This is a genomic window from Clostridium neuense (assembly GCF_045310695.1).
In the GTDB taxonomy this organism is placed as follows: Bacteria; Bacillota; Clostridia; order Clostridiales; family Clostridiaceae; genus Clostridium_S; species Clostridium_S neuense.
On the sequence record NZ_JBJIAA010000009.1, the window covers coordinates 173,014 to 219,200 of the forward strand.

Genomic DNA, 46,187 nt, shown 5'->3' on the forward strand with positions numbered 1-46,187 from the left:
ATTGTATATCTATACCCTTATGATTATTTTTACCTCCAAAAGAGTTTATGACTTTTCCCTTTATTGGCATTGCGTATTTACTTTCTATTTTTTCACTAATGGTTTCTTCTCCTGTTATTTTAGACTTGAAATTTTCAATATAATCAACTGACTTTGCCTGTATACTATCAAAATTTATTTGCTTAACATAATTTTGGATATCACTCAAATTTACAGCCTCCGCTTTTTTTATTAAAGCGTTATAGTCATAATTATGATTTAGAAAATATTTGCAGTATGCATAAGCATTTTTTGTTTCTGGCATCGAGCTTTCCTTAACTCCAAAAACAAATAAAAATAAAATTGCAGTTCCAATGACTTGAAATCGCAAGGTATTTAAGATCTTTTTTGTTAAGTTCTTTTTACTATACCCATTACCTGAGTATGAAGAACTATATCCCTTTCGTCTTTTAAGAATATTATTGTAATAATCCTCATATTGTGAACTAAAACTTCCCACTTTTCCTCCTATACATAATTGATATATATTAATTATATATAAGAACATGAAGATTTATTACCATAACTTATACTTTAAAAATTAATTTTATTCCTTCTCATACCTATGTTAATCACAATTCCAAGGCTTATAAAGCCCGTTAGCATTGAACTTCCTCCATAGCTTACAAAAGGAAGTGCTATACCTGAAATAGGCATAATTCCTATTGTCATTCCTATGTTTTGAAGTATGGAAAATAAAAACGCTGATGCAATTCCAATACAAAATATCTTTCCAAATATATCTTTAGACTTTTTAGATACACTTACAATTTTATAAAGTAATAATAAATATATTAATACCAAAATAATTCCACCTACAAGACCCCACTCTTCACCTATCACAGAAAATATGAAATCAGTATGTGTTTCTGGAATATATCCTCCTTGTATCTGAGTCCCCTTTAAAAAACCTTTTCCAAGTATTCCTCCTGAGCCTATACCTATCTCCGATTGTATAAGCTGAAGTCCTGTAGAATTGATGTATTTTTCAGGATTCAAAAAACTAGTAAATCTTTCTTTCCAATAAGCCTGCATAAGTGAAGTATTCCAAACTGCAGCTATTCCTAATATTATAGTAAGAATACCTCCAAAAATAACCCTCAAATCAAGCCCTGCAATAAAAAACATACCTAAAACTATAAAAAAGCATACCTCAGTCATTCCCATATCCGGCTGAACTACTATTAAAATCATAGGTACTGCTGCATAAAAAAGGAGTATAAAGAAATTTTTTATATTATTTATGTCACCTTTCATAACATCCAGCTTCTTAGCAATTAAAATTATAAGAGCAACCTTTGCAAATTCTGAAGGCTGAATAGCCCTTTGTCCTATAGCAATCCATCCTTTAGCTCCATTTACTGTGGATCCAGCAACTTTATTAATTATAAGAAGCACAATTGAAGCCCAATAAATAATTTCCGCATAATCAATTAAAACCCTATAATCAAATTTAATTATTACATAAACAATTATAAGTCCAATAATTCCCCAAGCAATTTGAAGCTTCCAGTTGCCTCCAAGCTTAGTATTATTATGAACAGCACTATAAATATTAACTGAGCTAAAAGCTACAAGGAGTATAGGTATTATAATCAACCACAAATCCATCTGCTGCAGTAATCTTTTATCTATCTTAAATTTTTTAAGCATATTTGCCCCTCCAAAATATTATAAGCTCCTTAAATTAAACAAAACAAATAGGGCTTAATGCCCTTCGAATTTTATTATATCATAAAAAAATAAAAAAACTATGTACAATATTTAAAAAATACATAGCCTTTTATTTGCTTATTTGTTTTTTGCTCTTTTAATTGGTATGTTAGCAACTAAAGCTGGAGAATTGCCTTCCTCCAAATCTGTCTTTGTAAGCTTAACCTCAACATCCGAATTATCTATTTCCACATATTTCGCAATTACATTTAGTATTTCTCCTTTTATGGCTTCTAAAAGTTCTGGAGATAAATCCGCTCTATCATGTATCAATATTAACTTTAATCTTTCTTTTGCAACATCCTTAGATGATGGTCTAAATATACTGAAAAGATCCATAATACTCACTCCTATTTAACATTAAACAATCTTTTAATTGCTGAAATTAGTCCTCCACCCTTTTCCTCAGAGGTGTGAAATGGAACCTCATCTCCAGTTATCCTTCTTGCAATATCTCTAAATGCTCTTCCTGCCTTAGAGTTGTCATTTAAAACTATTGGTTCGCCTCTATTTGTGGATACGGTTATTTCTCTATCATTTGGGACTGCCCCTATAAGCTTTATAGCTAAATTATCAATAACATCCTCTATACCGAGCATGTCCCCTCTTTTTACCATCTCGTAGTCAATTCTATTCACTATAACTTGGTGATTATCCAAGCCCTTTGCATCTAATTTTCCAATTACCCTATCAGCATCTCTTACAGAAGTAACTTCTGGATTAACTACAATTAACGCTCTATCAGCTCCAATTATGGCATTTTCAAAACCTTGTTCAATTCCTGCAGGGCAATCTATAAGGACGTAATCTGTATCTGTTTTAAGTTCATTAATTAGATTAAGCATATCTTCTGGTTTAACATCATTTTTATCTTTTGTCTGTGCTGTTGGAAGTAAAAATAAATTTTCATATCTCTTATCTTTTATAAGTGCTTGCTTTAATCTACAATTTTCTTCTATTACATCTAAGAGGGTAAAAACAATTCTATTTTCTAGTCCCATAAGTACATCTAAATTTCTAAGTCCAGTATCCCCATCAACAAGTACAACTTTTTTGCCCATACCAGCTAGTGCAGTACCTATATTAGCTGTTGTAGTAGTTTTTCCAACCCCTCCCTTGCCAGATGTTATTACTATAGCCTCTCCCATAAATATTACCTCCATAAAATATTTTATATTGAAAAATACTAAAATTAAAATATACTATAACGCTTTCATCAATTTTTCTAAATAATTAACTCCACTATATTTTATTCTCCAAAAAACAAAAAAATCCTTCTAAATATTAAATGAAATTTTTAATGCACACAATAATAGCTGTAAATTATTTTCCACATAAAGTATATTTTGCCATAATACTTTATAAGCTATATAATGTTTATATATTGTGAAGGGATGTGGTATGTATGGGATCGTACAAATTTGCAATAAAAACACTTAAATCAAATTTTAAAGAAAGTATTTCCTATTTATGTTCAATGATCTTTCCAATTGCAATAATATTTAACCTCTTAAATATTATGTGTAATACAGAATTTACATCAAAATATTCTGATGGAAGATCGGCCTGCTCGCTTATAATATTCCTGCTCTGTCTTTTAGTATGTATTTTCACATTTTACTCAAATTCACACTTTGTTACTACAACCTCAAAAGAATTAGGTGCCGCTGCTTTAAGCGGTGTACATCCAAGTAGACTAGGCAGAATCTTACTATTTCAAAATACAATACTTGAAATGGCTGCAAGTTTTTTAGGAATATTATTAGGCTTTATTATGATGCCAATATTTTCAAAGGTAATGTATTTAGCTTTAAATTCATCCGGAAATTTATTTTTTATATCAAGTGGAAGTTTAGGAGGTACACTAGCTATTCTACTTTTACAACTTTCATATGTTAGTTTAGGTGATTATGGATATGTATCGACAAGAGAAATTATCGATTTAATTAAGGTCAAAAGAAAGCCACCTTTAAATTTTAAATTACTTAAATTCAATCCAGTTACTTATGCTGTATTTTACTTTTTGCCTATATTATTTCTCTTTTTAAGCATGCTGCAAAAAAATCATTTTGACCTATTTGTAAGATTCTCTATGACTTTTTCCTTTATAAGTATTTTAGGTCTTGCTAAGTATTATATTCCCTTTAAAATATTAGAATTAAAAAAGGATAAATACGCTAATAGCAAACTCACATTAATATCCTTAGGAAATTTACATTTTTCACTTAAACGTACAGTTCTTCTAATAACTCTACTTTCAGGCGTTATTGAAACACTACTTTATATAATGAATGTATCTAATGATCCTGGTTTAAAAGTGATATGTGTATTTTCATACATAACAGTTTTGCTTTTAATATCCAGCAGCATAGTATACAAATTTATAATGGAGATGCCATCAAAAATACGTACATTTAAACAGCTTACTTTAATTGGATATATAAAGCCTCAATTAAATACGATAATCAATAAAGAAATTTTTCTACTTTATTCAATAATAATTGGACTACCTTTAATCCATTTTTGCACTTTAATTTATATGTTTGTTTCATCTGGAAAACTTTCTATTATTTTATCTTTAGTTTTAATTTTAATTTTTCTATTTATATTTTTAACTGGAGCATTTATATCGTTTGTAATTTATAAAAAATCTATATTCAAATCAAATGATATAGGACTCAACAAATTTGCACTATAAACATTTCGGGGTTTGGGCAAAAACCCCTGTGATTTGTCAATCATGTATTAGTCATATTAAGTTAGAGGACTGGATTAAAATCAGCCCCCATATATGTTTATGCAATATCAAAAAAACTCTGTGACTCTCTTGAAGTTATGTCCACAATTTTGTAAAAAAACTCCTTTTGGGTTAAATTGTTTCTTTCGAGGGTTTCTTCTATTTTTCCATCCCTTAAAAATATCAATTTTTTCGCATAACTTGCAATCATTGAATCATGCGTAACCATTAAAACTGCAGTACCATACTTTTCATTACGTTCTTTAATTATCTTTAAAAGTTCATGAGAATTTTTAGAATCCAAACTTCCTGTAGGTTCATCAGCTATTATTAATTTAGGATTGGTAACAAGTGCTCTAGCAGCCGCTGCTCTTTGCCTTTGACCTCCAGAACATTCCTCTGGAAACTTATCTATTATTTCTGAAATGTTTAATTCATTTATAATAGCTTCAGTTTTCTTATTTATTTCTTCCCTCTTTTGACCTGCAAGCACTAAAGGTACTCCTACATTTTCTCTTATTGTAAGAGAATCAATCAAATTAAATTCCTGAAAGATAAATCCCATATTTTCATATCTAAACTTCCCAATCTGCTTATCACTCATAGAAAAAATATCCTTACCATTTATCTCTATTATGCCCTTACTTGGTCTATCCACCGTTGATATAACATTTAAAAATGTAGATTTTCCTGATCCAGATGGTCCCATTATGCAAATAAAATCGCCTTCTTTAACTGTAAGACCTACATTTTTCAAAACATTAACAGGATTTTTTCCACCATAGTTTTTTATAATATTTTTTGCAGATATTATGCTCTCCATTATATCTCCACCTTATTTTCATAATTTTTGATTTAAGTAAATTATTTATATTTATAGAAAAATTATATCACTTTTCAAAAATATTTAACAATTTAAATATTCTCAGCTTATTTATCTGCAAAGATTTGCGCCTAAAATTCCGTAGGAACGGAGGAATTTTTTCCTTACACCCCACACCCCCGGAGAGCTAAGTAACAATGCTGAAGGAACGATTAAAAAAAATCCTAATAAATCTTGGCTAAAAAATCGTAAAATGCTTAGATGTTTCAATCTGCCTAAGCGTTTCCCCCGCGAGTTATTGAAGCATCTTAGTATTTTACGATTTTTTCACCTTAGATTTATAGGATTTTTTTAACGCGACGAAGCATTGTTACTTAGCTCCTTTTTTTAATAAGTATCATCTGAAATAAGCTCATTTGCTATCATTTTACCATTTTGATAAGTTTGAAGATAAAGTTTTACCCTCTTACCACCCTCTACAACATCATCTACAACTTTATAAGTTTTACTTTTTAAACTTCCATCTGAATATATATTAAAAGTCTCTAGACCATTTGCTGAACTTCCTTCAATATATATTGGAAAATTGAATGTATTTTTAAACTGATAATCAAGCTTTCCATCATAGTCAACTGTTGCATCATGACCTAAAGAAACATAGGCTGATGGAATAGAATGATGTGTTCTTACAGTTGGCTTAATTCCTGCAAGAAGTGCCGCATTATAAAGTGTAGTAGAAACTTGACAAATACCTCCGCCAAGTCCCATTCCTGTTGTTTTTCCTATATCAACTGGTGCCGCTTGATATCCTTTTTCAGCAGTTCTCTTTCCAAGAATTCCATTAAAGCTAAAAGTTTCTCCTGGCATTATTACCTTTCCATTTATAGTTCTTGTAGCAAGTTGAATATTCGTCATTCTTCCAGGACTTGATATTGCACCATAATTGGTACTAAACGTAGATATAAGCGTATTTATTCCACTTAATTTTTCTTTAGTTATATTGGCTTTTACAGTCTCCATATTTCCCTGAACAACCGGATCACTACCAATTTGTCCATTTATTGCTGAAATTATATCTTTTTTAAGCTCCTCATCTTTTAATTTAAAACCATCTTGATCAGGTGTAATAACAAAGTTAGAACCATTTTTGATTACTGAAGCATCCTTAGGATTTCTATTAACCTGATTCTTTATGGTATTTATCAAATCATCTATAGGTTTAGTATTTGAACTATAATCAAAAGAAAGCTTTATATTTTTAACTGTTGGATTTTTCAACAATTTATATCTCTCAATAACATTTCCACCTTTTCCATAATCATAAGCCTGTTTAACTGAATTATCTATATCATATTTCGCTCCAATTTGAGAATAGCCAATGGTATAAGTTTTGTTTTCTACCTTTATATTAATTTTTTTATTTTGAAGTAAACTCTGGTATTTATCGTTGAGTACTTTCTTAGCTTCCTCCTGTGTTTTTCCAGATACATCTTCATCTTCTATTATCACTCTAGGATAAATAAGACTATCATATTTTTTTACCTTTGAATAAATCTTATATCCATAAAACATTGTCCCTAAAATAACAATGATAAAACATGTAGCACCTAAAATAATCGCCCTTTTTTTGTTCATATATACACCTCATATTTATTATACTTTTGTGCCTTAAATTTTACTATAATATTTACTATTAATATAATTCAACAATTTTTACATATATACAAATGTTCTATTTAGAATATTTGTATTCAAACTATAGGATGTTATTACTACTTTTTTTATAATTTAATTTAATAATATTTATATTATCATTATACTAATAAAATAGCATATATCAAATTTTTTATTTTAATACACTTACAAAATTTATTGTTAATTATTACGCAGGCAAATATTGCATTTATTGCTTACCATTATATTGCCCTATCTATAATTGATTTTTAAATCAATACACTATACAATGCCTAGTTGAAAATCTTATAATCTTAAATTATTTTACAATATTACATAGTAATACAATAAATATATTTACATTACATTTTTATAGTGTTATTATAACTATAATGATAAAATTTTTGTTTAATTTTAGAAGCAAAGGGGTTTTATACATGGCGAATCCTGGATTGCTATTACCTGGAGATAAAATAAAAGTATTAAGAAAAAAATACAAATTGAGTCAAGAAGATCTTGCTGGTTCTAATATTTCTAAAAGCTTAATAAATGAAATTGAAAGCAACAAAGCAAGCATAACTTTTAGAACAGCTGAAATAATAATAACTAATTTAAATAAAATAGCTAAGCAAAAAAACTTTGTTGTTAATGAAACAGTTGATTATTTAATAGACGATGAATTTTCTCAGGTTATAAAAATTATTGATGACTACATAAACGAACTAAAGACATTAATCACTTCCAAAAATCCTAGTTTCATTAAAACCCTTAAAGAAGTAGAAGAATTTTTAATTAGTTGGGATATTAAAGAGAAAAAAATAATAGTTTATGAACTTGCTGGAGATTATTTCTATAATCAAAACGATATAAATAAAAGCGTAATTTATTATGAAAAAGCTTTGACTTTAATAGGGAAGTTGTTTCCAAGTAATCAATTACTAGTTCTTTTAAGAAAGTTATCTATGCTTTATGGGTATATAGGAAAATACGATGAAGATATAGAAATTTGCGATTTTGCTTTAAATCACTTTTTAGATATGACTGATGATTACAATACAATCTTTACATATAACAGTGCAGTATGCTATAGACTATTGAAAAATTACGATAAAGCTTTAGAAAACCTTGAAAGAGCAGAAAATACTGTAGATAAAAGCGATTTAATAAAGTTATTTAAAATCTTGATAGAAAAAGCAATCTGTTTAAAATATAAAGGCTGTTTTCATAAATCAATCAATACATATAATAAAATTTTAACTTTTTTAGATGATAAAAATATAGATAAAAAAATATCAACTTATATAAACATTGTTAACTTATATATGACTCTTAATGACCGACCTAAAATAGATAAATATTTTAAAATAATACTTAGCAAATTAAATTGCATTAATATCAATAATCAATACACATCAAGTATATATTTTGAATTAGGAAAAATTTATGAATATCTAGATAATAATTCAGATGCTGAAATATACTATTTAAAATCCTTAAACCTCTGTAAAGAGCATAAAAATTATGTTTTAGCAAATGAAGTATTATCTGCTTTGATAAAATTATATGAACTACTAAATAACGTCGAAAAAATGGACAAACTAAAAAATGAAATATTTTTAATTTCATCAAAACAAGAAAGAATAGATAATATGCTCATGTATAAACTAATTAATTTTTATAGTAGTATTAATGATATTGTTAAAGTCAAAGAAATATCTATCTTTGCTTTAAATAATTTTACTTAAAAACCTATAAAATAGAGGAGTGTTGATATTATGAAATTAAAGAAAAATCATAAAATTTGTTTATTACTTGCAGGTGTACTATTAACAATTTCTATTTTTGCTTTACCTAACTGTACAAAAAACTTAGGTGAAGTTGGTGGAGGCTTTATGTCTAAAGATGCCCCAATAGTTTTAAAAGTTCTACCTTAATACAAAAATCCTGTATAACAATAGCTGTACAGGATTTTCACCTTTATATCCATCCTATTTCTGTAGATAAGCATATACAACAACTACTTTTTCTAAATAAATTAAAGCATAAAGAAAGCAGCTAAAAGTCATAATACTTCAGCTGCTTTCTTTATATGTTAATTTATTGGGAGATTGATTTTCTATATCTATATAGTATATTTTATTTGTGACAACTATATGGCAACATTAAGTACAATATATTAAATGTTATCTTCTTTATTGTTTGTGTTTTTTTGAACCTACTCTCTTTTCAGCTGTGTCTCTCCAATCATCTGCCCTACCTGCTGCTTTAAGGCATGCAACAGTAATTAATAAAATAGTTAATATTAAAAGTCCTATAATTACAGCTAAATACTTGTATTTAATCGCCATGATCATTTCTCCATTCGAATTAAATTTATTTACCTATTATGTTATCCACTATTTAAAATTTAAGTCAAAAAATTAAAAAAGCCTAATAAAATATCAGGCTTTTTAATTATATTATTTCTTTCCCACTGGTAATATTCTCTTAGCAATTGAATATTCACTCCCTTTAATCGGCGATATCTTTATATAATCTCCTGTATGAGGAGCTTGTATATATTCTCCATTACCAATGTACATTCCAACATGATGAGGTTTTGATTTATCACCAAAGAAAATTAAATCTCCTGGTTGAAGTTTATCTGTAACAGTAGCTCCCACATTAACTTGTTCATATGTAGTTCTTGGAATGCTTATGTTAAAATGTGCATAAACATATTGAATAAATCCTGAACAATCAAATCCATCTGGCGTTATACCTCCCCAAAGATATGGTACTCCCAAAAAGTTTTTTGCATAATTTACAACATTATCATCACCATAAATTAAATGTCCTAAAGAAACTGACTGTTTATATATGTTAGCTGGATTTGAAATATTGCTATTTAAATAACTTTTTAAGGAACTTAATTTTGATAAAGCTGAAACTTGGTTAGCCTTATTATTGTTTAACGCATTCAACTTATCTTTATTATCCTTAAGTAATTTTTGTACCTTTACTTTATCTGAAATGAGAGTATTTTGCCTTTTTTCTATATATTCTTTATCCTCATATACTTTGTCTATAATCGCCTTGCTATCAGATAATACTTTATTTACAGCAGTTGCTTTACTAACAAGTTCTGAAAAATTCTTGCTTTCAAAAATCGTATTTAACAAAATAGTCGAACCTCCACCACTTTCGTACATGGCTTTCACAATATACTTGTCATTTATCTCATCCTTTCTAAGCATTTCCTCTCTATCCTTAATTTTTTTGTTAGTTATGTATATATTATTATTTATTTCATCTATAGTATCTGCATTTTTCTTTATCTCAAGCATACTATTCTGAATATCATTATCTGTTATTTCCATTTGATTTTCCAAACTATTAATTTGCTTATTTAAATCATTAATTTGAATTTCTACAGTGTTACTTGAATTTATTGGTTCCGCATTCACCAATTTACTATTACCCAGGAAATTAAATACTAAAGCATTAACTACTGCTAAAATCATTAGTTTTTTCCTATTCATAATATCATACCTCCTAATTTTCAATAGAAATCATTTATCTATGGCATACTTTCACAAAGCCACGACTTTTTCAAAACAATATTATAAAAATGCTTTCTATTAAAAAAGTGATTAAAAATACTTGTACAAAGCTTATCGCCACAGCAAACAAACTTTTCTGATCTTGTTTACATTTCTAGCTTAGCACACTATCTCCATTAAAACTCACCCACTTATTTATATTTGCTAACTTAATATTTTATTACCATAACCTTAATATTAACCTTCCAATGTTAAGTTAATATAATTTTATAGTATATTTTGGGTTAAAATCTTACCTTTCTTCAGCCATCTTTATATACTTTTTATAGCTAAACTACTTCAACTATCGAATACCTGTGAAAGAAGAACAGAGAATAAAGTGGAGGATGATTTTCCCCTATCGCTACGAAAAATTTTAAACTTATGCTTATAAGATTGCACCATACATATTACTCAGCACAGCTGAGAATGGCTAAGTTTTAAGAATACGCTAATAATTAAATATCTTATTTCCTTTTAACAATATTTAAAATATCCATTGCAACTAATCTAAAGCCAATTACTACCATTATAATAGCAAATATCATCCCTATTATATTCGAACTATCTTTTAATCTGTTGTAAAGTATTATTATTAGGCTTAAACAGCCTATAACTAAGGTAATATCTATAACGAAAAAACACATATTAAAAAGAACATTTAAAAAACTTTTCATTATTTTCCACCTCTATTTTTATAATATGAAACTCAGTTCTGCTATAACACCTTCAACTATGTATTTAAAAATAGAACTAGGAAGACATTAATTTATTAGAAAGAACTATCTATGTTGCCTAAAAATATAAAATAGCTTATAATGAGAGAATTAAAATAGCCATATATTGTATGATCATAATAACAATTACTTATAAGTACCATGTATTTCATCAGCAAATTTATATATAAAAAATAAAGGCTGATATAATGCTATCAGCCTTACGCAATGTCTTATTTTATATATAATTGGGCATGCCTAGATGGAGTAGAACCACAATCTCCAGATTGGTAAAGGCACGTTTTTATAAATATGTTTTTTTGGTATAGCTATAATATTTTTTATTATAACTATTCTGTACGGATTTCTGCTTGATAAAATTATATTGATATGCATTCCTTATTATGGTAAACTACTTACATACAATTCAATATAGTTGTGCGTGGGCAACTAGCATTGCTATCCCTTTTATAAGGGAGGTGATGCATATGTACGAGATGTTTATAGTAGTATTTACTGCTCTATCTTTTTTGATAGCTTTGATAAACTTAATTATCGTGCTAATAAAAAACATAAAAAAGTAGCCCACCGACGCAATTGGTAATGGCTACTTTTTAAAACTTAAAATTTAAGCTATGCCAGTTGTCTATAACAACTGAATTGTATACTACAGGGTGTTGGTAGCACCCTGTTTTTATGTCTAATTTCATAATTATCTTGTAATAGCAAACGTTACACTATTATAAATATGCTACATTCACTATATAATAATTATATTATTATTATTGCCTTTTTACAAGAGTTTTATTGACCATGATCAATAAAATTATATTATAATCTAAAATAATTTTAAAAAACACAATGATTTGTTCACTTAATACTGGAATAAAATGCGTAAAAAAATAAAGGCTGATAAGCTACTATCAACCTTACGCAATGCCTTATTTTATATGTATATTTGGTGCGCCCAGAGGGAGTCGAACCCACGACCTCCAGATTCGACTTTTCATGAATATATTAATATAAGACAATATATAATCGGCATAAAATAAGGCTTTGCGTATACAACAAATTTTACTGGTATAAACCTATTTAAAACTTTTGCGGGAAAAGTGTGGGAAAATAAAGAAGCATATTTAATGCTTCTTTATTTTTTAATACTATATCATTAATCCTTTCAAAACTATTTCAAGATAAGTTATAGCCATCTAAACTATACTTCAATCTATCTTTTATATTATAATATTCGTATGGATTGCATTTAATCTTATCTAGTTTACCATTTTGCCTTTTTTACTAATGAATTGCATAAATTATCAGTAAAAGCTATTTCTATTCTATTAGCCTTATAAAAAAATCACTATAAGTTCTCAACAATTTTTTATTATTTCAAAAGTTTTTTCTAAAAGAGACAAGCACTTACAAAAATATTAAAAACATTATAAAATTAAAGATGCTGAATAAAAAGCGTCCTATTAAGTTACCATTCCATAGACTATGCTATATCATATTTTATTAAATATCTAACAATTGTTTTTTCTTTGCTTCAAATTCTTCTTGAGTAATAATACCATTGTCCAGTAAATTTTTATATTTTAATATTTCATCTGCATTAGATATTGGTGCTGCATTATTTTGCATTTCATTTTTACTATTGCTGCAAATCAACTGTAAAACAGATAAACATTCTTGAGCTGAATTATATGCATTTTTATATATCCAACTATCTTTTTTTGTTTCTGATGGTATAAAATCAATATACACTGTAGGGTTGTTTATATCGCTGATTGTAATTTTCAGTTTTAAACTCTTACATATTGATTTAGTTCTTTGTTTTCCAGTAACGCTACCTACAACTGCACCTACTCCACCAAATAGTACCCCACCAGCTACGGCTCTTCCTATTCCACTTTTCTTAATTATAGATTCACCATCTTCTAATAATTCATAATCAACAATATCATTATATTTATAAATTTTTTTCTTTTTTCCAAATAAGCCTTCTGGTACAAGCCATTCCATTCTGGTATCGTCAAATTCTATATAACTGCCTATTTTTTTGCTTGCATTAAATAGATTTATTTCTTCATCATTTGTAGCTTTTGCAGCCATAGCATTCTTTATTTCTGATACTGTCATTTTCCTTATTGGTGTCAGCGCATTAAATCCACACTTTTTAAAACATTTAGGACATATCCATTCCTTATTTGCTATTTGAAAGCGATTTAAGCCAACTTCTTCATTGCAAATTGCACATGTAGCTTTCAAACTAAAAAATCCCACAATAAATTACCTTCTTTCAATTTAATTTACTAGCATTAAGTTTCTACAAATTATGTTAAATCCCTTCTTGAGTTTACAAAAATAAACCCTAGTAAGAAAATTTTTACTATGGTTTATTTAGTTTTAATTATTGTACTACTGTTTTAGATTTAATTGTATTAATTTGCTGGTATAAAACTATATAAAACTTTTGCGGTAAAAATGCGACCTTATTTCAAACAATTGAACATTCAAATTATATTATATCGCATAACCAAATAATACAAAATTAAAGCCTAGAACATAATATCCTAGGCTTTAATTTACATAACTATATTAAATTCTTTAATTTGCTGTTTAAATATATTTTCTATCTTTTTTAAGTTATTTTCTAACTGTAAATTATTTTTTGAATTATAGTAAAAATCAATTTTGCCCAAGTGATTAATAGCAAACATACAATTTCCTATATCCATAAAGATTATTGACCCATAATCTTTTATATTAACGTTATTTATATTTTTTAATTTCCGCTTTATTTCATCAAAATTAATATTTAAGTAAATTCTACTCGGATAAAATGCATTTGAATTTTTATACATCTTTACCACCACACACCCTATATAAATTATTAAAATCATCAAATTCTGAATATGAATACAGTAATTCATTTACGCTTCTTTCCCTAAACGGTTTTGTAAGTAAAGCATTAACATTCTTAATCTTATCTTGCATAACCATAAAAGTATCATCGTTTTCTTCAATCCTACCACTTTCTATGAGGTTATTCAACTTGTTTCTCATATCTTTTATAACAAACATTAAATTCTCGTTTGTACTTGCCTTGTTAAATAACTTTTCTCCTTCTTGAATATATGTATATGCTTGATGTGCCATATTTTTCACAATCTTAGGTTGATTTTTAAATTTTTCATAATTGTTATATTCCAAAAATATCAACTCCATAACTTTGCAAAGCTTTTACAATATCTTTTAATATATTTTCTATATCGCTTTTATGATCATCATAATATTTTTCATTAGTAAAATATATGTTTAATAATTTAGAGAAATTCATTTGAATATTTTCAGGTAGCAAAAAAACTATAGCCATACTTTTTTTCAATTCATTTCTAAGTAACTTATAATCAATCTTTTCTGGATTTATACTTCCTTGATATATAGCTGAAAAAAGCATAGAATACTGTTGCATAAGTAATGTTAAAAAACTTTTTACATTGCTTTTTCTTTCTTTACGATTATTAATAATATTCGTTATTATAAATATTATAATCGTCACCATAGCACCCATTAAAGCACTAAATAAGCTTGAATTATACCACATGTCTTTTATTCCTTATTTATTTTAGTTTCATTGTCACATGCTACTAACGCTTTATTTTTCAAATATTCCTCCTGAGCTTTTGACTCATCAGTAATTTTTTTTAAATATTTAACAAAAATATCATTGGTTTCAATGTAATCTTCAACTATGTTAGAATTAATATTATATATACCGTATTCCATTGAATGTTTTAGTGATTTTATAATATTAGTTGTCAACATTAACAAGTTTTCAGTCTGAAATACACCCTCTAAGCTTTCTCCATCTGCTCTCTGAAATTTTATTTTATGAAATGAATTTTGGGGATTAATCATTATCTCTACAGTATTAATTGAAAACGGCATTTGATTTTTAGATAACAGTTTTCTTATTATATATGCGTATTTTAAAGTTAATTCATTTATGCATTTAATAGATTTAGAGTATTTTTGTTCATTAATTCCTAAATCATTTGCTGATATTTGCTTGCCAATCTGCATAAATGCTAGAAGGTTTAAGCCGTTTATATTAAATACCTCACCCAAATTACTATTAAGTTCAGAAAATAGTTCATCTTTATCATCAAATTTGAAGTGAACTTCAAATAAATCATTTAAAATGCTATTGCAATTTTTCACTTTGTTCATTTCAATTATAAATTTTTTTATTCCTTCATACATATTTTTTGAATCAATTTTAGTTACAATTTCCGTTAACATTTTCAACACTCCTTGGTAAATAACATTTGTTTCTTCATTATTTTATTTACTTATTTCTACAGTAAATAAAAAATTCCTCCTTTTTAGGAGGAATTAATATAAAATATTTATTATTTTACAACTATTGCTGTTGTAGCATTTATTTGATTTACGGTTTGTTGCAACTGTAGGTTCTTAGTTTTAAGTTGATTATTTTCTTCTTGTATCTTCGCAAATTGAGTTGCTTTCTCTGCTTCTGTAGGTATTTTGTGCCCGAGCTCGTTAACTGCATTTTTTATGGCTGCGTCTATAAGTTCCTTCTTATTATCATCTATAGTTATGCTCATCTCCTTTAATATACTTATTACTACATTTTCAGCTATTTGTGCTCTATCATCTTTTTGTATATCTCCAGCATGATAAAGTTGTTCAGCTTTTCCAGCAGCGATTGGCGCCCATTTTTCTATAATTTCGATTACCGCTTGCGCTGATTTTGGCAAAATAGGTTTTAATTCATCCGCTACAGCCTTCGCAATTTCTCCTTTATCATTTAGTTCTTTTATAGTTCCATCTAAATTTACATTTTTCTTTTTTAGGTATGGTACAATTCCCAACATAGTTCCTAAAACTCCAAAAGTAACCCCAAGTACTGATATTAGCATTAATGTATTATTTGATATCATAATAAAACCTCTCCTTAATATTTTATTTTTTTAATTGATTTATTTACTTGGTTCTTAATATTTAAACATACATCTCCATGTTTCTTTACCAACTATGCCGTCTACTGCAATATTTTCTCCATGTGCATCATTAATACTTTTTTGAAAATCTTTCACTCTTTGAGCTGTCCCACTGCCAAATATACCATCTATAGTTGTTCCTATACGCCATTGTATCCACCTTGTTGCATACTCATAATGAGAATAGGTTATTCCATCTGTTGGATAACTCCTTATTTCTTTAATAGCTGACCATGTAGCATTTCCAGCAATTCCGTCAACCGAAAGTCCCATTATTCTTTGAAAATTTTTAGTTGCTGTTTCGGTAGCTTGACCGCTAATACCATCTGCAACTAAGCTAGCATTTATCATACTATTTAATTCTTTTTGCAGATTTATTATAGATGTATCGCCTATTGACTGATTGCTTACATTGTTTGTGGCTGTTTTGTTTAATAATATTTCATCCGTAAATACATCTAAATCAACATTTCCACTTATGCCGCTTAAGCTCCCATTTTCTGAATACTGCCACCCTGCATATGTTGACACACCAGAATTTGGTGAATAATTTGCTATCCATAAAGGATAATTTCTTGCATTACCTTTTATAACTCCATCCCAAAAATATTTATAAGTGTATACGCATGGTTCTTTGCCTTGTGATTTTAGATACTCACAAAACTCAACTATTTTATCTGATGTGCCCCAAGGCGATTCCTTTAATTCGTCCGCTTCAACATCTAAAGCGTAAATGCAATCTGAATCTAATCCATTAATTACATTTAAAAAATGCTTAGCCTCTGCAACTGCATCATTATTTCTCATGAAATGATAAAAGCCAACCTTTAATCCGGCTGACTTTGCACCATTATAAAAATTTCTCATTTTTGTATCATCATAAGTTAATCCCTCTGTAGCCTTTAAAAATACTACTTCATAACCAGCATTTTTAATTTCTTCAAAATTTGAAACATCATTGTTATTGCTTATATCTATTCCTTTCATTTATAAATACATCCTTTCTATTTGTTTTTTAATTGTTCTAAAGCATCTACTAACTTTTTAGGTACTGGAATGCCTATTTTCACTACATTCTCTAAAAGACTTATAGCCTCATTGCCTATATAAAAATAGCACACGAGTGTTCTGAACACCCATGCACCATTTTTAAGAAGTCTATCAAGTAAAACAGCCACAATAACAACTATTATTATTGTGGTTTTTCTAAGTATGCCCCTAAATCCTATATTGCTATTTAGGTTCTTTTGTATCCATCCGCCTATAACTCCAGTTGCATAATCTAAAGCCATAAAGGCAACTAAAACTATTAAGCATGTATCCCACCCACCCAATAAATAAGTAAATAACCCGCCTAGTACAGCAACTAAAGTATTAAAAATATTTCTATTCATCTTATACCTCCTATTTTTAAGCAAAATAAAAAAGACTATTTTTAGTCCTTAATTTCCTGTAAATAAGTCTTTGTAATTTTTCAATAATCCTTCCGGCTTCTTTTCTCCGAACAACTTACATCTTAAATAATCATCTGAATATATAACAGTGGGCACTAATAAAAACCATAGCAAAGCATAAGGTAAACATATCTGCCCAAGTATATTAAAAGGCTCATTTGCATAGCTCCACACATCTAAATGTAACCATAAGTTTAATATACATCCGCTTGTAAATTCTAATGCAAGAATTATTAAAGTACCTATTAAACACTGCTGCCACATTTTGCGATCATAAAACTTTGGGCGCTGATTCAATCTTCCTATAAGAAAAGCAGACAAACCACCAACAAATAACATTGATATATGTGTCCATCCTCGCCAAAATCCTTCTAGTACCATGTATAAGGCGCCCATAATAAATATTAAAATTAAATCTTTATATAATTGTTTTTTCAATTGTATCATCTCCTATGCATTTGGTATTGCTGTATTCCACGTAACTTTCTGAACATCTTCGACAGTTGTAAGAGTAGCGACATATGCCTGTAACTCTTTATTTTTTATAAGCTGCTGCTCTTTAAAACTTTTAAAGTCTCTTGCTAATTGTAAACATTCCTCTGCTGTCCATTCTGCAAAATCTTCACCATGTGCACGATAATAAAACTTGTCATTTGCACATGCTGCTACTCCAGAAATTTTTGAAACTGCACTAAGCGCATTTCCTGTTATATTCGCTTGGTCTTCTAAAGTACTGTCATAAACTTTACTTGTATTTTGATATGCAGTAGAAGTAAATCCTCCAGTAATTGCATTCTGACAGGCTTGGCTTAGTTCTGTATATTTCGCTTGTTTTACTTGGTCAAGTGTTGCCTCTGGAGTTGTAAAACTAAATACAATAGCACTTGTATCTATTGGATTTTTGGTTATATCTACATAGTAACCAGTACAGCTAATAAACTTATCTGTAAGCTGCCCATAATTTAGTTGAATTAATCCGACTGCACTTTGCTCCAATCCTTGTAATACTGTATACATTTTGAAATCTTCATCTTCTGTTGTTTCTCTTGCATCCCCCTGACACTCTCCTGTATTAACAATTATATTCCCATTACTTTTTAAATAATATATTTTTCTTCCTATTTGCATTTAATATTGCCTCCTATTCTATAGCTAACCAATGTATATTGGTTGAATCAGAATTTATATCACCTTTTATTATGAAACTTCCGTCGGTTGGTTTCGTTTCGCAGTACAAACCCTGACTACCACTTGCACTAAAATATCTCCATCCTGAGCTACTATCAGTACTGCATGAAACGTAAAAATTATTAAAAGCAGTAAAGCTAAGTATTATAATACTTGGTATAAAATTCAAACCCGTTATAGGATATGTTGCGTTTGATGAAACTGTTGGTGCCGTACCTGATGCGTACTTTTTCCCAGTGCTTATATTCCCTATAGCACTAACTAAATCAGCAAAGTTTTTACTTGCTGGTGTTGTACCTTTGGCACTAATAGCATTGTATATATCATTTTTACCATTAGTGCCAGATTGAAAAAGTTCGTTTATCATTCCTACTAGGTTGGATTTTTCTGTTGTACTTGGTGTACCACTTGCACTAAAACCGCCAACAGTAGCCGAATTCCCACCATTTGCTGGCAAGCTACTCGGAATATCTGAAACTAATGCCCTTTTCTTTAATTCAGTATCAATCATATCCATATTTCCATTTAAAACTGATATATCAACCGTATCGCTTCCATCTGGTTTTTTTAGTCCATAATTTCCTGTTGTCTGCATAAACATCACCTTCCTTAATTATCACTAAATACTTTTAATCCATCCCATGTATTTGTTTTTATATTGTCCCATGTTTTAGGTTTATTTTTTATAAAATCCCAAATTGTATAAGTATACTTAAAATCATACGCTAGGTGTGCTGGCTTTATTATTTCTAACATTTCCTTAAAGGCTTCTAAATTTTTTGGTATTCCTAAAACTCCAACAAATTGCACAGTAAAACTATAGTTTTCTGGATGCTCTATTACATTACATTCCCCTCCACTAAAAGCCTCTGCTGTATTCTCTATCATTTTCTTTGTAGTTGTACCATAGCCTCGCAATCTTGCTTCTATAACTTCTCTACGTTCCTCATAGCTCTTATTTATATCTGTATTAATTTTTAATTCGTTTTCCCAAATGTTTAAGCCCCATGTTGCTGTAGAAGGATTTAATTGATTTATAAGGTCTTGGATATTACCGCCTAAACTATCTAAATCAATTCCAGCAGATTTATAAATTGTATTTAGCCATTTATCTTGTCTATATATTTTGTGAACATTGCCAATTAAATTATTTTTATAATTTGATGGTATTATTTCATCTTGTGTGTTATTTACTGCATATTGATTTGTCCCATAGCTTTCAGTGCCATACACCTATTACACCCCCTTGAGGTCATTCCATGTAATTCCTTTTGATGTTGTCAAAACTGTTTTCCATGCAGTCCATGAAGCGTTTTGTAATACTCTAGTAAACATAGTACCTGTGGAATATTCAATTGCTATTTGGCTTACCCAGCCTCCACTTGTATCATGTGATATCACAATTAAATAATGCCATATACTTGCATTATCACCTGTTACCCTTGGTGGCGCATTAACCGCACCATTTATCCTATAAAAACCAGCTAAATTTATATTATTTAAATTAGTACCATTTGCTAGTTGTTGCGCAACCGTCCCTAATCCAAAACCGCTTGGAGCAAAATCAGTTATTTTTTTACCCTGTAAAGAATTTGCATTATCCACAATTCCATCGTTGTCTTTATCATAGATACTTTTAAGCATATCCCCATATCCTGCTTTGCCTAAATCATCCTTAGTGGCATATTTAGTATCACTTTCAGATTCTGTATAATACCTATCATCATGGTTATGATTTGCATTAGCTTTACCACTAACTGTGTTCCATAGTGTTCTTTCATCACTTGTTATATGTTTAACCGCATCGCTTATATGAGAATAAGCACTATTCCAGCCATCAATTAATGTTTGGGTTATAGTTTCTAACAAACTCAAATTCCCATGATTATGTTTTTTACTATTTGCATCATTCCAGTTTGTTTTTTCAGTATCAGTTGACCACCTATGGTTCGAATCCTCTGTAATCATTGTCGCTGGATGCGAAGTTGGATGAACATAATTATTTGCATTATCCTGTATACCAGCCAACTTATTTTTTTCTGTAGTAGTGTAGTCCTCTGTCGAAAGTTGTTTTCCTTCTACTTTATCAACTTTTTTTGAAAGTTCAGTTGTAATTGTTGCTGCAAAATTAGGGTCATCATTCAAAGCATCGGCGATTTCTTTTAAAGTATCCAATGCCGAAGGTGCTGCATTTACAACCATTTGTATTCTCTGGTCTGTTTCTTCCTTTGTGTAAGTATCACTTTTATCTGCTTTAGCTAATAATTCAGTATCAACATAAGTTTTTTCAGCTTTATTATTTTCAACATTTGTAACTCTTGTATCATTAGAATTTTTATACCTATCGACTTCATTTTCTATATTAGTAATACTACTTTGAACCTTGTTTATATCATCAGCCTCTACAGTATCGCCTGTAGTTTCATAGCTAATATACACTGGTGTAATACTAGAATATATTTTTATTATTTTCTTCCATGGAGCTATAGAAGGTGTTGAAAGTGTATAGTTATCAACTTTGTTTCCTGTGAGCTTTGAGCCTGTATAAATATTTAATGAAGATACGGAAATATTGTCATGCTGTAATTCGCCCTCATATACTCCATTAACTAAATCCACTTTTTCCTCGATTACATAAGTATTCCCTTCAATTTTGTTTAATTTATCATTAAATTTATCAACATCATTAGGGTATGCCACTTACTACACCCCCAGACTTATATTTCCGGCTACTGGTATTTCTTCATCTTGCAATCCTACATTAGTAGTACCAGTATTCAAAACCAAATTACTATAATCCAAAATTCCAGGAGTATTGAGTAGTAAATCACCTATCTTGGCATAAGAAACATACGTACTTATAAATGCCATGTCCCCTAAATACTTGCTTACAGTAGCATTGAATGTATCTTGTACTTGCTGCTCTTTTATTACTATTAACTATTGTGACTTTTACAGTTCCGTTACCGTTCCATAAAGGAAATACTTTTGCATCTCCAACCCCTGTAACTTCTTTTGCCCACATTATATAGTGATATTTATTACCACTTGTCGCTGGTGTTTGTAAGCTTTCGTAAAATCTTTTTTTAAGTGAATCATCGCTTTCCTCATTATAGCCATCATAAGTTGAGTTGCTATTATTACATGATACAATTCCTTGAAGCGTAACTGGCATTTGTACAATAGAATTTGCTCCTACATTGCCACTATCTCCAGCAACTACAGCAATAACATTCACATCTGCTGTATCTATTATATTTACATCTTCTGTAGCCGAAAATTGTATATTGTTAGATGTAGAAAATATATCTCCTATTTTTATATTTCCAGTACCTTTCACAGTAACAACACCCTTTGCGTATGTTGCTAATTTCCTGTCAATTCCTCTCCATTCTTTAACCCTTTCATCAAGTTCATTTCCTGAAAGGTTACTTACATAAATTTTTAATATAGCATTATTCAATGCTTTATAAAGTAAACTTTCTTCAATAGCAAGAGAACGTGTAAAATCATATGTTGGATAACCTACAGACTTTTCATAAGAATTATCTATATTGCTAAGCATATTTTCATGAATATTATCAACTGTTTTATCCTCATACATCTATACCGCCTCCTCTACATCAAGAATAGAACCATCAACAAGTTTTACTTGTGCTGATATATTTAATTTGTCATTTTCTTTTGTAAGTTGTATATTATTGACACTTTTAATTTGATTGTTTTTTATCAAAGCTTCTTTTAAATCACTATTTATTGTTGTCTTATAAAATACATTTAATTTCTTATTGATAATTTTTTCCAAATGCGTACCAAAGCCAGTATCTTTATATACTTTGTATTTATCTATAAATGTCCTTATACACAAAGAAATCCATTGACTTATTGCTTGTGCTTTATTAGTATCAACTAATCTTCCATCACGCATAATGAATTGTCCTGTGCCAAAATCAAATAAAAAACTCCTGCCCAATTCTGTAGTATTGTTTTCAGTGTTAGAATTATTTACACCATTAATTTGCGCCTGTAAAGCTGGGTTTAAGGTTGGAAACATATCATCACTCCCCTCATAGTAATTTATCTACAATAAAAAAGGTCTGATTATCTTCACTTGCTATAACCAGAACCTTATCACCTTTTTTTAATATATCCTTAAATGTTATTTTAGTATTATAATCATTTTTCTTGCTAACATTTACGCTCGTTATTGTGTCTCCTCTACTGTCCGTTGCATTTATATTTAATGTACACTCATCAATTTCTATAGTTGCACTTTTTATAAAATTCTCTGCTAGAGAACTACATATATAAAAATGGGTACTATCTAAAATTATAGTGTTATCTTCAATGCCAATTTTCATAGGGTCTATGCTTAATACATTTCCCACTACAGCACCAAACTTTTCAATGTTATCTCTTTTCGAAATTTCATTTGCTATTTTTACCGCCCATGGCTTCACTTTAAATCACTCCTAAAAATCAAATTCTAAGCTTAATTCATGTAAATTATTTTTAAGGGTATGCTTTACACTTTTAATTCTAAGCCATGTACTTATATTAAAATCTGCAAGTATAATATTCATCATTCTATTCGCTTTAATTTCATCCGCATCGTTTAAAGCTACTGCGGAAAAACTTAAATTTTTAAAAACTTTGTTATTTTTTAAAATAAAATTTTTTGCTATTTGGCTGGCTTGACTTTTATTCTTACTGTCTATAGTTTGTACTTCCTGTAATAATCCATACTTTTCAATAGAATTATCATCCTTATATGCAGCATATATAGTATTGTCATTTTCATCATTAGATTGAACTATTATACTATTTTTCATATTTTCAATGCTGCTTTCTAAAGATACATCACTGCCGATTATTATTTTAGGTGTTATTTTAGTTTCTTCCAGCTTCTTTATAACTAAGGTTGTAACATTCATTTCCTTTATATACTCTTGTCCTGTTTCATTTTCTGCCTGTGTAAGAATATCATCAATTATGGAGCTTGCTTCTTGTGCCTTATAAATTTTATTTATTTTTGTGGCTATAGAATCTATTTCAAGCTCTATATTAAATTTATTACATAGCTGCTGAATTGCATCACTTGCACTTACATTATTAAACTGTATAGTAGTTTTATTTTTAAGATAAAAAGCAAAATCCATACATGTATAAGCATTTTCAAACTTCTTTTGAGTTTTCTTAAATAAAATGCCCATATAAATTAAATTATTATCTACATTTTCAATTCCTACCTGTGTTCCTTCCTCCATATTAACAATGCTATCAAAATCAAGTTGTACAGCTAATGTATCTTTATCAGAGCTCCATGACATATTATTGCATCTATTAGTTATGTCATATAGTAAGTCATTATAAGTTGCATACAATTTATAAGACATTTGTATTTACCTCTCTATACTGCTTAAATTCGATGTTGTATTGATAATCTCCAACATTATCAACATTATAGGTGAATTTTTCTACCATAAACTTAGCATCCATAATAACATCCCCGCTAGATTTTCCAAATACAACTCTGACTGGTGCTTTACTATCAACTGCTATAGATAATGCATCTAATAAATCGTAAAAAGTGCTTTCGCTTCTTTCAAAAGAATATTTTCCGCTATATTCAGGAAAAAATGATTTTAACGTGAATGTTGCAAGCTTCTTGTTACCCTGAAAATTAAAGTATCCATTATTGTAAGTTTCAAATTCTTCATTGTTAAATTCAGTTTCAACCTCTGGAAGTTCTTTCGGAAGTATTGGAAGTTGAACAATAGTATTTAATTCTAAATCTGATAAAAATATATCATATTGCATACATTCACCCCTATCACAAAAATAAGTAAGAGCTATTCCCCTTACTTATTAGCTAATACAAGATTTACTTCATTCGCTACTTTAGTTCCTATATAATCCGCATATTCTTCATTTCCTATTACATTGCCTTGGATAATTACATTTACTTCTATTGGTTGGTTATTATCATTTACCATTTTTTCAGATAAATCATGTGGAATAATTTTGGTACCATTAGGATATTGTTTTATTTCTCCGCCTCTTTCATCTGTAATAGCAAAATCCTTACTGTAATATTGTGTGCCAGTAGCGTATTTTGTATGTTTTCCACCGCCTTTAACACTAACGGTCTCATTTTTTGTTGTTGAGCCTTTATTAAGTCCAACATATCCTACATGATTTAATTTTCCAAAGCCCAAACGAGTGCCATCTGGTAGGTCTATGCCGTCAAGAAAATTAACAGCATCTATAAGTTGATTTATTAAGCCTATACAATAGTTTACAGCACCATAAAAAATGTCTTTAATACCATCCCATATAGCAGAAAATCTAGCTTGAACAGTATCCCAATTTTGATACATGTAAACACCTGCTGCAACTACAGCGGCAACCATTGCCGCTATGGCAATTATAAGCCATGTAGTAGGACATGCATACATTGCAGTGTTTAAGAGCCATTGTTGAGCTGTTGCAATCATAAGTGGAATTTTCATTGCTAAAACAATTCCGTTATAAACAGCAAATCCCGCTGCTACTCCTGCAATCAAAGGTGCTATTGTGCCCCAATTATTGCTTATAAAATTAAATACATCTGTAACCGCTCCTAGTACATCTTTTGCAGCTTTCATAACGTCATCCAATGCACTTGTTATATTTGGTATTACTACTGCTGCAATATTTTTCGCATCTTTATTACCACTTATAGTTGCAAATAAATTTGATACAGAACTTAAAAAATCTTGAAAAGGCTTCTTAAATCCTACAATATCATTTCCAACTGTACTTATCATGTTAGTTATAGAATTGTCTATCTCGTGCGGAATTTTGTCCCATAAGAAATTATGCAAGTATCCTGCAATTATTTGTATGCCCTGCTCTGCTGTATCTGCTTTAAATGCTTTTCCTAATACATCTCCTACTTTAGGAAGTACATCTAAAAATCCGTTAAAAGCTTGTAAGCCTTTGTTAAGATAAGGCAGCAAATGAGTTGCTATTGTGGCTCCTGTTTGTTGTAAATTTGTTTTTGCAATCCTTAGCTGATTTGCAAATGTATTTGAAGTCTTAGCAAAATCGCCCTGCATATCTTTACTTGTTTTCATCAAGTAATTGTACCGTAGTGTGGTTTGTTCAGCCTGTGACATACTTTGATATGATTTCTTTATTCCACTTGCTAACGCAAAAGCTTGTAGGTTAGCCACACTCATGTTAATACCTAGACTTTTTAGCGGTTCTGTTTCCCCAGATATACCGCTTTTTATCTTTTCGAAAGATTCCTCTATTGGTAAATTATAAAATGATGCAAAGTCTCCTGATAAACCAGTCAAGTTTTGTGACATAGTTATAAGACTGTTTCCGGTAATACCAGAACTCTTCATCATAGCACCAAGAGTACCTGTAAATTGTTTAGCTTGAAGTTGTGATAATCCAAAACTTTTTAAAGCTGTATTACTCCATGTATTTATTTGGCTTGCACCTTTTCCAAAGGTAGTATCAACAACATTTTGCACTTCAACTAATGAAGATGCTAAATCTATACTTTGCTTTACCGCTTCACCTATAGCAAGTCCTGCGGCAGCTCTAGCAATAGTACTTTTTATTTTTCCGACTGCTTCTGTTGCCTTTGACATTTCTTTTATACTTGATTGAGTTTTCTTTACTTCATTCTGAAATGCCCTAGAACCATCTGTGGCTTTTTTTAAAGTTGGTGTCCAATTATCCCTAAGGTTTAATATTGTTGCTATTACTCTTGACACTTGAACACCCCCTACTTTTTACCGCCTAAAGCTTCAAAAATAGCCTTATATTTTTCTTCTTCTTCTTGAACATACTTTTCCTTTGCATAAGAATAAAAGATACGCTCTACATAACTTGCATTGAGCATATCTTTTAATTTTTGTCCATGATTCACATGGAAGGTAACTACTTCACTTAAATAGTTATCTTCCTCTATGAGTTTTTTACATCTACCTTTCCTCCACCGAACTCAATTAGTTCATTTCCAATTGACATTACCTCTCCAACTTCCAATAATGCCTCTACTATTTCATTAAATTTCACACCATACGCACTTTGAAGCTCTTTACTTTTAAGCATCTCACAATTATCATAAATTATTTTCTTATACCCTTCATATACGCTGCTTACTTTTGTTTCATCGTCAATTGCATCCATGCAGTCCAATATATCTTCTCTAGTTGGCTTGCTAAATGTAAGGTCACCCCCTAAAGATTTTATATAAATATTTTTAAATGCTTTTTTAGAATCTTCCTTTTCCGATTTTTTAGCAATTATATCCTCCAATGTTAATACCTTTGTCTTTTCTTTGCTTATATTTTTTTTCATCTTAAATTCCTCCTAATTTTATGCACTTATTGTTTCGAGGATATCCCAATCCCCGAATTTAAATGGCATTTCTTGCGTTATTGTTTTTTTAGCTTCTATTGTGTGTCCTAACTCTGTGAATAAAACTTCTTTTAATTCCCACCTTTCGGATTGGTTGGTTTGTTTATCTGTCACCTTGGTAAGTATCGTTATGTCTGGGAACACACCACTTTTAAAGGCATCACTTATCATTTTTACTCCTCTACTATAAGTTTTATTAAGTGTTATTGTCCCCTCTGAGGAACATCCTGTATAACGAGAATGTTCCTTTGGGTCTCCGACAAAATTAACGCTATCAAAGTTTCCCGTTATTTTAAACTCAATTTTTTGAATTTCAGCCCAAAGCTCTCCATTCACCCACACTTTTCCATCTGAACCACTTAAAACTCTGTTTGAATTTACATCCATTAGCGCAACCTTCCTTTCTTTGAAAATAAAAAAGAGTAGAAATAACTACTCTAATATTGTTGTAAAGTCCATATCTTCCATTGCATCAAGCACTTTTACATTTGCTTTTATAAATACGTTACTTTTAAATGTATTCTTTCTAACATCTGCATCTTTCCACGTAGTAGCCTCACTATTCCCAGCCTTTATCCATGCTTGTCTCTGTGCCTCAATATCTATATCACACGTGTTGGTATAGTCTGCATCTAAAATATCATTTTGTGCAAGTGTTTTATAATAATCATTTATACCACTAATAAAAATAACTTGATTATCTGGGCTATTTTTATATTTACCCACATAATTGCTCTTAAATGTTGTGGTAATATCCTCTTGCATGATATTTATAGCTTCTACTACTGCAATTTTCTTCATATCTTCTGTATCATCATCAGTTATTGTAGTAAGAGAAGTTACTCCTCTGCCTATTCTGATAACACCATCATCATTTATAATAATTAGATTTCCGCTATCAATTGATGTATTAATATTAGTTGGTTCAACTATGGTGGCTAAATCATCAAGTACGTAGTAAGTTGAACTCATGCTTAATGGTAAACCTGCAAGTATTCCAAGCAACCTAGATATATATTTTTCTCCTGTAACTTGCCCTCTAGCATTGTCTTTAAAGGTCACTTTTTCATTTCCAAGGACAACGATTTGCTTACAATCTGGAGGTGTCGTTGGCTTAAAAACCACCGCTTTATAAGTCTTTTTTAGTTCTTCTTGGTCTTTTACAAAAGTACATATAGCATCTTGGTCTGCTTGTACACCTTCCGCACACCCTAGCCAATTTATTTTCATGCTCTTAATTATAGTAAATGCATCTTGAATATTGCCATCCGTTGCATTTATCCTTATGACTATTACTTTTCCGGGCGAACCTTTAAGGCAATCTTTTATATATTGTAAATTACTAGCCGTATATAATTTTTCATCAGTACTTAAATCATCTAAATTTTTATATTCCTTAGTTGTAAATGTCTTATCAGTATCATCCTTTATTATTAAAGCTACGATACCTCTTTGACTTTTTTGCTCTGCATCATTTGCTAACCTTTTAAAGGTTATGTTTATAACAGGAAGTCCCATACTATCACCCTTTCTAATTAATTTGTAAACTGTCCATATATGGAATGCTTTCATCTTCTGGTATTTCTTCTACGGTATATAAATCAAATGTAGCAGCAAGAAATCCATTTTGCTTGTCTATGTCAAATTCAATTCCATCGTCAATGTTGACAATAAAATTATCATTTACTTTTAAACCTTCCAAGAACATATTTTCTAATAAATCTTGTATTTCCATAAGCTCTAATTTGCATTTTCTTATATTTGTTGCAAAATAATAAAGCTTAGTTGTTAATGTCCTCTCCTTATTGCTTGCATTAAATTTACCTGTCTTATTTTTAAAAAAATCTATATAAAAGCAAGGTCTTTTAATTTCCTCTTTAATGTCTGTACTGCTAAAATCCACAGTAGAATAAGAAGTATTAATCAAACCTTGCTTAATTTGTGTTGCTATGGCTTTGCTTATAACTTTTAGGGTTATCAAAATATCATCCCCTTATTCAAATTTTTTTGCTAAATTATCCGCAAAACCCTCACAATCTGAATTATATTTACTTTCAAACTCTTGCTGCCCTGCCTCCATAAAGTGAAATCCCGGGATAAACTTTTCTACTCCTTTTTCTCCTTTATGAGGCTTGTGTATCCATCCATTATTCAGCAAATGTGCATGATTTGCTGAATTGTAAGCCCTGCAACTCCATACACCATCAAATTTATACGGCTTTCCAGAATTGAAATTGTTAATTATTCTTACGCTATCTTTTACTATTTTCCTACTTTCAGGTTCAAGCCCTATTCCTTTCGACCTATAAACTCTTTTATTCACTGTATTAAGTTGTCTTGCTTCCTTCCTTATAAAATTTTTGCTTTCTTTTGGCATAAAAACATTAGCATTATCCAATACTGCATCAACATAATTATCAAACTGACTTATGTCAAATCCATCGCCCATATAATCACTCCATTTTTGCTTTACACATTATCTCCCATTCATCATTAGTTTTAAAATTAGGTTGAAAATATAAAAAGTAATATCGTACCCCTTGATATATAAAAAACATTGTTCTTTTAGGATTCAAGCTCTTCTTTCTACACTTTACCCTATGTGTAGTTTCTGCTGGTATAGTTCCAGCTTCTGTTGTGCTTGTGCTGCCACTTAAATTTAAAGGTAAGATATTAACATTCATATTTTTTATCCATTGTTCTTTACTATCCTTCTCCAAAAGTTCATTTTCAGATTCTACATTGTCCCATAACTCAACTTTATTAGGATAATTCCCGCTTGCCATATTATACTCGCCTACTCTTCTACAAGTTCAGTTGCATTGCCAAGCAAAGAAAATATAGTACTTATTATATTATCTTTTTTAACTTGGGCACTTATATATGCACTTTTATTGTTGTACATATCAGAAACCAACTTTTGCAATGCAAGTTCTGAAATTTTAATTAACTTATCATCTGTTTTGTATCCTTCGCCAACACTTTTATCAATGTATGCTTGTGCTGCATCCATGTAAAATTGCAAATCTACATCGTCATCGTCATAATCTATATTTAACTTTGGCTTTAACTCTCCAAGCTCCATACAATCACCTACCAAAAGAAATAATAACTTTATGTTCTTATTTCTATAGTTCTATATAAAAATCACAGCGATCATCACCATCAATTACATCGAATCTTTCTATAACTCTTGTGAATGTTTGATTTTGCGTAAATCCTGCCTCCGTTGATGTAGCAATTTCATACGATTTTCTATCGAAAAACTTGCAAAGTGCAAATAAATTTACAATATAAAAAGGTATTTTCCCCGCTGTAGTTGGTGTTAAGTCCTCATCATCTAGTACTACTATAGGTCTTCCTTTAAATGTATAACCTCCATCTACTGCAAGGCTCTCATTCAATAAAGGTCTGCCTTGGTTATCAGTTATTTCATCTAAATAATCATATCCACTTGTATTAGTAAGAATTATTGTGTTCTTTTTTAGGCTTGGCAACACCATTTTATTTAAAGTTTTCTGTATAGCTTTATAATCTGTACCACTGGCACCTGACACTGCTTTAGCTTTTACTATTGCAATTATTTCAGCATTTTCACTGTTTACTGAACACTCTGCCACATCTGGAGCAAGTATACCATTATAAAGGTCAACACCTGCATCCTCTAAAACACTATTTTCAATTGGATATATCTTTCCGTAATCTTCAACTGCATACTCCACAGGCGCTGTGGTAATCATTTCTTTAACCATTTCAGTATCTGTGGCTAATTTTGCAAGTTTTCTAGTAGTCGAACCTTTTGAAATAGGCATTTTTCCTGTGTTAGTTGTTACCGGAATCACATGGCAGTATTGCTTTAATGAAGGAAAACCTTTAGTTAACACTATAAGTTGATTAACAAAGCCTTGTGGTAAAATTGCTCCACTGTTTCCGATATTAATAGATGCTCTTTCTTCCTTAGTTAAAGCTGGTGGATTATCGGCTTTTCTAAGTAAATATTTTCCTATTGCTCTATATTGTATATCTTCTCTATTAAAATTTTTATCTCTCTTTTCTGGATCATTATTTTTTTCTCTTTCTTCTTTCTCCTTTTGTTCCTCTGCCTGCCTTTTCAATTCCTCTTCTTCCTGTTGTTCTAGTTCCTCCGCAATTTTAAGTGATTCTTTTAATGCCCTTAGTTCCTCATTTGATTTTTTTGCTGCTTCTATATCCTGCTTATCTATAGCACTTCTTACCTCTGCTGTCTTAGTTGTTATTGCTGCTCTTATTTGCTTAGCATTCATATTTTTATACCTCTCTTATTTTAATTTTTATATAATAAAAGGCTAATGGTGTTTTTATCCCAAAAGCCTTTTTTATAACTCTAATTCTATTTTTAACAGTTCCAAAATCTCCTCATTTTTCTTTTTTCTTAATTCCTCTACTTTGTCCTTTGCTCTTGCTATAACGCTAGTGTCTGAATATGCTGGATTACTTAATATACTTCCTTCATCCATTTGAATTTCCAGCAATGTATCAGTATAAATTTGTGTACTCGCATCAAATACCTCATTATCATTTAAAATCCAAAACCCAAATGAGCATCCGGCAGCCAATCCATTTTTAACAAGCCCCACAACATCCTTTATATAACTAATAGATGTATCTACATTTGCAATAAAATGAAGTCCAATATTATCCGCATTAAGTATTAATGTCCCTGCGCCTGTACTTGCTAAAGGCTTTGTCCAATCATGTGCATAAAGCAAAAAAATATTGTGCCCATCAGAAATAGTTTTGTCAAATGCATGAGGGTCTATTTGCTCAACGTATCCATCCCATAAAACAGTTGGAGAGTTAAATTTTGCAATATACCCCTCTAGTGTAGCAGTACCATCTTGATTCTCCTGTGCTGACCTTATTTCAACTTTATGTTGTATATTTCTAGTCTCTTTTTTATTTTTATTCAAATTATCCACCTCCTCCTGAAGAATTAGAATTATTTTTATCAAGGTTATTTGCATTGTTTTTAGCTGTTAAATACAAATCTTTTAATTTTAACGTTCCACTTGAAGCAATCAAATCGTCACCATCTGGTTTTGACATTCTTCCAAGCTCTTGTCTCGCTTCATTCGGTGCATAGATTGAAGATTGAACATATTTAGTTAATATCTCCGCTTGTGTCTTTGCATCTGTACGAAGCATTATTTTCTCATTGAAAGTAAAATAATATCCATTCATTATATCTTCTATGGATAATAATTTATAATTTAGTTCAGCTTCAATTGTCTCCATTAAAATAAGCAATGTATTAACTAAATAATTTAAATTGCTTTGTTCTAAGGAATTATTATTATACCCATCCATAATACCTATAAGATGTGGTGGCACTCCAAAAGCTGTACATATATCTACAGCACCCATTTTTTTAAGTTCACTGAATTGGCTATCTGCAAGATTCAAATTCAGCGGAGTAATTTCAAAACCTGCTGGTATGGTAAATATCCTTCCTTTGGAGCTGTACATTTTATTGAATTTATTCTGTACCTTCTTTAATTCGTTTGGGTCTGTTATATCACTTGTCATTTGTACTGCTGCTTTATTAGTTAAACCATTACTAAATAAATCTTTCTGATAACTTTGTGCTGCCTTCGTTGTATCAATAGTCTCCTGTAAATTGTCTTTTACTGAAATAGAATTAAACCCATCTAATGTAAATCCTTTAAGATGAACAACTTCACTGTAAAAGCAAGTGTACTCTTGTAAGTTGCTAGAACAAGTATAAAAAATCAATATTGGATTTTGCATTTTACTCTTAAATAAGCCCGCATTATCTATAACAATCTTTGTCACTGTTATAGGAAATAAGCCAATAGGTAAAGCGTTCTTTGGGTCTCTTAATATACCAGCCCAACTGTCACCCTTATGCTGTCTCGTGGCTTCCATGCCTTTCCAAAAATCGAAGCTTGACATATAAGGATTAGGTCTTGTATTAAATAATTGATACAATGGATGTTCTGTAGCAAGCCTATCACCATTATCTGTGTGCTGCTTTAACTGCATAGGCATTTTTGCAATGTCTTCGCTTAACCTTTTAATAACTTTAAAATATGTGCTTTCTTTAAACTGTGTATCTGTCATTACATTTGCACCTAAATTTGTACTCCACGTATAACTATCTAGCTCACTGTATGTCATACGCTCTTGCCTGTTAGTTTTGTCCCAAAACACTTTAGTTCTCACCACCTTTCACCATTAAAATAGTTACTTACTAATAAAATAGCTTATTATTAGCAGCTCTGCTGCTATAACGTATAATCCTATATGGATATCTAAATCCAAGGTTGATACAGCTATAATAAATAAAGCCATTAAAGTTAACATATCTGCAACCTTAGTAGCTTTTATTTTCTTTATCCTATTTCTTATTTTTGACCTAACTTTCTTAAATTTTAGTTTAATTCTATTCATTTTCCACCTACCAATCCATTGATTCTAATACATCCACTGGATTATAATTACTTAAAAAATCATAATACATTGCTAATTTAAAAGCACATAATAATGCATCTACAGGGTCAATACGTTGTATTGTATGGTCTTTATCTATCTTGATATTTCCATTCGTCTTAACTATTACAGCATTTCCCATAGCAAAATTAAGTAATGGATTATACGTATATAAAACATTACCACTATATACTTCATTTCTAAAACCACATGTGGCTTCATTTAAACTTTTAGCTGATTGATACACCTCTATAACTTTGCTTTCTCCAATTTCATCTATCATTTCTTGTATAAAAAGACTTGCATCATGTGGGTCTGGGCAAAGATTATACAAATTCCAATTATTTTCTTCACATACTTTATAAATATATTCTTTCATGAATTGCTGATTTACTATAGGAGTATTTGTGACTGTTAAAAATCCCATCCTCTCCCATGCATCATATGGAACTTTATCCTTTTTAGTTCTTTCAATAAGTTTCTCTCTGTTTGGTATAAAACTATGACTGAATATAACATATTTTTTAGTTTCACTATCTAAAATTGGTATAACAAAGGTTACACTTGTAAGGTCAATTTTAGCAGACATATCAACTCCAACAAATACATCTTTGCCCTTTAAATTAAATGGAATTTCTTTAACCCAATCAGCAATAGATATTAATTGTCCTGTTGATTTTTTCTTTACTTCACAAAGTTTCCACTTTTTCATATCCATATAGCCATTGTTTTTAGCTTGAACCCAAACATTAAGGCATTTTGTAAGAAAGTCAACCATCTTTTCAGGTACATCCTTTGCAACTTGAAAAGCTTGTTTGATTTTGTTCTGTCCATCTTCATAAGTCATACGTATTGGATTAGCCTTGTACCAATTTTTTATGTCATTTTCGTCATCACCTTCATCAATTTCAAGAATATCGGTATAGTAAGTATCATTTTCAACTGAATCCATATCCGGATTTAGAATTTGGCTACAATACTTATATTCTTGCGTATGACAAGGCACATTTAAATCTTTTCCAGCAGTAGTTATTATCATGAGTAATGGCTCTTTTGTATTTTGACCATAAACTGCCATTGTGTAAAATTCATCTGTAGGATGTTGATGGTATTCGTCTATAATCATAAGCGCAATGTTACCACCATCGTTCTTTTGCCCATCCTCTTTCGATAAAGGTGTCATTGTGCTTTCAGTTTTCAAGTGTATAATAGCATCTCTAGTAACTTTAAATTTAGTTGCTAATTTTGAACCTTTAAGCATTAACTTTGCTTCTTCAAAAACGACTTTACTTTGTTTTCTCTTAACACCAGCACAGTTAATTTCATAAACTTCACCATTTTTAGTACTACCACATGCTAGTTCATAAAGAGCAATACCGCTTTCAAGCTGTGATTTTGCGTTTTTCCTTGCAACTTCTACAAAACTTTTAGTAAAACGTCTTAATCCTGTATCTTTGTGCCTCCATCCGTATATTTGGCAAACGAAAAACTTTTCCCATATGTTTAATTCAATTGGTTTACCAGCTAAAACACCCTTGCTATGATGCAAATAGCCAAACCAATCAACTATTTTTTGAGCCTCCTCTTCATCCCAAATATAAGGGAAATCATCACTTCCGATTTTTCCTAAATCATTTAGGAATCTTTGGCAAGTCCATTTATGCTTTTTGCAACTTATGTAATACTCATATTGACTTATATACTTATCTTCAAGGCAGTTGTTTGCATATTCTATTAAAGCAATTAAAATTGGTGCATTAGATGTTTCCAAACTTATCACTTATTTCTTTTTGCTCTTTATCCACTTTCATTTGCCCTATTTTTAAACGTGCATCTATTGTTAAGCCAAGAAGTGCACTGTATTTCTTTATCTCTTCTGAATATTTAAGTTGTACTTTTATAAATGGATTCTCAACAATACAAACTGAATCGTCCGTATTGGTATATTCTATCAAAGGATGCTTTTTCATTTCCTTTGTAGCTTCTCTATAATTAGAATAAGCATTACAGTAGCAACCAAGGTTATTTAAATCTAAGTTATTTAAAGTACCTATAATTTTGAAGTTTTTTATTAACCTTTTCCATTCTTTTTTTGCTATACTGTCACGTAACCATGTTGGTGGTTTTTCAAGTTCATCATCTGGAGCTTTTATTGCTTTTTCTTCCATTTCTTTTTTTAATTTTTCTTGATTTGTCAAGTGTTTAGTTTGCAAATCCAAGATTTTCCTTGGTCGACTCATGTAATATCCTCCCTTCTTTTTTCATAAAAATTTCTTCAATATATGCACAACTATTTATAAAAAAATTTGTTTTGGGAATTTTACGTGAAGAAAACTGGGGATGCGGTCACCCGCACAGGGCACAAAACTTTTCCAACCCCCGCCACCCTAAATTTTAAATGTGCAAAAATTCATCATGAAATTTTTTTAAATAAGAAATTAATAGTAATTCAGTTTCTTCCTTTATTTTTTCACTTGTATCATACTGCCTGTGCATATGCTTATGGTTACTATCACTAAGGTATATAAGGTTATGCCTGTCCAGCCTCATAGTCCACGCATCACGTAAAGGTATAATGTGATGAACTGTAAAGCCTTCAATTATTCTTCCAGTTCTATAATACTCGTACAAATCCATATGAAATAATTGTCTTCTAACATCGTTCCTTACCCTTAGCCAGTCCTGTGTCTTATAGAACTCTACTACATCCTTATCTATATCTAGCCTATGCTTATCATAAATTCTATAACCCTCATGTTTTTGTTTAACATGCATTGCTTCATGCTTAGGACAATAGACTTTATTGTAATCTATAAGAACATTGCAGCCTGTATGTCTGCATAGTCTCTTCACTGCCTATCACTTCTATGATTATAAATGGTTATATCTTTTCCATTAGCTAAATCAATTCCTACCAAGCAATTGCTTTTCATAAACTGATTGTATTGCATCTGTGAAGTTATGGCATTGTTTGAATCATAATTATTTATTAGCTCTGGTTTTACTCCAAGTGTTTCACATATTTGCCTTTCAATTTCCTTCACATGCTTATTCATGAATATTCACCACCTCGATTTTAAGCAATAAAAAAGAGCGCCCATTTCTGAACGTTCTTTTAACTCTTGCCCCTTTTTCTAACTATACACATTTTATCACAAATTATACCCTCATTACTGCAAACTTTTTTAAATTGTTTTAAATTATATTCTTAGTCCCCTTTTTTCAGCAAATAATTTTCTTGCTTTTCTTAGATAGTAATATATTGAACGCTCACTTGCTGGTATGTTCAATTCTGCTGTATGAACCCTACTTTGAATTTCTCCTTTTTTTATGTCCTCTTCTGGTTCTTTGAAATATACAATTTTTATAGCTTGTATTATATCATTCCTATACATAGCCGTTAGTTCTGCTAAAGTCATTTCAACCGCTTCTAAATCCCTTATTTCTGCAATTCGTTTATCAACTTCTTTTTCTGCTGCCATTATTGCTGCCTCAACTGGTTTGCTTATGTTGAAACCGCAATCTCTTTCTTTCTTCTTATAATTTGCTAATGTTTCATCGTATATCATTTTTTTATATTGGTCTGCTGTCATTCTTACCGATGCATAGAAGCGAAAAGCTTCTGTTGCATAGTCTCTTATATGGTCTTTCACTGTATCACCTGTCTTTCTTAATTGCTGTATAATCTTCCACCCATACATGCTATAACAATGTCTAGCCTTGTATAGCCTTGTGGATGCCACTTTAATGTTTTGGTTAATATATCCACGTCCTTAAGGCTTATTTGGAGAAGCCTCGCTATAATCATTTTGTGGTAATATTCCTCTGAAAATAATTCAAACAACTGTTTCTGCATTTCTAATTTATATTGAATATCTATTTCTCTATTTTTATGTGGACTATTGTTCCCTCTGTGATGCTCCATGCATAAATATTTATGATTTATCGGAGCATTTATCATACCTAAGCTTTTCCTTCTAAAAACTATGTGGTGCTCCTCTCCGGGTTGTCCACATATTTCACAATAATGTCTTTCACTCATTTATATTTGTCCTCTTTTCATGAATCTTTCTTTTAGCCTATTAGTTACATAATCCGCATCCCTTTGCCTTTTACGCTCTCTTTGGATTTTGTTGTATTTTATAACTGCCATAGTATATATGGTCTTTTCTTGTGGAGTATCTACGTTGTACGCTTTACCACCTACTGACTTAATCATCTTTAGCCTCTCCTCTCTTTAATTTATCTATCCAACATATAAGATTTTTTACTAAATCCATAAGTGCTTTTTTAGTTCTTTCAAACATACTTGGCTTCGTAAGCAAAGTGATTTGTTTAATTATTGTGTCTGTCTCGTCAAGGCTGCACTTCCTTAATATAGATTTTTGTTGATAATACCCTACTCCCAAATTAGCTAATTTCTTCATTCTCTTAGCTTTTTCTCTTTGATACTTATTCATTAATTTCACTTCCTTTGTAGCATGATTATATTTTTTTGCACAAACCTAATGCTCCTGGAGCTGTTCTTGGAAGTCTTTGATACTTGTCTTTGTATTGACATTTATCTTTTAATTCACACTTCCAGCACTCACACTTTTTATCTTCATTTTTATATTCACCCATCTTAATTCCTCCTTTTCACTAAGGCGCAATATATTCAGCTTGTATAACACTACTGCTTAATTCCTAATATCACATAACCTTCTTTTACGTATCTTGAATCATTCAAAATGTAAGTTATAATTCTTATAAGCTTTCTTCCTGTATATTCCTCTCCTGTCCATTCTCTTAAATAAAGGGAGTCTCCAACTTTAAAATTACGGTCATTCTTTCTTACTTCAAACGGTTTTCTTTTTTCCTTAACCGCTTGGAAGTACTCTGGAAGTGTTTTTAATTCATGAACCAACTAAATCGCCTCACTTTTCTGTATCTCTTCCAGCTCTTTTCTTCTTAGCTTTATTTTTTTCATGGATGCATTTAAGCTTTTCGCTTTGCTTTGCATCTGAATTTCAATTTTCCTAAGTGCCTCTGCGTCATCGCATGAATCTATATTCACATAGCTTGACTTACCTTCTTTGTCCTTGTAACTATAGCAATTTCTTATACCTTTTTTATTCTTATATGTTCTCATGAGGTTACTTGCTGCTCTTCTTAAGGCTTGGCTTCTTAATTTGCGTATATCAAAACGGTAATAAGGCTGAATTAACTCCATAACTTTGTCTATTGTTACCTCTCCAAGTTCATCTATTTGCTCTATAATTATTTTTCTAGTTTCTTTTTCAATATTTGCATTTCTACTCATGCTTTTTCACCCCTTTGAAGAAATTCTGTATAACAGTTAAATTATTTATAGCGACTTCTAAAGTACTTAATTCTAAAAACACCTCTTCTTGCTTCTCTAAAGTACAATTCCACGCAGCTAATAAATCTTTATCAATACTTAATTCTGCCACCTTAGAAATTACATTTTGATATTTCCTAGTGTGATCTAAGCACTTGTCAAATTGTTCACCAGTCATTTTATTAAAATCGGTTATACCAAAAATATGTTTTTCTTGATGTTCATGTTTGCTCAATAAAACTACATTTTTAGGAAGCGACTTTTTAATTTCTTCTTGCTGTTTTTTCTCTCCCTTCTCTAATTTTTCTATTTCAAGTTGCTGCTGATATTCTTTTTCTGCCTCTTCATTTTTCTTTTTAGTTTCTATTGTCTCTTTAGTAAGGTTGTAAGCACTATTTATTGTTAATTGACCTGTTTTTGCCTTAACCTTTATATCCTCTGGAGCTTTTTTCTCTATATATTCAACTTTGTGTATAGTATCATGGCTTACCCCTGATATCTTTGAAAGTTCATTCAATGTATTTATAGACTTTTTATCTTCAATAGCTGATTTTTCAGTTTCTTCCCGTTTATCTGATATCTGATTAACGGTATTTTGTTTAAGTGAAGATAATTGCTTTTCTTTCGCCTTTTCTTCTATCACTGGCTTAAACTTCAAAGCTATTTGTGCAAGCTCATACTTATTTAGATTCCTTCTATTTTTCTGATTACTCCATGCCCATTCCATTGCTTCTAGCTTGTCCTTAAATTTCATCTCTAAAATGTCATATGGTATATCATTCTTTGTGCAAATTTCATACCTATGGTGTCCATCTATTAGAATGTCACCCCAAACTATTAAAGGATTTAAGCAGCCATTTTTTACAATGTCCCTCTCTAATTCTTCCTTTTGCTCTGGAGTTAATGGAGGTAGTAACTCCTTAAATTCAGTTTCTATTTTTATATTCACTTTTCTATCACTCACTTTCTTAGAAATTTCATGAAATGCTGCCTTTGCCATATCTGAATATTTCACATATGTTATTAATCTGCATCCATCGCCCATTACCTTAAAGCCTTTTTTCGTAAACTCATAGAATCCAATGTCATATCCTTTATAGCTAAATGTTCCTCCCTGCTGTCTCTTAACCACTTCTTTATGAATATAATCTAATACGCCTTTTGTGCTCTTCTCATATCGTCCTTCCTTAATGTAATCAAGCATATAAGTTCCTTGGACTAATTCATTTACCGCAGCATCTAAAAAATTAATTGATGTTTCTGCCATTATGATTAATCACACCTTTACTCTAATTTCCGCATTTTGATATACAAATAAGTACCACCTATGATTTCATTTTCAGTTACTTTGCATTCATTTAAAAAATACTCTGGATATTCCTTTTGAAAAATCTCTTTATCCTCTGGAGAATTTGAAATTTCATGTACTTTTTTCTTTGTATATTTAAAATCATTCACTTTTATAACAGGCTGGTCTAAATTTCTACTTTGAATCCATCTTTTATTTCCTTTTGTTTCCTTTGTGTCTTTTGTTACTTTTTGGCTTTTGGTCATGTATTTTGCTAATGCCTCATAGCCGTTTTCATCTGCTTTTAATCTATCTGCATTAGCTCTACCTTTTCCCCATAGTCTCTCTACTATATCCCTATCAATATTGCTCATTATTACATGGTGATGGAGTCGCTTTCCTTTTTCTCCAACTTCAATTACTGCCATATATTTCATTTCTGGCAAGCCATTTTTATTTCTATAGTGTTTTATTCTTCTTATGTAATTTGTAATGTCTCTTTTAGCTTCTTCTTCAGAAGCCGGAAGTTCATTATCTGTATATGTTAAATGCACCACAATGTCATTATCTGTAAAATTATTATTTGCTAGTCTTATAAAATGTTTTCTTGCATTTTTATCATTTAAATTTTTCTGCTTTAGAGATGTTCCCTTTTCCTTTTTCTTCCTTGGTTGTTTTCTCTCTTTACAGGATATTGGATATATTTCTACTTCTAATATTTTTCCACTATAAATTTTTTTCTCTCTATATGGCATAATTCTCACCTACTATTGCAAATATTATTTTAGTTAAACTGTATATGTTAAAATTCTCTATGCTAATTAAAATACAAGTATTTTAATCATCATAGTCGATAGGATAATACCTATTACGAGGCACTTAAAGCCTTAAATAAAGCTTTTATAAAAAGCACATCTATATTGCTTTAAATGTGCTTTTACTTTTTATTCCATGTGTAAAAATATTGAAAATTAATCATGCTTACCGTTCTTATGCGTACTCTCATTATTAGCAGCTTCATCAATATGTTTTAAAAATATATCTGTTATTTCATCAAAAGCTTCAATTGCTGAACTTTCTTTTAAATCAACATTCATGCTTGCTTGTCTCTCTAAAATTACAGTTATTTTCATTCTTGAACCTCCATATTTGATTTTTCTTTAACTCTGTATTAGAATTAAAGTATCGTTTTATTTTCTTTGGGCTCTTTTATAAGAGCTCTCTTTTTTATATTTGCACTCTTTTACTAACTCCATAGTAAATAATTGCAGTCCTCAAAATATAACTAATATCACTTTTTAGTCCTAGTTTAATATGATTAGCCTTTATATCATTTTCAGTTTCCTTCATAACCTCAACGAACTCTCCATCAGTCATTTTAAAACCTTTCTTTTCAAGTGCTTTTCTTATCATTTCTTTGTAGCACCTCCACAAAAATTTCAGTTTTTAAAAATATAAACGCTTTTTCTATACTAAGAAATTTTGCTACTAAAAGATTTCCGTTTGTATTGTCTATTGCTGTGTAGGAATTATAACCAAGAACTAAATAATTTCCTAAAGGTCTATGCTTGTCCATGATTTCTTTCGCATCCTCTTCTGAAATTGTTTTTATTCCAAATACATTCAGTAAAAGATTCTTAAAATTAGTCTCATGGTTTTCAAGGAGTTCGATTGATGCCATGGTTTTTCCCTCCTCTTCTTGTAACCATTAAAATTCCATATCTTGCATCAACTTGTACTATGTTTAATCGTGGGTCAATTTTTAAATTATTTAGAATAAACTTAAGCTTATATTTAGAAATATCACTATGCTTTTTAAACGAATGCCATTTGTTGCTTTTCTCTGCCTTTTGTGCCTCATATCTTTCCTCTATATACTCTCTTAATAGCTGCTTGTTATCTCCTTCCAACTTTATTACCATTGCTTAACCCCCTAAACTCACTTAGTACCATGAATACTTTGATACTACATGAAACCATTCTTTGTCAGCACATTCAGCCTTTATAAATGTAGTTTTATGTTTTCCTCTTCCTTCATGTGCTATAGAAACCGCAATTACTTCATGGTCTTCTGGAAACTCAAAGGATTTGTAGTAATTATTTAAAAACCCTTTAAATATCTCTTGTGCCTCTTTAGACAATTTTGAAAATCCTTCAATTTCATTTGCTTCTGGTAAATCTTTAATCATGTAATTCCTCTCCTCTCAAAATTAAATGCAAGCTTGTCCTGCTATTGTTCTATTTTCCTCGCTTATTCTATCTAGCCACAAAATTAATTTATCCCTATTTATTAATATTTTTTTGCCTACTCTAAAGTATGGAAAATCTGTATTTTCTGCATGTACTAGTTCAAGAATTGTGCTCCTACCTATTCCGCTCTCCTTTACACATTCTTCAAGTGTAAGTGTCATTTTCTTTTGTGTTTTAGATTCTCGAATTGCTTCTTTAATAATTTGTTTTAACTCTTCTGGTTGCATATGTTAACCTTCTTTCTTAATTCAACTTATTGAATTTTTTGCGCTACGCAATATTTGATGTAAAAAAATACTCACCAAATCGCATAGTATCTATTTTTAGTAAATTTGCTAGCAAATCAGCTTCCTTTAAGTACATAGGTCTTACATTGTTAATCTTTTGGCTAACGGTCGATGGTGCTACATTTAACGCTTTTGCAACATCTTTTTGATTTAAGCCACACTCTACCATCCTAGCTTTTAATTTTAGTGTATTAATCATTCTACTACCTCCTTCTATTTTGCACTATGCAATTTTATACTTTTATATTATCACCTAGTTTTTTAAGTGTCAATAGCACTGTGCAAATTTTCTTAATAAAGTTTTATATAAATATTGCAGTATGCAAACTTTTGTTATATAATGTATTTAATGAATATGGTGAGGAGATTTATTATGGATAATAAGCAAATTGGTATCAGAATTAAAAATAGAAGAATAGAATTAGGTCTTACACTACAAGATGTAGCGAATATAGTTGGCGTTGCTAGTTCTACAATTCAAAGATATGAAAGTGGACACATATCTCAATATAAATTGCCTGTACTAGAATCCATTGCAAAAGCAATAAATGTAAATCCTACTTGGTTAGTAAAAAAAGATGCCCCAATGGAAATTGATACTTCTGATAAAACAATTGATTCTTTATGTCCTGAAAAAAGCAATGGACTTTCAAATGAAGAAATGATTCTATTAAAAAACTTCAATAAATTAAATGCTACAGGCAAAAAAGAAGCTAGCAAAAGAGTTTCTGAATTAACCTGCATTCCTATGTATTCTGATTCAGAACTTACAGCCACAACTGATAAATCTGAAAAGATACTTGAAAGCATGTATGATACTATTGCTGCACATGATGATGATTTAACACCTGACGAAAAAGAAGAAATGAATAGAAGAATTTTAGATAAATTAAATAAACTACATAAAGATAAGTAACTGGAGCTGGTTTATGAATGACGCAATACGAGAAACTTACGGTTAAAGCCGAAAAAGAAAATATTAATGTTTTAGAAATAAATCTAGGTATTAATAAAAAATGTGGAAAATCTTTTTTTAATAATAAAGAAAAGGTTATTGTTATTAATTCAAATATAACCGATTCTGAAAAATACGAAGTATTATCGGAGGAACTTGGTCATTATCATACTACTTCTGGTAATATATCAAATCAAGCTGATTTAAAAAATGTTAAATTAGAAAAGATAGCTAGAAACTGGGGATATGAAGAAACTGTTGGAATCATACAACTTATAAATGCATTTGAAAAAGGTATTAGAAGTAAATATGAGTTAGCTGATTACTTAAACATAACAGAAGAATATCTAGAGCAAGCTATACATCATTATAAAGAAAAGTATGGATTATATTTTGAAATAGACAATTATTTAGTATATTTTGAGCCTAACTTAATAATAATGAAAATGATCTAAAATAATAATTTGATATATATTATTAATCTTTTTAAGAAGAGTTAAATATTAAAGGGTATTAGCTTGCCCTATATATTTTTACGCTTTTTTCAAGAACACATGTTCGTATTGAAAGGAGGTGATATTATGATTTTCGAAAGTAAAGAAGCAGAAGAATATTATTTATCCTTAGCTAAAAAGTATGGATACTTTCATCTAAACTGTGATAGGCCTATATCCGTTGAAGATTTAGATGGAATTATTAATTTTATTTCAGAAAAGAGTGAAAAAGAAAATGGCTAATAAAACAAACTGCATAAAAAATGGCAAAAAATATTATAGAATTACCGCAACTATAGGAAGAAACAGTAATGGCAAATTAATAAGAAAGGATTTTTATGGCATCAATAAATCTGATGCCGAAAAGCAAAGAGATGAATATTTAAATAATATTAAAAGCGGTCTGAATGTCGGCTATGAAAAAGCTACCTTAGGAGAACTTATGCATACTTGGCTTTTCGAAGTAGTGCGTGTAAGCTCTGATATAAAACCTAGTACTTTTAATAGATATGAAGGTATATATAGAAATTATATTAAAGACAGTGAAATTTATGGAATTAAATTAATAGACATTAAGCAGCTTACATTACAGCGATATTACAACAAATTATATGATAGTGGCAAAAGCAGTAATGTAATAAAAAATTTAAACAAACTATTGAAATCTTTCTTTAACTATGAAGTTGACGAAGGATATTTAATTAAAAATCCAAGCAATAGGAGAATAGTAATTCCAGGAGAAAAAGAAGTTTCTAAAAAAGAAATAGAAGTTTTTAGTGATGATGAAATTAAAATACTCATTAAGACTTTAAAAGGCAATAGATTAAAAGGACTAATATTACTGGCATTAGGTACCGGGCTTCGACGTGGCGAGCTTCTGGCGTTAAAATGGAGCAATATAGATATCAAAAATCTTTTGCTTAGCGTTGAAAGCAGCATATCTCAAATAAGTGTAGTAGATAAAAACGAAAAAAGAAATTATGAAACTATAGAGCAAACTCCTAAATCTTTAAATTCTGTTAGGAAAGTTCCTATACCAGAAAGTCTTATCCCTATTTTAAAAGAACAGAAAAAATTTAAAAAAACAGATAAATTAAAAGCAGGATCAAGTTATGAAGAAAATGACTATATATTTACAAGTGAAAGTGGAAAAATATTAAATGGAAGAAATATGGCTAGAGCTTATGAAAGAATTTTAAAAAACGCAGGAATAAAATACAAAAAATTTCACGCACTTAGACACACTTATGCTACAAAATTATTTGAACGTGGTGAAAATTTAAAAACAGTTCAAATGTTATTAGGACATTCAGACATTTCTATAACAAGTAATATTTATACTCACGTTATGCCTGAAAAGAAAAATGATGCAGCTCAAAAGCTCAACGATTTATTTGCTTAATGTGGAAATAAAATGCGGGAATTTTTCTTATACTTTTCTAGTGCGGGAAAAGTGCGGGAAAAATAAAAAAATAAAGGCTGATAAGCTACTATCAACCTTACGCAATGCCTTATTTAATGTGTATATTTGGTGCGCCCAGAGGGAGTCGAACCCACGACCTCCAGATTCGAAGTCTGTCACTCTATCCAACTGAGCTATGGGCGCTTATACGCCTTATTTTGAATATAAAAATGGAGCGGGTAGAGGGAATCGAACCCTCGTGACTAGCTTGGAAGGCTAGGGCTCTACCATTGAGCTACACCCGCATA

At 30.2% G+C, this 46,187-nt stretch carries 68 protein-coding genes and 2 tRNA genes (1 of these 70 running past the window's edge); 7 read left to right on the forward strand and 63 right to left on the reverse strand.

Annotated elements, in window-relative coordinates:
• The 4 genes from ACJDT4_RS12315 to minD all read right to left on the reverse strand — a co-directional run.
• Nucleotides 1–499, reverse strand: the 5' portion of a protein-coding gene (locus ACJDT4_RS12315) for a M23 family metallopeptidase (protein ID WP_406787872.1). 299 nt of this gene lie to the left of the window's left edge; 499 of the gene's 798 nt are visible here — the first part of the coding sequence; the start codon lies at nt 497–499; its stop codon lies beyond the left edge, outside the window.
• Nucleotides 500–573: 74 nt separating this feature from the next.
• Nucleotides 574–1,692 carry a rod shape-determining protein RodA gene (rodA, locus tag ACJDT4_RS12320; RefSeq protein WP_406787873.1) on the reverse strand — a complete coding sequence of 373 codons (1,119 nt, stop codon included), beginning with the start codon at nt 1,690–1,692 and terminating at the stop codon, nt 574–576.
• Between the two features lie 138 nt (nt 1,693–1,830).
• Nucleotides 1,831–2,091 carry a cell division topological specificity factor MinE gene (minE, locus tag ACJDT4_RS12325; protein ID WP_406787874.1) on the reverse strand — a complete coding sequence of 87 codons (261 nt, stop codon included), beginning with the start codon at nt 2,089–2,091 and terminating at the stop codon, nt 1,831–1,833.
• 11 nt (nt 2,092–2,102) lie between these two features.
• Complete coding sequence (minD, locus tag ACJDT4_RS12330; RefSeq protein WP_406787875.1) at nt 2,103–2,900, reverse strand: septum site-determining protein MinD; 798 nt, start codon at nt 2,898–2,900, stop codon at nt 2,103–2,105.
• 257 nt (nt 2,901–3,157) lie between these two features.
• Here minD and ACJDT4_RS12335 point away from each other — a divergent pair, with 257 nt between their 5' ends.
• Nucleotides 3,158–4,450: an ABC transporter permease gene (locus ACJDT4_RS12335; protein WP_406787876.1), complete on the forward strand. Its 1,293-nt coding sequence runs from the start codon at nt 3,158–3,160 to the stop codon at nt 4,448–4,450.
• Nucleotides 4,451–4,547: 97 nt separating this feature from the next.
• Here ACJDT4_RS12335 and ACJDT4_RS12340 read toward each other — a convergent pair whose 3' ends face one another.
• Together ACJDT4_RS12340 and ACJDT4_RS12345 are read right to left on the reverse strand one after the other, a co-directional pair.
• The gene (locus ACJDT4_RS12340; RefSeq protein WP_406787877.1) at nt 4,548–5,312 is read right to left on the reverse strand and encodes an ABC transporter ATP-binding protein; all 765 of its coding nucleotides are present in this window, start codon (nt 5,310–5,312) and stop codon (nt 4,548–4,550) included.
• A 387-nt stretch (nt 5,313–5,699) separates the two neighbouring features.
• Nucleotides 5,700–6,947, reverse strand: coding sequence for a VanW family protein (locus tag ACJDT4_RS12345; protein ID WP_406787878.1), 1,248 nt, complete (start codon nt 6,945–6,947; stop codon nt 5,700–5,702).
• A 476-nt stretch (nt 6,948–7,423) separates the two neighbouring features.
• On the opposite strand from ACJDT4_RS12345, the gene ACJDT4_RS12350 reads away from it, so the two are divergent.
• Nucleotides 7,424–8,731: a helix-turn-helix domain-containing protein gene (locus ACJDT4_RS12350; RefSeq protein WP_406787879.1), complete on the forward strand. Its 1,308-nt coding sequence runs from the start codon at nt 7,424–7,426 to the stop codon at nt 8,729–8,731.
• A gap of 30 nt (nt 8,732–8,761) precedes the next feature.
• The gene (locus ACJDT4_RS12355; protein WP_406787880.1) at nt 8,762–8,920 is read left to right on the forward strand and encodes a hypothetical protein; all 159 of its coding nucleotides are present in this window, start codon (nt 8,762–8,764) and stop codon (nt 8,918–8,920) included.
• A 258-nt stretch (nt 8,921–9,178) separates the two neighbouring features.
• On the opposite strand, the gene ACJDT4_RS12360 is transcribed toward ACJDT4_RS12355, so the two are convergent.
• The 55 genes from ACJDT4_RS12360 to ACJDT4_RS12625 all read right to left on the reverse strand — a co-directional run bounded on the left by ACJDT4_RS12360 (nt 9,179) and on the right by ACJDT4_RS12625 (nt 43,227).
• Nucleotides 9,179–9,334, reverse strand: coding sequence for a hypothetical protein (locus ACJDT4_RS12360; RefSeq protein ID WP_406787881.1), 156 nt, complete (start codon nt 9,332–9,334; stop codon nt 9,179–9,181).
• A gap of 111 nt (nt 9,335–9,445) precedes the next feature.
• Complete coding sequence (locus ACJDT4_RS12365) at nt 9,446–10,507, reverse strand: C40 family peptidase (protein ID WP_406787882.1); 1,062 nt, start codon at nt 10,505–10,507, stop codon at nt 9,446–9,448.
• A 527-nt stretch (nt 10,508–11,034) separates the two neighbouring features.
• Nucleotides 11,035–11,244 carry a hypothetical protein gene (locus ACJDT4_RS12370; protein WP_406787883.1) on the reverse strand — a complete coding sequence of 70 codons (210 nt, stop codon included), beginning with the start codon at nt 11,242–11,244 and terminating at the stop codon, nt 11,035–11,037.
• 1,554 nt (nt 11,245–12,798) lie between these two features.
• Nucleotides 12,799–13,566 (reverse strand): SHOCT domain-containing protein, encoded by a 768-nt coding sequence (locus ACJDT4_RS12375; protein WP_406787884.1) that lies wholly within the window; start codon nt 13,564–13,566, stop codon nt 12,799–12,801.
• A gap of 302 nt (nt 13,567–13,868) precedes the next feature.
• Complete coding sequence (locus ACJDT4_RS12380) at nt 13,869–14,147, reverse strand: hypothetical protein (RefSeq protein ID WP_406787885.1); 279 nt, start codon at nt 14,145–14,147, stop codon at nt 13,869–13,871.
• Nucleotides 14,140–14,496, reverse strand: coding sequence for a hypothetical protein (locus tag ACJDT4_RS12385; RefSeq protein WP_406787886.1), 357 nt, complete (start codon nt 14,494–14,496; stop codon nt 14,140–14,142). The genes ACJDT4_RS12380 and ACJDT4_RS12385 overlap by 8 nt, the downstream gene beginning before the upstream one ends.
• Nucleotides 14,486–14,890, reverse strand: coding sequence for a hypothetical protein (locus ACJDT4_RS12390; protein ID WP_406787887.1), 405 nt, complete (start codon nt 14,888–14,890; stop codon nt 14,486–14,488). Before ACJDT4_RS12390 ends, ACJDT4_RS12385 begins: the two co-directional genes overlap by 11 nt.
• Nucleotides 14,891–14,895: 5 nt before the next feature.
• On the reverse strand, nt 14,896–15,588 hold the full coding sequence (locus tag ACJDT4_RS12395) for a hypothetical protein (protein ID WP_406787888.1): 693 nt from the start codon (nt 15,586–15,588) through the stop codon (nt 14,896–14,898).
• A gap of 110 nt (nt 15,589–15,698) precedes the next feature.
• Entirely contained in the window at nt 15,699–16,250 is a 552-nt protein-coding gene (locus tag ACJDT4_RS12400; protein ID WP_406787889.1) for a hypothetical protein, read from the reverse strand.
• Nucleotides 16,251–16,304: 54 nt separating this feature from the next.
• Entirely contained in the window at nt 16,305–17,297 is a 993-nt protein-coding gene (locus ACJDT4_RS12405) for a GH25 family lysozyme (protein WP_406787890.1), read from the reverse strand.
• 17 nt (nt 17,298–17,314) lie between these two features.
• A complete protein-coding gene (locus ACJDT4_RS12410; RefSeq protein ID WP_406787891.1) occupies nt 17,315–17,704 on the reverse strand; it encodes a phage holin family protein in 390 nt (129 codons plus the stop codon).
• Nucleotides 17,705–17,752: 48 nt separating this feature from the next.
• Nucleotides 17,753–18,202, reverse strand: a complete 450-nt coding sequence (locus tag ACJDT4_RS12415) for a putative ABC transporter permease (RefSeq protein ID WP_406787892.1) — start codon at nt 18,200–18,202, stop codon at nt 17,753–17,755.
• Between the two features lie 12 nt (nt 18,203–18,214).
• On the reverse strand, nt 18,215–18,892 hold the full coding sequence (locus ACJDT4_RS12420) for a DUF4376 domain-containing protein (protein WP_406787893.1): 678 nt from the start codon (nt 18,890–18,892) through the stop codon (nt 18,215–18,217).
• Nucleotides 18,893–18,905: 13 nt separating this feature from the next.
• Entirely contained in the window at nt 18,906–19,547 is a 642-nt protein-coding gene (locus tag ACJDT4_RS12425) for a hypothetical protein (protein ID WP_406787894.1), read from the reverse strand.
• A gap of 14 nt (nt 19,548–19,561) precedes the next feature.
• Entirely contained in the window at nt 19,562–20,185 is a 624-nt protein-coding gene (locus tag ACJDT4_RS12430; RefSeq protein WP_406787895.1) for a YmfQ family protein, read from the reverse strand.
• A 3-nt stretch (nt 20,186–20,188) separates the two neighbouring features.
• A complete protein-coding gene (locus tag ACJDT4_RS12435) occupies nt 20,189–21,652 on the reverse strand; it encodes a pyocin knob domain-containing protein (protein ID WP_406787896.1) in 1,464 nt (487 codons plus the stop codon).
• Nucleotides 21,653–21,655: 3 nt separating this feature from the next.
• Complete coding sequence (locus tag ACJDT4_RS23450; protein WP_479723305.1) at nt 21,656–21,823, reverse strand: hypothetical protein; 168 nt, start codon at nt 21,821–21,823, stop codon at nt 21,656–21,658.
• Nucleotides 21,780–22,556 carry a baseplate J/gp47 family protein gene (locus tag ACJDT4_RS12440; protein WP_406787897.1) on the reverse strand — a complete coding sequence of 259 codons (777 nt, stop codon included), beginning with the start codon at nt 22,554–22,556 and terminating at the stop codon, nt 21,780–21,782. The genes ACJDT4_RS23450 and ACJDT4_RS12440 overlap by 44 nt, the downstream gene beginning before the upstream one ends.
• On the reverse strand, nt 22,557–23,006 hold the full coding sequence (locus tag ACJDT4_RS12445; RefSeq protein WP_406787898.1) for a DUF2634 domain-containing protein: 450 nt from the start codon (nt 23,004–23,006) through the stop codon (nt 22,557–22,559).
• 13 nt (nt 23,007–23,019) lie between these two features.
• On the reverse strand, nt 23,020–23,412 hold the full coding sequence (locus ACJDT4_RS12450; protein ID WP_406787899.1) for a DUF2577 family protein: 393 nt from the start codon (nt 23,410–23,412) through the stop codon (nt 23,020–23,022).
• Nucleotides 23,413–23,424: 12 nt separating this feature from the next.
• Nucleotides 23,425–24,348 (reverse strand): XkdQ/YqbQ family protein, encoded by a 924-nt coding sequence (locus tag ACJDT4_RS12455; RefSeq protein ID WP_406787900.1) that lies wholly within the window; start codon nt 24,346–24,348, stop codon nt 23,425–23,427.
• Complete coding sequence (locus ACJDT4_RS12460) at nt 24,338–24,772, reverse strand: hypothetical protein (protein ID WP_406787901.1); 435 nt, start codon at nt 24,770–24,772, stop codon at nt 24,338–24,340. The genes ACJDT4_RS12455 and ACJDT4_RS12460 overlap by 11 nt, the downstream gene beginning before the upstream one ends.
• A gap of 41 nt (nt 24,773–24,813) precedes the next feature.
• Nucleotides 24,814–26,724 (reverse strand): phage tail tape measure protein, encoded by a 1,911-nt coding sequence (locus ACJDT4_RS12465; protein WP_406787902.1) that lies wholly within the window; start codon nt 26,722–26,724, stop codon nt 24,814–24,816.
• Between the two features lie 11 nt (nt 26,725–26,735).
• A complete protein-coding gene (locus ACJDT4_RS12470; protein WP_406787903.1) occupies nt 26,736–26,879 on the reverse strand; it encodes a hypothetical protein in 144 nt (47 codons plus the stop codon).
• Nucleotides 26,880–26,917: 38 nt separating this feature from the next.
• Nucleotides 26,918–27,313 (reverse strand): hypothetical protein, encoded by a 396-nt coding sequence (locus tag ACJDT4_RS12475; protein ID WP_406787904.1) that lies wholly within the window; start codon nt 27,311–27,313, stop codon nt 26,918–26,920.
• Between the two features lie 18 nt (nt 27,314–27,331).
• On the reverse strand, nt 27,332–27,760 hold the full coding sequence (locus ACJDT4_RS12480; protein ID WP_053242027.1) for a phage tail tube protein: 429 nt from the start codon (nt 27,758–27,760) through the stop codon (nt 27,332–27,334).
• Between the two features lie 45 nt (nt 27,761–27,805).
• Complete coding sequence (locus ACJDT4_RS12485) at nt 27,806–28,945, reverse strand: phage tail sheath C-terminal domain-containing protein (protein WP_406787905.1); 1,140 nt, start codon at nt 28,943–28,945, stop codon at nt 27,806–27,808.
• On the reverse strand, nt 28,905–29,354 hold the full coding sequence (locus ACJDT4_RS12490) for a phage tail terminator family protein (RefSeq protein ID WP_406787907.1): 450 nt from the start codon (nt 29,352–29,354) through the stop codon (nt 28,905–28,907). The genes ACJDT4_RS12485 and ACJDT4_RS12490 overlap by 41 nt, the downstream gene beginning before the upstream one ends.
• Nucleotides 29,355–29,366: 12 nt before the next feature.
• The gene (locus ACJDT4_RS12495; RefSeq protein WP_406787908.1) at nt 29,367–29,822 is read right to left on the reverse strand and encodes an HK97 gp10 family phage protein; all 456 of its coding nucleotides are present in this window, start codon (nt 29,820–29,822) and stop codon (nt 29,367–29,369) included.
• Nucleotides 29,823–29,826: 4 nt separating this feature from the next.
• Nucleotides 29,827–30,159 (reverse strand): phage head completion protein, encoded by a 333-nt coding sequence (locus tag ACJDT4_RS12500; RefSeq protein ID WP_406787909.1) that lies wholly within the window; start codon nt 30,157–30,159, stop codon nt 29,827–29,829.
• Between the two features lie 11 nt (nt 30,160–30,170).
• The gene (locus tag ACJDT4_RS12505) at nt 30,171–30,458 is read right to left on the reverse strand and encodes a head-tail connector protein (RefSeq protein WP_406787910.1); all 288 of its coding nucleotides are present in this window, start codon (nt 30,456–30,458) and stop codon (nt 30,171–30,173) included.
• A 43-nt stretch (nt 30,459–30,501) separates the two neighbouring features.
• Nucleotides 30,502–31,656, reverse strand: coding sequence for a phage major capsid protein (locus ACJDT4_RS12510; protein WP_406787911.1), 1,155 nt, complete (start codon nt 31,654–31,656; stop codon nt 30,502–30,504).
• Between the two features lie 72 nt (nt 31,657–31,728).
• Complete coding sequence (locus tag ACJDT4_RS12515; RefSeq protein WP_406787912.1) at nt 31,729–32,322, reverse strand: HK97 family phage prohead protease; 594 nt, start codon at nt 32,320–32,322, stop codon at nt 31,729–31,731.
• 1 nt (nt 32,323) lies between these two features.
• Entirely contained in the window at nt 32,324–33,595 is a 1,272-nt protein-coding gene (locus ACJDT4_RS12520) for a phage portal protein (protein WP_406787913.1), read from the reverse strand.
• 21 nt (nt 33,596–33,616) lie between these two features.
• The gene (locus ACJDT4_RS12525) at nt 33,617–33,823 is read right to left on the reverse strand and encodes a hypothetical protein (RefSeq protein ID WP_406787914.1); all 207 of its coding nucleotides are present in this window, start codon (nt 33,821–33,823) and stop codon (nt 33,617–33,619) included.
• A 7-nt stretch (nt 33,824–33,830) separates the two neighbouring features.
• Nucleotides 33,831–35,633, reverse strand: coding sequence for a terminase large subunit (locus ACJDT4_RS12530; protein WP_406787915.1), 1,803 nt, complete (start codon nt 35,631–35,633; stop codon nt 33,831–33,833).
• On the reverse strand, nt 35,620–36,102 hold the full coding sequence (locus ACJDT4_RS12535) for a phage terminase small subunit P27 family (RefSeq protein WP_406787916.1): 483 nt from the start codon (nt 36,100–36,102) through the stop codon (nt 35,620–35,622). Before ACJDT4_RS12535 ends, ACJDT4_RS12530 begins: the two co-directional genes overlap by 14 nt.
• Before the next feature lie 154 nt (nt 36,103–36,256).
• Nucleotides 36,257–36,715 carry an HNH endonuclease gene (locus tag ACJDT4_RS12540; RefSeq protein ID WP_406787917.1) on the reverse strand — a complete coding sequence of 153 codons (459 nt, stop codon included), beginning with the start codon at nt 36,713–36,715 and terminating at the stop codon, nt 36,257–36,259.
• Nucleotides 36,712–36,918, reverse strand: a complete 207-nt coding sequence (locus ACJDT4_RS12545; protein WP_406787919.1) for a hypothetical protein — start codon at nt 36,916–36,918, stop codon at nt 36,712–36,714. Before ACJDT4_RS12545 ends, ACJDT4_RS12540 begins: the two co-directional genes overlap by 4 nt.
• A gap of 144 nt (nt 36,919–37,062) precedes the next feature.
• Nucleotides 37,063–37,515 (reverse strand): hypothetical protein, encoded by a 453-nt coding sequence (locus ACJDT4_RS12550; protein WP_406787920.1) that lies wholly within the window; start codon nt 37,513–37,515, stop codon nt 37,063–37,065.
• Nucleotides 37,516–37,532: 17 nt separating this feature from the next.
• Nucleotides 37,533–37,904 (reverse strand): HNH endonuclease, encoded by a 372-nt coding sequence (locus tag ACJDT4_RS12555; RefSeq protein WP_406787922.1) that lies wholly within the window; start codon nt 37,902–37,904, stop codon nt 37,533–37,535.
• Nucleotides 37,905–38,081, reverse strand: a complete 177-nt coding sequence (locus ACJDT4_RS12560) for a hypothetical protein (protein ID WP_406787923.1) — start codon at nt 38,079–38,081, stop codon at nt 37,905–37,907.
• Nucleotides 38,074–38,322 carry a hypothetical protein gene (locus ACJDT4_RS12565; RefSeq protein WP_406787924.1) on the reverse strand — a complete coding sequence of 83 codons (249 nt, stop codon included), beginning with the start codon at nt 38,320–38,322 and terminating at the stop codon, nt 38,074–38,076. The genes ACJDT4_RS12560 and ACJDT4_RS12565 overlap by 8 nt, the downstream gene beginning before the upstream one ends.
• A gap of 25 nt (nt 38,323–38,347) precedes the next feature.
• Entirely contained in the window at nt 38,348–38,485 is a 138-nt protein-coding gene (locus ACJDT4_RS12570; RefSeq protein ID WP_406787925.1) for a hypothetical protein, read from the reverse strand.
• 49 nt (nt 38,486–38,534) lie between these two features.
• Complete coding sequence (locus tag ACJDT4_RS12575) at nt 38,535–38,768, reverse strand: ASCH/PUA domain-containing protein (RefSeq protein ID WP_406787926.1); 234 nt, start codon at nt 38,766–38,768, stop codon at nt 38,535–38,537.
• Nucleotides 38,769–39,164, reverse strand: a complete 396-nt coding sequence (locus ACJDT4_RS12580; RefSeq protein WP_406787927.1) for a hypothetical protein — start codon at nt 39,162–39,164, stop codon at nt 38,769–38,771.
• Entirely contained in the window at nt 39,157–40,470 is a 1,314-nt protein-coding gene (locus tag ACJDT4_RS12585; RefSeq protein WP_406787928.1) for a ParB N-terminal domain-containing protein, read from the reverse strand. Before ACJDT4_RS12585 ends, ACJDT4_RS12580 begins: the two co-directional genes overlap by 8 nt.
• A gap of 17 nt (nt 40,471–40,487) precedes the next feature.
• Nucleotides 40,488–41,246 (reverse strand): rolling circle replication-associated protein, encoded by a 759-nt coding sequence (locus ACJDT4_RS12590; RefSeq protein WP_406787929.1) that lies wholly within the window; start codon nt 41,244–41,246, stop codon nt 40,488–40,490.
• Nucleotides 41,247–41,462: 216 nt separating this feature from the next.
• Complete coding sequence (locus ACJDT4_RS12595) at nt 41,463–41,624, reverse strand: hypothetical protein (RefSeq protein WP_406787930.1); 162 nt, start codon at nt 41,622–41,624, stop codon at nt 41,463–41,465.
• A 94-nt stretch (nt 41,625–41,718) separates the two neighbouring features.
• Nucleotides 41,719–41,904: a hypothetical protein gene (locus ACJDT4_RS12600; RefSeq protein WP_406787931.1), complete on the reverse strand. Its 186-nt coding sequence runs from the start codon at nt 41,902–41,904 to the stop codon at nt 41,719–41,721.
• Entirely contained in the window at nt 41,885–42,172 is a 288-nt protein-coding gene (locus ACJDT4_RS12605) for a hypothetical protein (RefSeq protein WP_406787932.1), read from the reverse strand. The genes ACJDT4_RS12600 and ACJDT4_RS12605 overlap by 20 nt, the downstream gene beginning before the upstream one ends.
• Nucleotides 42,150–42,413: a hypothetical protein gene (locus tag ACJDT4_RS12610; RefSeq protein WP_406787933.1), complete on the reverse strand. Its 264-nt coding sequence runs from the start codon at nt 42,411–42,413 to the stop codon at nt 42,150–42,152. Before ACJDT4_RS12610 ends, ACJDT4_RS12605 begins: the two co-directional genes overlap by 23 nt.
• Nucleotides 42,414–42,434: 21 nt before the next feature.
• The gene (locus ACJDT4_RS12615) at nt 42,435–42,680 is read right to left on the reverse strand and encodes a hypothetical protein (RefSeq protein WP_406787934.1); all 246 of its coding nucleotides are present in this window, start codon (nt 42,678–42,680) and stop codon (nt 42,435–42,437) included.
• Between the two features lie 21 nt (nt 42,681–42,701).
• Complete coding sequence (locus ACJDT4_RS12620) at nt 42,702–42,968, reverse strand: MerR family transcriptional regulator (RefSeq protein ID WP_406787935.1); 267 nt, start codon at nt 42,966–42,968, stop codon at nt 42,702–42,704.
• A 43-nt stretch (nt 42,969–43,011) separates the two neighbouring features.
• Complete coding sequence (locus ACJDT4_RS12625) at nt 43,012–43,227, reverse strand: helix-turn-helix domain-containing protein (protein ID WP_406787936.1); 216 nt, start codon at nt 43,225–43,227, stop codon at nt 43,012–43,014.
• A gap of 174 nt (nt 43,228–43,401) precedes the next feature.
• On the opposite strand from ACJDT4_RS12625, the gene ACJDT4_RS12630 reads away from it, so the two are divergent.
• The 4 genes from ACJDT4_RS12630 (at nt 43,402) to ACJDT4_RS12645 (ending at nt 45,879) form a co-directional block, all read left to right on the forward strand.
• Nucleotides 43,402–43,944: a helix-turn-helix domain-containing protein gene (locus ACJDT4_RS12630; RefSeq protein ID WP_406787937.1), complete on the forward strand. Its 543-nt coding sequence runs from the start codon at nt 43,402–43,404 to the stop codon at nt 43,942–43,944.
• A 17-nt stretch (nt 43,945–43,961) separates the two neighbouring features.
• Complete coding sequence (locus ACJDT4_RS12635; RefSeq protein WP_406787938.1) at nt 43,962–44,438, forward strand: ImmA/IrrE family metallo-endopeptidase; 477 nt, start codon at nt 43,962–43,964, stop codon at nt 44,436–44,438.
• A gap of 126 nt (nt 44,439–44,564) precedes the next feature.
• Nucleotides 44,565–44,720 (forward strand): hypothetical protein, encoded by a 156-nt coding sequence (locus ACJDT4_RS12640; RefSeq protein ID WP_406787939.1) that lies wholly within the window; start codon nt 44,565–44,567, stop codon nt 44,718–44,720.
• A complete protein-coding gene (locus ACJDT4_RS12645; RefSeq protein WP_406787940.1) occupies nt 44,713–45,879 on the forward strand; it encodes a tyrosine-type recombinase/integrase in 1,167 nt (388 codons plus the stop codon). Before ACJDT4_RS12640 ends, ACJDT4_RS12645 begins: the two co-directional genes overlap by 8 nt.
• A gap of 127 nt (nt 45,880–46,006) precedes the next feature.
• On the opposite strand, the gene ACJDT4_RS12650 is transcribed toward ACJDT4_RS12645, so the two are convergent.
• Both ACJDT4_RS12650 and ACJDT4_RS12655 read right to left on the reverse strand, forming a co-directional pair.
• Nucleotides 46,007–46,083, reverse strand: a tRNA-Arg gene (locus tag ACJDT4_RS12650).
• Nucleotides 46,084–46,110: 27 nt separating this feature from the next.
• Nucleotides 46,111–46,184 (reverse strand) — tRNA-Gly (locus tag ACJDT4_RS12655).
• Between the last annotated feature and the right edge of the window lie 3 nt (nt 46,185–46,187).

Excerpts from the sequence above, each read along its gene's own strand:
- ACJDT4_RS12445 (WP_406787898.1), bottom strand. The coding sequence starts at position 23,006 with ATGTTTCCAACCTTAAACCCAGCTTTACAGGCGCAAATTAATGGTGTA.
- minD (WP_406787875.1), bottom strand. The coding sequence starts at position 2,900 with ATGGGAGAGGCTATAGTAATAACATCTGGCAAGGGAGGGGTTGGAAAA.
- ACJDT4_RS12340 (WP_406787877.1), bottom strand. The coding sequence starts at position 5,312 with ATGGAGAGCATAATATCTGCAAAAAATATTATAAAAAACTATGGTGGA.
- ACJDT4_RS12405 (WP_406787890.1), bottom strand. The coding sequence starts at position 17,297 with ATGAAAGGAATAGATATAAGCAATAACAATGATGTTTCAAATTTTGAA.
- ACJDT4_RS12535 (WP_406787916.1), bottom strand. The coding sequence starts at position 36,102 with ATGAGTCGACCAAGGAAAATCTTGGATTTGCAAACTAAACACTTGACA.
- minE (WP_406787874.1), bottom strand. The coding sequence starts at position 2,091 with ATGGATCTTTTCAGTATATTTAGACCATCATCTAAGGATGTTGCAAAA.
- ACJDT4_RS12560 (WP_406787923.1), bottom strand. The coding sequence starts at position 38,081 with ATGATTAAGTCAGTAGGTGGTAAAGCGTACAACGTAGATACTCCACAA.
- rodA (WP_406787873.1), bottom strand. The coding sequence starts at position 1,692 with ATGCTTAAAAAATTTAAGATAGATAAAAGATTACTGCAGCAGATGGAT.
- ACJDT4_RS12420 (WP_406787893.1), bottom strand. The coding sequence starts at position 18,892 with ATGCAAATAGGAAGAAAAATATATTATTTAAAAAGTAATGGGAATATA.
- ACJDT4_RS12610 (WP_406787933.1), bottom strand. The coding sequence starts at position 42,413 with ATGGTAATAAAGTTGGAAGGAGATAACAAGCAGCTATTAAGAGAGTAT.
- ACJDT4_RS12395 (WP_406787888.1), bottom strand. The coding sequence starts at position 15,588 with ATGTTAACGGAAATTGTAACTAAAATTGATTCAAAAAATATGTATGAA.
- ACJDT4_RS12595 (WP_406787930.1), bottom strand. The coding sequence starts at position 41,624 with ATGAAAATAACTGTAATTTTAGAGAGACAAGCAAGCATGAATGTTGAT.
- ACJDT4_RS12640 (WP_406787939.1), top strand. The coding sequence starts at position 44,565 with ATGATTTTCGAAAGTAAAGAAGCAGAAGAATATTATTTATCCTTAGCT.
- ACJDT4_RS12440 (WP_406787897.1), bottom strand. The coding sequence starts at position 22,556 with ATGTATGAGGATAAAACAGTTGATAATATTCATGAAAATATGCTTAGC.
- ACJDT4_RS12580 (WP_406787927.1), bottom strand. The coding sequence starts at position 39,164 with ATGAGTAGAAATGCAAATATTGAAAAAGAAACTAGAAAAATAATTATA.
- ACJDT4_RS23450 (WP_479723305.1), bottom strand. The coding sequence starts at position 21,823 with ATGGCATTTATAAGTACGTATGTTTCTTATGCCAAGATAGGTGATTTA.
- ACJDT4_RS12555 (WP_406787922.1), bottom strand. The coding sequence starts at position 37,904 with ATGAGTGAAAGACATTATTGTGAAATATGTGGACAACCCGGAGAGGAG.
- ACJDT4_RS12475 (WP_406787904.1), bottom strand. The coding sequence starts at position 27,313 with ATGAAAAAAAATATAAGCAAAGAAAAGACAAAGGTATTAACATTGGAG.
- ACJDT4_RS12500 (WP_406787909.1), bottom strand. The coding sequence starts at position 30,159 with ATGGCAAGCGGGAATTATCCTAATAAAGTTGAGTTATGGGACAATGTA.
- ACJDT4_RS12630 (WP_406787937.1), top strand. The coding sequence starts at position 43,402 with ATGGATAATAAGCAAATTGGTATCAGAATTAAAAATAGAAGAATAGAA.
- ACJDT4_RS12600 (WP_406787931.1), bottom strand. The coding sequence starts at position 41,904 with ATGATAAGAAAAGCACTTGAAAAGAAAGGTTTTAAAATGACTGATGGA.
- ACJDT4_RS12485 (WP_406787905.1), bottom strand. The coding sequence starts at position 28,945 with ATGAAAGCATTCCATATATGGACAGTTTACAAATTAATTAGAAAGGGT.
- ACJDT4_RS12625 (WP_406787936.1), bottom strand. The coding sequence starts at position 43,227 with ATGATTAATACACTAAAATTAAAAGCTAGGATGGTAGAGTGTGGCTTA.
- ACJDT4_RS12565 (WP_406787924.1), bottom strand. The coding sequence starts at position 38,322 with ATGAATAAGTATCAAAGAGAAAAAGCTAAGAGAATGAAGAAATTAGCT.
- ACJDT4_RS12455 (WP_406787900.1), bottom strand. The coding sequence starts at position 24,348 with ATGTCTTATAAATTGTATGCAACTTATAATGACTTACTATATGACATA.
- ACJDT4_RS12350 (WP_406787879.1), top strand. The coding sequence starts at position 7,424 with ATGGCGAATCCTGGATTGCTATTACCTGGAGATAAAATAAAAGTATTA.
- ACJDT4_RS12355 (WP_406787880.1), top strand. The coding sequence starts at position 8,762 with ATGAAATTAAAGAAAAATCATAAAATTTGTTTATTACTTGCAGGTGTA.
- ACJDT4_RS12360 (WP_406787881.1), bottom strand. The coding sequence starts at position 9,334 with ATGGCGATTAAATACAAGTATTTAGCTGTAATTATAGGACTTTTAATA.
- ACJDT4_RS12390 (WP_406787887.1), bottom strand. The coding sequence starts at position 14,890 with ATGTGGTATAATTCAAGCTTATTTAGTGCTTTAATGGGTGCTATGGTG.
- ACJDT4_RS12620 (WP_406787935.1), bottom strand. The coding sequence starts at position 42,968 with ATGCAACCAGAAGAGTTAAAACAAATTATTAAAGAAGCAATTCGAGAA.
- ACJDT4_RS12370 (WP_406787883.1), bottom strand. The coding sequence starts at position 11,244 with ATGAAAAGTTTTTTAAATGTTCTTTTTAATATGTGTTTTTTCGTTATA.
- ACJDT4_RS12335 (WP_406787876.1), top strand. The coding sequence starts at position 3,158 with ATGGGATCGTACAAATTTGCAATAAAAACACTTAAATCAAATTTTAAA.
- ACJDT4_RS12480 (WP_053242027.1), bottom strand. The coding sequence starts at position 27,760 with ATGGATGTAAATTCAAACAGAGTTTTAAGTGGTTCAGATGGAAAAGTG.
- ACJDT4_RS12615 (WP_406787934.1), bottom strand. The coding sequence starts at position 42,680 with ATGATTAAAGATTTACCAGAAGCAAATGAAATTGAAGGATTTTCAAAA.
- ACJDT4_RS12425 (WP_406787894.1), bottom strand. The coding sequence starts at position 19,547 with ATGCAGACAACAGGAAATTATGGACTAAAAAAACCAGATGGAAGCGAT.
- ACJDT4_RS12365 (WP_406787882.1), bottom strand. The coding sequence starts at position 10,507 with ATGAATAGGAAAAAACTAATGATTTTAGCAGTAGTTAATGCTTTAGTA.
- ACJDT4_RS12510 (WP_406787911.1), bottom strand. The coding sequence starts at position 31,656 with ATGAATGCTAAGCAAATAAGAGCAGCAATAACAACTAAGACAGCAGAG.
- ACJDT4_RS12525 (WP_406787914.1), bottom strand. The coding sequence starts at position 33,823 with ATGAATAGAATTAAACTAAAATTTAAGAAAGTTAGGTCAAAAATAAGA.
- ACJDT4_RS12410 (WP_406787891.1), bottom strand. The coding sequence starts at position 17,704 with ATGAATAGAAATATTTTTAATACTTTAGTTGCTGTACTAGGCGGGTTA.
- ACJDT4_RS12545 (WP_406787919.1), bottom strand. The coding sequence starts at position 36,918 with ATGAATAAGCATGTGAAGGAAATTGAAAGGCAAATATGTGAAACACTT.
- ACJDT4_RS12345 (WP_406787878.1), bottom strand. The coding sequence starts at position 6,947 with ATGAACAAAAAAAGGGCGATTATTTTAGGTGCTACATGTTTTATCATT.
- ACJDT4_RS12380 (WP_406787885.1), bottom strand. The coding sequence starts at position 14,147 with ATGTATAAAAATTCAAATGCATTTTATCCGAGTAGAATTTACTTAAAT.
- ACJDT4_RS12400 (WP_406787889.1), bottom strand. The coding sequence starts at position 16,250 with ATGATATCAAATAATACATTAATGCTAATATCAGTACTTGGGGTTACT.
- ACJDT4_RS12605 (WP_406787932.1), bottom strand. The coding sequence starts at position 42,172 with ATGGCATCAATCGAACTCCTTGAAAACCATGAGACTAATTTTAAGAAT.
- ACJDT4_RS12635 (WP_406787938.1), top strand. The coding sequence starts at position 43,962 with ATGACGCAATACGAGAAACTTACGGTTAAAGCCGAAAAAGAAAATATT.
- ACJDT4_RS12570 (WP_406787925.1), bottom strand. The coding sequence starts at position 38,485 with ATGGGTGAATATAAAAATGAAGATAAAAAGTGTGAGTGCTGGAAGTGT.
- ACJDT4_RS12590 (WP_406787929.1), bottom strand. The coding sequence starts at position 41,246 with ATGCCATATAGAGAGAAAAAAATTTATAGTGGAAAAATATTAGAAGTA.
- ACJDT4_RS12585 (WP_406787928.1), bottom strand. The coding sequence starts at position 40,470 with ATGGCAGAAACATCAATTAATTTTTTAGATGCTGCGGTAAATGAATTA.
- ACJDT4_RS12505 (WP_406787910.1), bottom strand. The coding sequence starts at position 30,458 with ATGGAGCTTGGAGAGTTAAAGCCAAAGTTAAATATAGATTATGACGAT.
- ACJDT4_RS12460 (WP_406787901.1), bottom strand. The coding sequence starts at position 24,772 with ATGCAATATGATATATTTTTATCAGATTTAGAATTAAATACTATTGTT.
- ACJDT4_RS12495 (WP_406787908.1), bottom strand. The coding sequence starts at position 29,822 with ATGGGCGATGGATTTGACATAAGTCAGTTTGATAATTATGTTGATGCA.
- ACJDT4_RS12645 (WP_406787940.1), top strand. The coding sequence starts at position 44,713 with ATGGCTAATAAAACAAACTGCATAAAAAATGGCAAAAAATATTATAGA.